We start from the raw sequence: 55472 nt of genomic DNA, 5'->3' as shown, positions 1-55472 counted from the left end.
GCGTTCTTCGACCGGCACCTGCTCGGCCGACCGGCCCCGCTGCTCGACCGGCCCTCGCGCGCCTTCCCCGAGGTGCGCTTCACCAAGTAGCCCGCGGTCGCCGCCCGTCCGCGCGCCGCGCTGCCACAGCGGCAGCACCGCGACGCGCGCGGCCGGGCGGTGCTCATCCATCGCGGCCCGGCGCCGTTCTCGCCGCCGGAACCACCCCGGTGCGGCGGTCCGCCGCCAGCGAGTCCTCCAGCCGGGCCAGCAGCACCCGGAAGCGGTCCGCGTCCTCGGCCGTCATCCGGCCGCCCTCGGCCGGGGCCCGCACGCCCCGGTCCACCGTCGTTCCCTCGTTCATGCCCCGACGGTAGGGCCTGACGATCAACGTCGGATAAACGGAGCGGCAGTTGTCGCTACGCGCGCCCGAGCACCCGGTCCACGGTGATCTCGATGACCACCCGGTCCGGGTTCACCCGCGGCTCGCGGTAGCGCTCGGCATACCGGCGCTCCGCCTCGGCCACCTCCTGCGGCGCGTCGCGCACCACGGCGACGCCCTCCAGCGTCGACCAGCGCGCCCGGTCCACCTGGCAGACCGCCACCCGCTGCCCGGCCTCCCCGGCCGCCAGCACGTTACGCACCTTGCGGCTGGTGCGGCTGCTGATCACCCGCGCGACGCCGGTCCCGGGATCGAACGTCACGCCCACCGGCACCACGTGCGGAGACCCGTCCGGGCGGTGGGTGGTCAGGGTGGAGATGTGCCGCTCCCGCCAGAAGGCGAGGAAGGCGTCGTCGAGCGCACGCGGGTCATGGGCCATGGCCGCGATCGTACGTGCCCGGGCCCGGCGGCGGACCGCCGGGCCCGGGCCTCGGGCACCCCCGCGCGCTCAGTGGCCGCGGGTGATCCAGTCCTGGAGGGACGGGGCCTCGGCGCCGATGGTGGTCGGGTCGCCGTGGCCGGTACGGACCACCGTGTCCGCGGGCAGCGTGAGCAGCCGCTCGCGGATGGAGTCGATAATCGTCGGGAAGTGCGAGAACGAGCGGCCGGTGGCGCCCGGGCCGCCGTGGAAGAGGGTGTCGCCGGTGAACACCGTGCCGAGGTCCGGCGCGTACAGGCAGACCGCGCCGGGAGCATGGCCGGGGGTGTGCAGCACGGTCAGCCCGGTGCCGGCGACCTCGATCCGCTGTCCGTCGGCGAGTTCGCCGTCGGGGAGGCGTTCCGGGTGGGTGAGCTTCCACAGCGGCAGGTCGTCCGGGTGGAGCAGGATCGGCGCGCCGGTGCGCGCCGCGAGCTCCGGGGCGGCGTCGATGTGGTCGTTGTGCGCGTGGGTGGAGACGATGGCGAGCAGCCGGCGCCCGGCCAGCGCCCGCTCGATCGCGGCGGCGTCGTGGGCCGCGTCGATCACCACGGCCTCGGTGTCGTCGCCGACGATCCAGACGTTGTTCTCCACCTCCCAGCTGCCGCCGTCGAGCTCGAAGGTGCCGGCGGTGACGAGCCGGTCGATGCGGGCGGTCGTGTCGCTCACAGGACCACCACCGAACGGAGCACGTCACCCTGGTGCATGCGCTCGAACGCCTGCTCCACCGCGTCGAGCCCGATGGTCTCGCTGACGAAGGCGCCGAGGTCCAGACGGCCCTGGAGGTAGAGGTCGATCAGCATCGGGAAGTCCCGGGAGGGCAGGCAGTCGCCGTACCAGGAGGACTTCAGCGCGCCGCCGCGCCCGAACACGTCGAGCAGCGGGAGCTCCAGCTTCATCTCCGGAGTCGGCACGCCGACCAGGACGACGGTGCCGGCCAGGTCGCGGGCGTAGAAGGCCTGCTGGTAGGTCTCCGGGCGGCCGACCGCCTCGACGACCACGTCCGCGCCGTGGCCGCCGGTCAGCTCGCGGATCGCCTCGACCGGGTCGGTGTTCTTCGAGTTGACGGTGTGGGTGGCTCCGAGCTTCTCGGCGGTGGCGAGCTTGCGGTCGTCGATGTCCACCGCGATGATCTTCGACGCGCCGGCCAGCCGCGAGCCCAGCACGGCAGCGCCGCCGACACCGCCACAGCCGATCACCGCGACCGTGTCGCCGCGGCCGACGTTGCCGGTGTTGATCGCGGCGCCGATGCCCGCCATCACGCCGCAGCCGAGCAGACCGGCGACCGCCGGGTCGGCGGCCGGGTCGACCTTGGTGCACTGGCCGGCGGCGACCAGGGTCTTCTCGGCGAACGCGCCGATGCCCAGCGCCGGGGACAGCTCGGTGCCGTCGAGCAGCGTCATCCGCTGCTTGGCGTTGTGGGTGTTGAAGCAGTACTGGGACCGGCCCCGCTTGCAGGCGCGGCACTGGCCGCAGACGGCGCGCCAGTTGAGGACGACGAAGTCGCCGGGCTCGACCTCGGTGACGCCCTCGCCGACCGTCTCCACGATGCCCGCGGCCTCGTGGCCGAGCAGGAACGGGAACTCGTCGTTGATCCCGCCCTCGCGGTAGTGCAGATCGGTGTGGCACACGCCGCAGGCCTGGATCCGCACCACCGCCTCGCCCGGCCCGGGGTCGGGCACGACGATCGTCGTCACCTCCACGGGCGCACCCTTGGCGCGCGCGATGACTGCCTTGACCTGCTGGCCCATCCGGTTCCACCTCCGTCGGCCGGTGCCGCTCTGCACCGGCGTGACCTGCGTCGACACGGTCGGTCGACACGAGTCGGACGACTCGCCCACGAAGCGTAGCGCCCGGTCCGGCGGCGGGTCGGGGAGCGTCCCGGGTGATCCGGCTCACCGCGGCGGCCCACCACGGGGCGCACCACGGGGCGCGCGATCACCGCCGAGCGCCCCCTTGCCGTCGCCGCGTCCTCACCATGCCCACGGTTCCCGGGCGTTGGCCGGAAAGCTCGCTGACGACGGACCGTCGCCCACGTACGGTCGTAGCCAGTCCGGCACACCCGGCACACCCGTCGGCCGGCCCGCCCGTCCCCCGCGCACCGCCCGGATCCACCCCCCGCCGGCCGCCGTCCGCGGCGGCCACCGCCCTGGAGACTGGAGTACGGATGTCCGCCGACAACAGTGCCACCGGTGCCGGAACCGGTACCGCCACTCCCCCCGGCCCGGCCCCGGCCGTGCTGCCGCCGCTGCACTGCCTGCGCCTGACCGCGCCCGGACCGCCCCGACTGGCCGCCCTGCCCACCGGCACCCCGGTCTGGCTGGTCAGCCGGCACAGCGACGTCCGGCAGGTGCTCACCGACCCGCGCCTGGGCCGCGCCCCGCTCCACACGCCGGACGCCCCGCCGCTCACCCTCACCCCCAACCTGCTCGACGACCCGAACGGGCTGCTCAACATCGACGGCGTCGAGCACCAGCGGCTGCGCCGCACCGTGCAGCGGGCGTTCACCCCGCGCGCCATCGCCCGCTGGCGCCCCTGGGTGGCCTCGGTGGTCGAGGGCCTGATCGACGAGCTGATCGACGAAGGCTCGCCCGCCGACATCGTCGCCGGCTACACCCGTCCGCTGCCGGTGGCCGTGATCAGCCGGCTGATGGGCCTGGACCTCCTCGACAGCAAGCGCCTGGAGCACTGGAGCGACCACGCCCTGGCCACCACCGCGTTCACGGCGCAGGCCATCCGCACCGCCATGGACGAGTTCGCCGCGTTCGGCGCCGAGGTCGTCGCCGAGCGGCGCGCCGCGCCCGGCGACGACCTGGTCAGCAGCCTGCTGGCGGCCGCCGCCGACACCCCCGGGATCACCGAGGAGCAGATCGTCACGCTGGTCATCGGCCTGGTCGTGGCCGGGCACGAGACCACCATGACCTCGCTCGGCAACGCCCTCGTCTACCTCCTCGGCGAGGGCCGCGACGCCTGGGAGCAGCTCGCCTCCGACGAGCAGAGCGCGGCCGCCGCCACCGAACAGCTGCTGCGGGTCGTCCCGCTGGGCGACGCCGACGTGCTGCCCGGCCTGCTGCGGCGGGCCGCGGAGGACGTCGAGATCGGCGGGGTGCGGATCCCCGCCGGCAGCGTGGTCGCGGCCGACGTCAACGCCGCCAACACCGACCCCGGGGTGTTCACCGGGGACCTGCTGACCGAGCTGTTCTCCCCGCTCGCCGCGCCGATGTACACCTTCGGCGCCGGACCGCACCACTGCCTGGGCGCCTGGCTGGCCCGGATGGAGCTGGAACTCGCCCTGCACCGGCTGGCCCGGCGGCTGCCCGCGCTGCGGCTCACCGCGCCGCAGGAGGCCATCGACTGGCGTCGCGGCCTGCTGACCCGCAGCCCGCAGCGGCTGCAGGTCTCCTGGTGACCGGCCACGGCACGGCCGGGACCGGGCCGGAGGTGATCGTCCAGGTCGACCGCGACCGGTGCATCGGCTCGGGCATGTGCGCGTTGACCGCGCCCGGCTCGCTGGCGCTCGGCGCCGACGGCCTCGCGCGGCCGTTGCGCGAGCAGCCGACCGGCGCCGCCGGGGAACCGCTCACCCCGGAGCTGGCCGACGCCGTCGACTACTGCCCGGTCGAGGCGCTCACCCTGTACGGCGCCCGCGACGGACGCCGGATCAGCCCGGCCGGGTGACCGTCCTGCCGGGCTGACCGTCCGTCGGCGCCGCGCCCCGACCGGCGCGGCGCCGACGGCACCGGGGGCAGCCGGGGGCGGCCGGGGGTCAGCGGGCCCGTTCCAGCGCGCGCCGCACCTCGGCCGCCGGGTCGCCCTCGTGGTACGGGCGCTCGCTGTCCTCGATGTGGTCCAGGAACTCCTGGTACCGCAGCGCGTACCCGAGGTGGAACAGCGGAGGGGCCAGCTCCAGCGCCCGCTCCGGCGCGCAGCCCGGCACCCGCTCGCGCCAGGCCCGCGCCCATTCCCCGGCCAGCTGGGCCCACCGCTCCCCGGACACGAACGCCCGGGGCCGCAGCGCGTCGGCCACCGGGTGGCCGAGGCAGGCGTCCGCGAAGTCGAGGACCACCGGTGCGCCGCCGTCGGAGCGCCAGTTGCCCGGGTGGAAGTCGCCGTGCAGCACCGTCTCCGGCAGCCCGCAGGCGGCCAGCTCCTCGACCAGCGCGGGCAGCCGCCCGGCCAGCACCCGGGCGTCGGCAAGCTCCCCGGCCGTCAGCTCCGACCCGGCGGCGAGCCGGTCGAGCAGCCCGGGGACGGCGGCGGCCAGCGCGCGCGGGGTACGGTCGGGCAGCCCCGCCGCGGCGGCCCGGCCGTCGGCCGCGAGCGTGGCCTGCGCGGCGACCAGGCGCGGTACGACGTCCGCCACCACCGCCTCCGACGGGCCCCAGCAGTCCTCCCCGGGCACCTCGTCCAGCAGCACCCGCCCCTCGGCCGGGTCGGCGGCGAGCACCACCGGCACCAGCGCCGGGTCGGCGGCGCCGAACAGCGCGATCGCCTCCGCCTCACGGGCGTTGAACGCCGGGTTGACCACCTTCAGCCAGACCGGGCCGGTGGCCGTCGGCAGCCGGAACAGGCCGGACAGGTTCCAGCTGCGGACCTGCCCGGCGCGCCCGGTGACCGGCCGTCCGGCCGCCGCAAGCGCCCGCTCCGCCCAGTCGAGCGCCGCCCGCAGCCCCTGCGGCGTCGCCCAGCCGGCCCGCCGCTCGGCCGGCCCCAGCAGCGCCGCGGTCCCGGCGTCCGCCGGCCGCGCGGCCCGTCCGGCCGGGCGCTCCAGCGCCTCCACGTGGTACACCGGGTGCCCGCCGCGGCCACCCTCCCCGCCGGTCACCGCGACCAGCCGGACCACCACCACCGGCACCCCGACCTCGCCCGAGACCCGCTCCACCACCGACCCGACCGACGACCACCACGGCTCCCCCACCTCGAAGGGACCCACCGGCCCGAGGTAGTCGCCCCCGTGGGTGAGATGGACACCGACCGTCCGCACATCCGCTTGATTCACCGTGGCAGGTTCCCGCACCCGCCCCACCCACGCGACCGGTTTTCCGGCCGGGGGTCCGGTCGGGGCGGCGGTCCCACAGGCAGACACCGGTGCCGGGGCATGCTCCGATCCGCGGCGGACGGTCGCGGATCGGATCATGACGAGGGCACCACCGAGCCGTCGCGCGAACGCCCCCGACGGCCCCGCCGCCCGGCACCCCACAACCTCCCCCGGCACACGCCGACACCCGGGCGGCCACCGCGCCTGCCGGGCGACACCGCTGGACGGCGCCACCCTCCACCGCCACGACCCATGGGGCATCATTCATCCCATGGAGCGGGTCGTGGATCTTGACCAGGCAGCCGCCGAGGTGGCTGCGCGCGCACCCCGGTGGGAGGCCGCGGGACTGCTGGTGGGCCGGGTGACGTGGCGTGAGGGCGGCACGTGGCCGCAGGGGCTGGAGACGGACCGGGCGCGGGTGGCCGATCCCGACTCGATCGGCGTGCTGCTCTCCGGCCCCGCGGACACCCTGCTGTCGGTGGTGCTCTTCCGGGGCGGCTGGGCCGATGTCGACCATGTCGCCGGCCCGGACGACGACGGTGTGCTCCCGGGTGCGGGCATCGACTCGGCGGCGGCCTTCGGTTCGCGGCTCGACGCCTGGACCGCCCGGGTGTTCGGTAGGCCGGGGGCCTGATCCCGGCCCACCCGGCGGCCCCCTGCCCTACGGGATGGCCACCGCCGCGCCGGAGACGCGGACGCGTGGGGCCGCCGAGTGCAGGTCGACGTGCAGCACGCCGGGGCGGCCGAGGTCCTCGCCCTGGTGGAGGGTGACGGCGGGCGGGGCGCCGGCGGGGTCGAGGGCGCGCAGGTAGGCGCCGAAGGCGGCGGCCGCCGCGCCGGTGGCCGGGTCCTCGACGACGCCGCCGACCGGGAACGGGTTGCGGACGTGGAAGACGTCGGGGCCGGCGCGCCAGACCAGCTGGAGGGTGACCAGGTCACGGGCGGTCATGAAGGCGGCGAGGCCGTCGAAGTCGTACGCGAGCCGGGCCAGCCGCTCACGGGTGGCGGCGGCCAGCACCAGGTGCCGGGCGCCCGCGTAGGCGCAGCGGGGCGGCAGCGCGGGGTCGAGGTCCTCGGGTGCCCAGCCGAGCAGGGCGAGCGCCTCGGTGACGTCGGCCGCGTCCACCTCGGTGACCTGCGGCTCGACGCTGGTGAGGGTGGCGCGCAGGCCGCCGTCGGGGTCCTCGGCGACCTCGACCGGCACCTCGCCCGCCGCCGTGCGGTAGAGGTAGTCTCCCGGGCCGACTCGTTCGGCCAGTGCCACGGCGGAGGCGACGGTGGCGTGGCCGCAGAACGGCACCTCGGTGAGCGGGCTGAAGTAGCGCACCGCGTAGCCGCCCGCCGGGTCGGGGGTCAGGAAGGCGGTCTCCGAGTAGCCGACCTCGGCCGCGATCGCGAGCATCCGCTCGCCGGACAGGCCGGCCGCGTCGAGCACCACGCCCGCCGGGTTGCCGCCCGCCGGGTCGGCGGCGAAGGCGGCGTAGCGCAGGATCTCGGGTGCGCCGGGGGCGGCGTCGTCACTGGTCATGACCGCTCGAACGTGCCCCGTCGGCTCCGTGTTCCCCGTCACCGCAGCACCGCTTCCAGCAGGTCGGTGCCGAGCCGGGCGCTGCCGGCCAGGTCGAGCTGGTAGTGCATGTACCGCCCGCGCCGATGGGTGGTCAGCAGGCCGGCCTTGCGGAGCACCGCAAGGTGCCGGGACACCTCGGGCGCGCTGATCTGCCAGGCGGCGGCGAGCTCGCCGGTGGTGTGCGGGCCGCGGGCGATGGTGCGGGCGAGCCGGAGCCGGACGGGGTGGGCGAGCGCCTCCAGCCGCTGCTGGACCACCGCGAGCGAGACCGGTTCGGTCCCGCCGCCCTCCTCGGCGACGGGGTACTGCACCACCGGCCGCCAGCCGGGCGCCGAGACCACCAGCAGGTGCGGCCGGCCGAAGGCGGTCGGGACGAAGGTGACGCCGCCGCCGGCGGTCCCGCTGGTGGTGTTGTCCTGCAGCTTGTCGACGACGATCCGGCGCCGTCCCTCGCCGGTGTCCTCCAGCTGCACCGAGGAGGAGACGGCGGCCAGTGCCTCGGCCGCGCCGTGCCGTACCAGCAGGTCGGTCTTGCGGCGGGCGTCGGAGGCCAGTTCGGGCAGCACCCGGCGCCAGGCGTCGGCGAATAAGGCGTCCGCGCAGTCCTCCAGCAGCCGCCGGACCAGCGCCCGGACGGCGGGCGGGTCGGTGAGCAGCCGGTCGGCGAAGTCGGCCTGCCGGGGGCCGCGGGCCAGGGCCAGGTCGCGGGCCCGTTCCTGTGCGACCGGGTCGGTGAGCGGCGAGGCGAACCGGTGTGCCAGCCGGGAGGCGCCGCAGGTCATCACGAGGGCGGCGCGGACGTACTGCTCGTCGTCGATCCGGTCGACGGCGTCCAGTTCCGCGGCGAGGGTGGCGCCGGGCAGTCCGGGGACGAGGAAGTCGGCGCGCGAGGAGCGCCAGAGGAACTCCGCCTCGCCGAGCCGGTCGGCGAGCGCCGGCGGGACGGCGGCCGTGGTGCTCGCCGCCCAGCCGTGCAGGGTGGGGTGGTGCGCCGGTTCGGCGAGCACGTGCAGCATGGCGCTGAGCTCGGCCAGCGGGGAGGGGGTGAACAGCAGGCGCTCGTCGGGCAGGCCGGTGATGTCGATGGTCAGGCTCACGACTCCGATCCTGTCACCTGCGACGACGGCACCCGGCACCGATTGGCGGGACTCGTCAATCGACGTGCCCGCCGGGTGGGCGGGGGCCGACGGTACCGGTCATGAACCCGACCCGAACCCCACCGCACCGTTCCCCCGCCCCGGCCCCCACCCCGTCCCCCGTCCCACCCTCCGTCCCACCGGAGCCCCGCAGCGGACCGGCCGCCCTGCTCGGCCTGCTCACCGCCGCGGGCGGCCCGCGCTACGCGGCCGCGCTGCTGGTGGACGCGCTCGGCACCGGCCTGCTGCGGCCGTTCCTGCTGCTCTACGGCATCGGCGTGCTCGCCCTGGACGCGGGGACGGCCGGCCTCGCGATGTCCGCCGGGATGGTCGCGGGCCTGCTCGTCCTCCCGCTCACCGGCCGGTGGATCGACCGGGGCGCCCGCAGCCTGCCGGCGGCGGCGACCCTCCTGGTGCGGGCGGCCGGAGCGGTGACGCTGCTGCTGTCCGACGGCACGCCGGGGTTCGTGGCGGCGGCCGTGCTGCTCGGGGTGGGCAGCCAGTCCTGGCCCGCCACCCACGCCGCCGTCGTCACGACGCTCACCGAGGGCCGCACCCGGGACGCCGCCTTGGCGGCCGGGCGGACGCTGCGCAACGCCGGAATGGGCGCGGGCGCGCTGCTGGCGACCCTCGCGGTGGCGGGCGGCCCGGCGACGCTGCGGATGCTCGCCGGAGTGACCGCCGTGGGGTGCCTGCTGTCGGCGGTGCTGGTGCACTCGCTGCGGGTGTCCGCGCCCCGGATGCCGTCGGCCCCTGTCGTGTCCGAGGGTCCTGCCGCGTCCGGGAGCCCTGCGGGAACCGAGCCCGCCGCGGCCCCGGCGCTGCGCCGGATCACCCTGCTCAGCGTGGCCAACCTGCCCTTCGCCTTCTCCTTCGACGTCCTGGAGGTGGCCCTGCCGGCGCTGCTGGTACTGCACCTGCACACCTCCGCGGCCTGGTCCTCGGGCATCTTCGTGGGCAACACCGTGCTGGTGATCACCCTCCAGCTGGCCGTGGTGCTCCGCCTCGCCCACCGCTCCCGGCACACCCTGCTGGCCGTCGGCGGCACCGCGCTCGCCCTCTCCTACCTGGGCTTCTGGGCGGCCGGCGGGATCGGCGGCACCGCCGGGGCGTCCGCCGTGGCGGTGGTGTCGGTGCTCTTCACCCTCGGCGAGATCCTCTACTCCGGTTCGGGCACCGCCCTGGTCGCCGCGAGCGCGCCGCCGCACCTGCTCGGCCGTGCCCTGGCCCGCTGGGAGCTGTCGATGGGTGTCGGCCGAGCGCTCGCCCCGGCCGTCCTCACCGCCCTGCTCGGCGTCGGACCCGGCGTCCTGTGGCCGTCCCTCGCCGCCGTCACCCTCCTCGCCGCGGCCGCCGTCGCCCGCCTCCGCCCGGCCGGCTGAGGACCGGCACGGCGGCCCGGCACGGCGGACCGGGTTGCGGCCCGGGGTGCGGGCGGGCCCCCGGTCGCCGATCCTGGGCGGCGAGGCACGCGCGCGCACGCGCCCGGCTCCGGTCGTGAGGAAGGACACCGCATGAGCGCCCTCGACTTCGAGGTCATCGACAGCCCGGACAGCTCGCTCGACAAGACCTCCGTGCTGGTCACCGGGCCGCAGGACGCGCTGCTGGTGGACGCCGGGTTCACCCGGTCCGACGGGCGGCGGCTGGCGGAGCGGGTGAAGGCGAGCGGGAAGCGGCTGACCACGGTGTTCGTCAGCCACGGCGACCCGGACTTCTACTTCGGCGCCCAGGAGCTGCAGGACGTCTTCCCGCAGGCCCGGTTCCTGGCCACCGCGTCGACGGTCGAGCACATCCAGGAGACCTTCGACGCCAAGAAGCGGGCCTGGGCGCACCTGGGGCCGGAGCTGCCGACCCGGCTGGTGCGCCCGGAGGTGCTGCACGGCGACGAGTTGGTCTTCGAGGGGCACCGCTTCGAGCTGCGCGGCGCGGACTTCCACCTGCCGGACCGGCACTACCTGTGGCAGCACCACCACCGCACGGTGCTCGGCGGCGTGCTGCTGTTCCAGGGACTGCACGTGTGGACGGCGGACACGCCGACGCCGGAGCAGCGGGCCGCCTGGATCGACCTGCTGGACGGCATGGCGGCGCTGGAGCCGGCGTTCGTGGTGGCCGGGCACCGCACGGACGGCGCGCCGACCGACACCTCTTCGATCGACCACACCCGCGACTACCTGCGGGCCTTCGAGACGGAGATCGGCCGGGCACCGGACGCGGCGGCGGCCAGGGCGGCGCTGGAGCGGCGCTTCCCGGAACTGGGCATGCCACTGGCGGTCGACCTCGGCACGAAGGTCGCCAAGGGCGAGCTGAGCTGGGGCTGAGCGCGATGATCGAGATCCCGAGGTCCGAGGCCGCCTTCGCGGAGTCCGACGCCCCGGCCGACGTGGTCCGCCGCCAGTACCTGGCCTCGGCGCGCGGCGATCTGGGGGCACTGCGGAGCACGCTCGCCGACGACGTGGAGTGGACCGAGATGGCCGGTTTCCCGCTGGGCGGCACCTACCGCACGCCGAAGGGCGTCACCGGCGGGGTGATGGAGCGGCTGGCCGCCGAGTGGGAGGACTGGACGGCGCACGACGACCGGTACGTGGTGGCGGGCGAGGAGGTGGTGGTGCTGGGCCGGTACACGGCGGTGCACAAGGCCACCCGCCGGCCGCTGGCGGTGCGGGTGGCGCACCACTTCACGGTGCGCGGCGGGCGGATCGTGCGGTTCGAGCAGTTCACCGACACCGCGCTGGTCCGGGACGCGATGACGGCCTGAAGCCCTGACGCCCTGACCAGCGCGTCACCCGTTCGGGGGAGCCCGCGCGGCGCGCCGCACGCGCTCTCGACAGCTCCCCCGGCCGGCGGCAGGCTGTCCGTGATTTCCGCCGGAGAACGAGGAGTTCACCATGAGCACGGACAGCAGCGGCACCGGAGGCGGCGGGCGGGAGCGCCCCTTCGTGATCGTCGGCGCCTCCCTCGGCGGCGCCAAGGCCGCGCAGGCGCTGCGCGAGGCCGGGTACACCGGTGGCATCGTGCTGATCGGCGACGAGCACGAGCGCCCGTACGAGCGTCCGCCGCTCTCCAAGGGCTATCTGCTCGGCAAGACCGACCGGGAGAAGATCTACGTCCATCCGCCGCAGTGGTACGCCGAGCACGACGTGACACTGCGGCTGGGCACGCCGGTGGTCGCGATCGACCCGGCGGGGCACACGGTGACGCTGGCCGACGACGGGCGGGTGGAGTACGCGAAGCTGCTGCTGACCACCGGCTCGGTACCGCGCCGGCTGCCGGTGCCCGGGGCGGAGCAGGAGGGCGTGCACTACCTGCGACGGGTGGAGGACAGCGAGCGGATCCGCGGGGTGTTCCGCGAGGGCGCCCGGGTGGTGGTGATCGGCGCGGGCTGGATCGGGCTGGAGACGGCGGCCGCGGCACGGACGGCGGGCGCCGAGGTGACGGTGCTGGAGGCGGCCGAACTGCCGCTGCTTCGGGTGCTGGGCCACGAGGTGGCGCAGGTCTTCGCCGACCTGCACCGCGACCACGGCGTGGACCTGCGATTCGGCGTGCAGGTCACCGAACTGACCGGCGAGGGCGGCCGGGTGACCGGTGTCCGGCTGGCGGACGGAACGACGGTGGCGGCGGACGCGGTGGTGGTGGGCATCGGCATCGCCCCGACCACCGCGCTCGCCGAGGCGGCCGGCCTGACGGTCGACAACGGCATCAAGACCGACGAGCACCTGCGCACCTCCGACCCCGACATCCACGCGGCCGGTGACGTCGCCAACGCCTACCACCCCCTCTTCGGCCGCCACCTGCGCGTCGAGCACTGGGCCAACGCCCTCAACCAGCCGCAGACCGCCGCCCGGGCGATGCTCGGCGAGGACGCGGTGTACGACCGTGTCCCCTACTTCTTCACGGACCAGTACGACCTCGGCATGGAGTACACCGGCTACGTCGAACCCGGCGGCTACGACCGCGTGGTGTTCCGCGGCGACCCGGCCACCCGCGAGTTCATCGCCTTCTGGCTCTCCGAGGGCCGGGTCCTGGCCGGCATGAACGTCAACGTCTGGGACGTCACCGACCCGATCCGCGAACTGGTCCGCTCCGGCCGCCCGGTGGACGTGAAGGCCCTCGCCGACCCGACCGTCCCCCTCACCGATCTCTGAGCGGCTCCGGGTACGCCGAACGGCCCGCTCCCGGAAGGCTGTTTCCGGGAGCGGGCCGTTCTGATTCGCGGTGGTCGGGTGTCAGGCGACCGGCGGGAACGCCTCGGCGTCCGGCTTCAGCAGCTGGCCGGCGGCCGGGGCCTTCTGGTTCACCAGGTAGTCGGTGACCAGCTTGCCGAGCTCCTTGCTGCGGCCGACGGCGCAGTGCTCGACGACGTCGACCGACACCAGCACCGCGTTGCCCAGCTGGCGCTGCATGCGCTGGGAGAAGGTGTAGTTGGTGGCCGGGTCATAGAGGTTGCCGACGACCATCACCGGGGTGGCGGTCTTCTTGTTCCACGGGCCGGTGAAGCGCTCGGCGTCGCGGGCCGGGGCCGGCCAGCTGGAGCAGGTCGGGCCGTCGAAGGCCTGGTAGCGGCCGAAGGTCGGCGACTCCTTCTCCCAGGCCTTGGCCAGGTTGACGAAGGTCCACGGGTTGGACGGGTACGGCTTGTCCTGGCAGTTGACGCCGTAGTAGGAGTCGTCGGCGGAGTACGCGGTCTCCGGCAGGGCCTCGCGCAGCGCGTTCGGCACCTCCGTCGCGAGCACCTTGGCGTCCTCGACGGCGGCCGGGTCGACCGGCGTGACCGGGGCCAGGCCCTGGGCGGCGGCGGCCGGGGCGTTGACGACCGAGTAGAGCGCCTGGAGGGACTTGGCCAGCGGCGCCTGACGGCTCTGCGCGTACAGGGCGTTGGCGACCTGGCCGGTGAAGCTGGAGAGGGTGACCTGGGTGCCGTCCGGCAGGGTGGCCGGGCCGGTGCGCAGGCGGTCGCGGAGCGAGTCGAACTTGGTGCGGGTGTCACCGTCGCCGAAGGCGCAGCGCGGGGCGCCCGCGGTCTGGCAGCGCTTGAGGTACTCGGCGAGGGCGACCTCGAAGCCGGTGGCGCGCTGGCGGTCGTACTCGACGCCGTTGTGCATCCGCAGGTTGGGGTCGACGTTGCCGTCGACGATCAGCGCGCGGACCTTGTCCGGGTACATGCCGGCATAGGTGGCGCCGATCAGGGTGCCGTAGGAGAAGCCGACGAAGTTCAGCTTGGTGTCGCCGACGGCGCGGCGCATCCGGTCGAGGTCGCGGACCACGTTGATGGTCGACATGTGCTCGATGAGCGGGCCGGCGTTGCGCGAGCAGGCGTCGCTGTAGTCCTCGGTGGCGTCGATGGTCTGGGCTATCTCGGCCTTGGTCACCGGGACGCCGACCATCCGGTCGTTGACGCCGGCGGCCTCCTCGTCGGTGGTGAAGCACTTCAGCGGGTTGCTGCGCTCCACGCCGCGCGGGTCGAAGCCGATCTGGTCGAAGCGGTCCTGGACGTCCTTGCCGAAGCGGGTGGTGGTCGCCCACATGTAGCCGCTGCCGCCCGGCCCGCCGGGGTTGATGAAGAGCGAGCCGATCCGCTTGGCCGGGTCGCTCGCGCGGCGGCGCATCATGGCGATGCCGGTGGTCTCGCCGTTGGGGTGGTCGTAGTCGAGCGGCACCTGGTAGACGGCGCAGTCGTAGATCTTCGGGTCCGGCTGGGTCGGGTCGGGGTTGCACGGCTTCCAGTCGACCGGTGCCACCTTGGCCTCGGGCGCCGGGCCGGCGGACGGGGCGGCGACGGCCGCCGCGGCCGATCCGGCGACGAGGGCGAGGGCACTGGTGACAGCCAGTGCCACGCTGGTGATACGGGACACGAAACCTCCTCCGGTTCTGCAAACCCGCACAGCCTGTCAGTACTCGATCAGCAGGGGAAGACGTGTGCGACGGGAGATTCTTGCGGGATCGGCCCGAGGGGTCGTCAATCCGTCGTTCCAGCGGCTGATTGACGGGAAACAGTGCGGTCGATGGCTGAAGATCATCATTCACCGTATGCTCTGGCAGGCCGTCATGGGTCTCAGCAGGCCTCGGTGAGCGCCCCGGTGGTGACCGGCGTCCGCCACGGGCGGTCGCGCTCGGCCCGGCGCACGGCCGGGCCCATCGCGCAGCCGGCGGCCAGGAAGAGCCCGCCGAGCAGCAGCCAGCCCGGGCCGCCGCCGTCCAGCAGCAGCGTGGTCAGCAGCAGCGGTCCGGCCGTGCGGGCCACCGCCACGCCGGTGCCGAAGAAGCCCTGGTACTGGCCGAGCCGGTCGGCCGGGGCGAGGTCGAAGGCGATCTGCCAGGACCCGGCGGACTGCTTCATCTCGCCGACCACCTGGAGCACCGCCCCGGCCACCAGCAGCGCCGCCGTCGCCCAGAGCGGGACCGCCGCGGCGGACAGCGCGAAGACCGCGCACGAGGCGAGCAGCACCGCCCCGGCCTGCCGGACGGTCCGGGCGGCCGAGCGCAGTCCGGTGACGGCGCGGGCGGTGCGGACCTGGAAGAGCGTCACACCGAGGGTGTTGAGCACGAACAGGCCCGAGCCGAGCCAGCCGAGCTGCGGGGCCCGGTCGGCGATCCACAGCGGGATCACCAGGCTGAGCAGCGGCATCCGCAGCAGCAGCACGGTGTTGACCAGCGCCACGACCACGTACCGGCGGTCCGCCAGGACCGCGAACCCGCCGTCCCGGGCCGGGCGGCCGGGGACGGTCCGCGACGTGGCCGGGGCCGACGCGGACGCCGCCGCGGGCGCCGACCCGGGCACGACCGGCAGCCGCAGCAGGAGCAGACCCGTCGTCAGGAAGCCCAGGGCGGTGAGCGCGAACGCGGCGCGGAAGGCGGCCCCGGTCCCGACGGTCAGCGCGACGCCGCCGAGCGCGGCGCCCACCGCCAGCCCGGCGTTGAGCGTGGCCTGCAGCCGGGCCAGCGCCGCCGTCCGCTCCCCCTCCGGGACCAGCCCGCCGACCAGCGCCTGCCGGGCCGCGCCCAGCCCGGACTGGGCGGTCGCGTAGAGGCAGGCGGCGGCCAGGAACGGCAGGAAGGAGCGGACCGTCAGGAAGGCGGCCACCACCACGGCCGTGCCGAGGGCGAGCGCCGCCGCCGTGCCGCGCGGTCCGCGCCGGTCGGCGAGGTGGCCGAGCGGCACCCCGGCGAGCGAGCCGATCGCCCAGGCCACCGCGAGGCCGAGGCCGAGCCGGGTGGGCGAGAGGCCGACGATCCGGGTGAAGTACAGCGCCGAGCTGGTGTAGTACGCGCCGTCGCCGATCGCGCTCACCAACTGTGCGACGGCGAGCTTGCGTTGGGCCGGGGAGGCGGGACGGAGGCGGAACGGCACGGTACTCCCTGGACGGTGGCGGGCGGTGTGGGACCCCCAGTCTCGAACACCGGCGGACCATTCGACAGGGCCAGTGATCATCGATGATCTTGGGCCACTTCGGCACCTCGGGGCGCCCGGGACACCCCCCGGCGCCCGCCGGTGCCCCCGTCCGCCCCCTCGGCCGGACGCGCGCCCCCGGGGCGCGGACCGCCGGACGGCTCCACGCCGCGCCGTACCCGGCGCGGACCGCGCCCTCCGTGTCCGTCCCGTCCGACGTCCGCTCAGCTGTCCGATCCCCTCCCCCGGCTGTCCGATCCCGTCCCGGAAAGCCGTGTTGACCGGCCAGTAGGGCCCTCCTATGCTCGTCCGCGTTCTCGTTCGCGATCGTGGACACGACCAAGACGTGCACGCCCCGCGAGCGCCGTCCGGCACCGGGGCGGGAGCGTCGCGGCTCCCGTCCGGCGGAAGCCGTCACCCGGCGAGAAGGGCTCTCCCATCAGCACCTCCACCGCGCCCCCGGGCGACCCGGGCCCCGCCGCCGAGCGGCGGCCCGCCGCCACGGACCGCCGCCGCTTCCTGACGTACCTGCTCGCCGCGCCGACCCTCACCGTCGCCGCCCGGGCCGGCCTCGACGCCGCCGCGCCCGCCACCGCCCGGGCCGCCGAGGCGGCGGTACCCGCGCGGCAGTCCACCGCCCCGGCCCCGCTGCTCGGACTGCCCGGCATCCCGGACATCGTCGACCTCGGCCAGGCGCTCCAGCTCGCCGGGCTGCCCACCTCGCACCTGCTCGTCCTGGAGATCACCGCCGCCGGCCGCGCCGTCCTCCACCTGCCCCGGCTGGAGGTCGGCCAGGGCCTCACCACCACGGTCGCGATGATGGTGGCCGAGGAGCTCGACGCCCGCCTCGCCGATGTCGAGGTCCCGCTCTCCGACAGCCGCCCCGACCTGCTGTTCAACCAGCTCACCGGCGCCTCCAACTCGGTCCGCACGCTGTACGACCCGGTGCGCGCCGTGGCCGCCGCCGCCCGCGCCCGGCTGGTCACCGCGGCCGCCCGGCGCTGGTCGCTGCCGGCCGGCACCCTGCGCACCGCCGACTCCGCCGTGCTCGCCCCCGACGGCCGCCGGGCCGGCTACGGCGAACTCGCCGTCGCGGCCGCCGACATCGCGGTGCCCGCCCTCCCCGCCACCCCCAAGCCCGCCGAGCAGCGCCGGGTGATCGGCCGCCCCACCGGCCGGATCGACGCCCGCGACATCGTCACCGGCCGCGCCAAGTACGCCGGCGACCTCGCCGTTCCCGGCGCGGTGCCGACCGTGGTCGCCCGCCCGACCACCATCAACGGCACCCTGGCCACCCTGGACGCCTCCGCCGCCCGCGCGATGCCCGGCGTGCTCGCCGTGGTGACGGTCCCGACCGGGGTCGCCGTCCTCGCCGAAACGTTCGACCAGGCGCTCAGGGCCCGCGACGCGCTGCGCACCAGCTGGCATCCCGGCCCGGTGGCCGCGCTCTCCGACGCCGACATCAGGCAGCGGCTGCGCGCCGCCCACGCCCCGTTCCTGGTGCCCCCGCTGCTCACCCAGTACGTGGACGGCGAGTTCGACTTCGCCTTCGTCAACCACGCGCCGATGGAGGTGCTGACGGCGATCGCCGACGTCCGTGCGAACCGCGCCGAGCTCTGGTTCGCCGCGCAGACCCCGATCGTCGCGCAGCAGACCATCGCCGCCGAACTCGGCCTGCCGCAGGACGCGGTGACGGTGCACGTGGTGCGCGGCGGCGGATCGTTCGGCCGCCGGCTGTTCTACGACGCCGCGCTGGAGGCCGCCCGGATCTCCCGCGCGGCCGGCCGCCCGGTCAAGCTGATGTGGACCCGCAACGACGACATGCGGCACGGCCGGATGCGCCCCGCCACCCACCACCGCGTCCGCGCCACCTACGGCCTCGGCCAGGTGCTCAGCTACGAGCACCGCGCCGCCACCGTGACGACCGACTTCGGCCACGGCCTCGGCGAGGCGCTCACCGCCGCCGGCTTCCAGCTGGAGGTCGCCGGGCTCTCCGTCGCCCAGGCGTTCTTCCTGCTCAGCCAGAGCAACCCGTACGACGTCGGAGTCCCCACCCAGGTGCTCGCCGAGGTGCCGCTGAGGATCCCGACCGGCAGCTGGCGCTCCGTCTACTCCGGCACCGTGCGGGTGGCCGACGAGATCATGACCGACGAGCTGGCCCGCCGCTTCGGTCAGGACCCGGTCGCCTTCCGCCGCGCCCGGCTGCGCGACCCGGCCGGGCGGGCCGTCCTCGACACGGTCGCCCGGGCCGGCCGGTGGGGCCGCGCCATGCCGGCCGGCCAGGCCCAGGGCGTCGGCTACCACGCCGAGAACGGCGGCCGCACCGCCTACCTGGTCGAACTCGACGCCTCGGAGCCCACCCAGCCCCGGGTCACCAAGGCGGTGATCGCCGCCGACCTCGGCACGGTGATCAACCCGACCGGCCTGGAGGCCCAGCTGACCGGCGCGCTGATCGACGGCATCTCGGTGATCCTGCAGGCCGGCAACCACATCGACCACGGCGCCGTCCGCGAGGGCAGCTACGGCGACTTCCACTACGCGCGGCAGAAGCACAGCCCGCCGGTGGTCGAGATCCACCTGCTGCCGCCGAGCGGACCGCCGGGCGGCGCGGGCGAACTCGGCGTCCCGGCGGCCTCCGCCGCGGTGGCCAACGCCTACGCCCGGGCGACCGGTACCGGCCCGCGCTCCTTCCCGATCAACTTCTGACCACCAGCAGAGTGTCCCCGCCCCACGCCCCCGCCCGCCGACCCCGAGGAACCCGCCCTCCCATGCCCAGCCACACCTTCGTCCTCAACGGCCGGCCGGTCACCGTCGAGGCACCGGACGACATGCCGCTGCTCTGGGTGCTGCGCGACAAGCTCGGCGTCACCGGTCCCAAGTACGGCTGCGGGGTCGGCGTCTGCCGCGCCTGCACCAGCCACCTGGACGGCGAGGAGATCCAGCCCTGCATCGTGGCGGTCAAGGACTGCGCGGACCGTCGGGTCACTACCATCGAGGGCCTCGCCGACGGCGACACCCTGCACCCCGTCCAGGAGGTCTGGCTGGAGTGCGACGTCGCCCAGTGCGGCTTCTGCCAGCCCGGCCAGATCATGACGGCGGTCGCCCTGCTGCGCCGCAACCCGGCGCCGACCGACGCCGACATCGACCGGATCCAGAACATCTGCCGCTGCGGCAGTTATCCGCGGATCCGCGAGGCCATCAAGCGGGCCGCCGCCCGCACCACCGCCGCGGGCGGCTGAGCGACCGGCCGAGCGGGTGGCCGAACCACCGGGTCAGGACTGGTCCCAGGCGTCGACGGTCAGCAGCGCGTCCGGCGGGCAGCCGGCCACCGCCTCGGCGTGCAGCTCTCGCGGCCGGTGGCCGGCGCCGAACACCGAGCCGTCGGCCAGCAGCGGCAGGACCTCCTCGGCCCGGACGGCGTAGCGCAGCGGGTAGCCGTCGAACCGCAGCTGTTCGGCCCGGCCGGCCGCGGCCAGGGCCGCGATCCAGTCGAGACCGCCGAGACCGGTCTCCCACTTGGCGAGCGCCTCGCCCGCACCGTCCCCCACGGCCGGAGCCGTGACCACGAACCACCATCCGAGCATGCGACGCCTCCCCCCGCGGTGCTTCGCGCACCACGGGGGGAGGCTACGCCACCGGGCCCGTCAGGGGACGAGCACCAGCCGGATCGGGTTGCCCTTCTTCTGCTCCAGGGCCTCGACCGCCTCGGCGGCCTCGGCCAGCGGGAAGGTACCGCTGACCGAGCGGGAGAACTCCAGACGGCCGCCGCGGACCAGGTCGACCAGGTCGACCACGTCCTTGCCCTCCGAGCCGTAGTGGCCGCGGATCTGCTGGCGCAGGTAGCTGACCAGGGTGCCGTTGGTGATCGTCAGCGGCTGGTTGGTCAGGCCGACCAGCACCAGGCGGCCGTGCTCGCCGAGCGCGGCCATCGCCTGCTCGCGGACCGGGGCGACCCCGGCGAAGTCGAACGCGGCGGCCAGCGGGCGGCCCCGGGTCGCGGCGCGCAGCCGGTCGGCGAACTCCGGGTCGCCCGGGTCGAGGGCGGCGTCGGCGCCGAAGGCGAGCGCCCGCTCACGGGCGGCGGGCAGCGGGTCGACCGCCACGATCGGGTGGGCGCCGATGCCGCGCAGCAGCTGGACGCCGTGGGCACCGAGCCCGCCCACGCCCCAGACGCCGACGGCCTCGGCCGGGCGGACGGCGCCGGTGCCGGTGATCGCGGCCCACGGGGTGGAGACCGCGTCCGGGATGAAGCAGGCCTGCTCGAACGGCAGCTCGTCGGGGATCGGCACCAGGGTCTCCACGGTGGCCAGGGCGTACTCGGCCCAGCCGCCGTCGTAGTCGACGCCCCGGGTGAGGACGACGCCGTCCCGGATCTCCCCGGCCTGGAGCAGCACCCGGTCACCGACCGCGGCGCCGGTGACGCCCTCGCCCAGGACGTGCACGGTGCCCGCGACCTCGTGGCCGAGGGTGACCTTGTCGCCCCGCAGGTGCAGCGGCTTGAGCATGCCCTCGATCAGGTGAACGTCGGAGAGGCAGACGCCGGCGGCGCCGACCTTGATGAGGACCTGGCCCGGCCCCGGCGTGGGCACGGGCACCTCCTCGACGGCGAAGGCGCCCTTCGCGACGTCGAGCCGGCCGGCGAGCATCGTGGCGGTCATCCCGGTTCCCTTTCGCAGGGGGTGGCACGGTCGGCGGGCCGCACCATCCAACTTACTTGTTGTTCAACAAGCAAGTTCCACCCTAGCATGGTGGTATGTCCACGCACGCTTCCCCGACGGAGTCCTCCCCCGCACCGGCCGACCGGCCCGAGCCGCCGCGCCGCACCCAGGCCGAGCGCCGCGCGCGCGCCGAGCACGCGCTGCTCGCCGCCGCCGCGCGCCTGGTCGCCGAGCACGGCAGCGCCGGGGTGACCCTCGCCCGGGTCGGCGAGGAGGCCGGCTTCAGCCGGGGCCTGGCCTCGCACTACTTCGGCTCCAAGGGCGCCCTGCTGGCCCGGCTCCAGGAGGAGGCGCTCGCCGAGGCGATGGCCGCCGCCGCGCCGGAGCGCAGCGGCGCGGGCGCCGTGCAGGAGCTGTGCGCCTTCGCGCGGGCCGCCTGCCTCGACGGGGTGCGCCACCCGACCGACCTCGGCCGGGCGTTCGTCGTCCTGGGCGCCGAGGCGCTCGCCGGTTCCTCCGAACTCACCGACGCCGTCGCCCGTCTGGACGCCCGGATGCGCGGCTGGGTGGCCGAGGTGATCCGCCAGGGCGCGGCCGTCGGCGAGGTCCGGCCGGAGGTCGACCCGGAGGCAGCCGCGACGGCGGTGGTCGGCCTGCTCAAGGGCCTGATCGTCCAGGCCGCCACCGCTCCCGGGGTGCTCGCCCTCGACCGCGCCACCGCCGAGGCCCAGCGCTGGATCCGCCTCGCCCTCACCTCCGCCTGACCCGCCCGCCCCCGACGGACGGCGAACGGCCGACAGCGGCCGACGGGCGACCGGCGACGGTCCGTGAGACGCCCCTAGCCGCCGACGACCGGCCCCACCTAGGGTGATCCGACGTCACGACCGTTGACCCGAGGGGTGGATGACGATGATCCGGCGCCGTTCGCTGCTGACCGCTGCGGGGTTGGGAGGCGTGGCGCTCGCGCTGCCGGCCTCGGCCGTCGGGGCCGCACCCGGGCCCGGTGGCGCCCCGGCGCCGATCGACCTTCCGGCGCCGACCGTGGGGCACCCGGTCGGCACGGTGTCGCTGCACCTGGTCGACGGGAACCGGCAGGACCCGTTCGCCCCCACGCCCCGGCCGCGCGAACTGATGGTTCAGCTCTGGTACCCCGCGGCGGGCGCCGCCGGGCGCCCGCGTGCGCCGTACGCCACGGCACGCGAGGCGGAGGTGATGGAGCAGGACTCCTTCCTGGACCCGGGCACCCTCACCCGGATGCGCCCCACGGCGCGGCTCGGCGCGCCGGCGCTCCCGGGCGCGCTTCCGCTGCTGCTGCTCGGCCACGGCCGGAAGGGCGGGCGCAGCAACTGCACCGCGCTGGCGGAGGACTTGGCGGCGCACGGCTATCTGGTCGCCTCCCTCGACCACACCTACGACGCGGCCGCCGTCGAGTTCCCGGACGGCCGGGTGGTGCGCAGCGCGCTGGAGGACGAGCCGGCCGACTGGGACGCCGCCGAGCAGCAGGAGGTCTCCGCCCGGGTGGCCGATCTCCGCTTCGTCACCACGGAGTTGACCGGCGGCGGGCCGGCGCTCCGGCACCCGGGACTGCCGTGCGCCGACCCGCGGCGAATCGGCGTGTTCGGCCACTCGATGGGCGGCGCGGCCGCCGCCGAGGCCGTGCGGCAGGACCGCCGCTTCGCCGCCGGGCTCGACATGGACGGCGGCTTCTTCGGCTCGCCGGTCGCGGACGAGGGGCTGGACCGGCCGTTCCTGCTGCTCACCGCCCTGGCCGACCACTACACCTGGCGGCGCTGGCGCTCCCACCAGCAGGGCTGGGGACGGCAGTTGCGCCAGCGCGACTCCGGTCACCTCAGCTTCACCGACCGGCCGTACTCGGCCGGGCCGGGCCACGCCGCCGACCGCATGTCGCCGGAGCTCTACTCCGCGCTGTTCGGCACCATCGCCCCGGCCCGTTCCACCGCGCTGGCCCGCGCCTATGTGCGCGCGCACTTCGACCGGTTCCTGCGCGGGCGCCCGTCGCCGCTGCTGGACGCCCCCTCCCCGCGCCACCCGGAGATCTCCTTCGTCTGGAGCCGCGGCTGAGCCGCCTCTCTCCCTACGCGGCGGCCTCCGGGTCGCGGCCGAAGAAGCCGGCGAGCCGGTCGTACACCGGCGCGTCCTCGGCGACCGCGACCTCCGGGCCGAAGGCGTGCCGCTCCTCCTCGCTCCCCCGGTACTCCGGCCGCAGCGCGCCGCGCCCCCAGGCGAGCGAGGCCTCGGCGACCTCGTGGTCCAGCCCCGCCGTGGACTGGCCGGTGGCGCGGGCCAGGTCCCAGGCGTGCACGGCGAACTCGGCGATCTGCTGGTCCACCGGGAAGCGGGCCGGCAGCTCGCCGACGCCGGGGACCTCGATGACGCCGTCGAGGTCCCCGGCCTCGCGCCAGGCGGCCACCAGCCGCTCGGCACCGGCCTCGAAGCGGTGCAGCCAGTCCTCCTCGACCCGCTCGAAGGGCTCCGACCAGTCGGGTGTGCCGCCCTCCGCCCGGACGGTGAACTGCCGCAGGTCGTGCAGCAGGTGGCCGACCAGCTGCCCGACGTCCCACGAGCGGCAGGCGGTCGGGTGGCCGGCCTGCTCGACCCCGGCCCCGTCGATCAGGCCGGCGGTCTGCGCGAGGGCCCGGGCGAGCAGCTCGATCGGGTCTTCCACTCCGGTCATGACGCACCTCTCCGTCGTCGGGGCCGCACCGGCCCCTCACTCGGGACCCGGGCGCCGGCGCGCGCCGCGGACGCGCGCCCGCACCCGCGGTCGGACCGGCCGATCGTAAACGCGGGCACCGACAGCCGGCCCGGAGCAACACCCCGAACCGGCCGCCGGCCACCGGGTCAGGCGGCGAAGCCGCCGTCCACCGCGATCTCCGCGCCGGTGATGTAGCGGCCCTCCGCGCCCGCCAGGTGCGCGACGGTCGCGGCGACGTCGGCCGGGCGCCCGAAGCCGCCGAGCGCGGTGAAGCCGGCCTGGAACCCGGCCGACGGCCCGTCGGCCGGGTTCATGTCGGTGTCGATCGGGCCGGGGTGGACCACGTTGACGGTGATCCCGCGCGGGCCCAGCTCACGGGCCAGCGCCTTGGTGAGCCCGATCATGGCGGCCTTGCTGGTCGCGTAGAGGCTGCCGCCCGGGAAGGCGGCCCGCTTGGCCATGCAGCTGCCGACGGTCACGATCCGGCCGCCCTCGGCCAGGTGGGCCACGGCGGCCCGGGCGTACAGGTACGGCGCGCGGACGTTGACCTCCAGCACCCGGTCGACGTCGGCCGGACCGGTCTCCTCGATCGGGGCGACAAAGCCCGCCCCGGCGTTGTTGACCAGGATGTCGAGCCGTCCGAACCGCTCGGCGACCGCCTCGACGGCGGCGCTCACCTCCTGCGGGTCCGCGCTGTCGGCCCGGACCGCCCAGCCGCGCCGGCCCATCGCGGTGATCTTGGCCGCGACCGCCTCGGCCCGTTCGGCGCTGCCCAGGTAGGTCACCGCCACGTCGGCGCCGTCCTCGGCGAGCCGCAGCGCCACGGCCTCCCCGATGCCGCGGCTGCCGCCGGTCACCAGGGCCACCTTGCCGTCGAGCTTCGCGAGCGTGGTCGTCGTCATATCGTCAGAACTCCTCAGGTCGTTCGCGGACATGACTCGATCCTCAGCCCGCGCCGCCCCCGAGTCCGGCGGTATTCGGACGCCGCGTTCAACGTTCAACCACCGCCGGTCGGCGCACCTCCGGACGGCCCACGGCAACGGCCCACGACGAGCCGTGCGGCCACCCCTGGGGCAAGGGGTGGCCGCACGGGACCCCGGGCAGGGGGTGCCGGGGAGTGCTGATCGCTCGGTGGAACGGGGGACGGCGGACGGTGTCAGAAGGACAGGGTCTGGCCGGGGAAGATCAGGTTCGGGTTGGCGCCGATCGCCTTGATGTTGCGGGCGTGCAGCCCGGCCGGGTCGAGGCCGAACTTGGCCGCGATGCCGCTCAGCGTGTCACCGCTCCTGACGGTGTAGCCGCCGCTCGCGGGGTTCTTCTCGGGCGCGGCGGGCGCGGCGGGCGCGGCGGGCGCGGCGGGCGCGGCAGCGGGGGCCGCGGGCTTCGCTGCGCCCTGCGACGGGGCCTGGGACGGGGTGCCCGGCGCCTTGCGGGAGGTCGGCTTCTGGCCCTGGGCCGGTGCCTTGGCGGGGGACTTGGCCGGGGTCTTGGCCGGGGCCTGCTTGGCCGGCTGCTGCGCCGGGGCGGGCGCGTCGGAGGTGTCGGGCGCGTCGGCGACGGCGGCCGGCGCGCCGCCGCGGCTGAGGCCCGCCTTCGCCGAGCAGACCGGCCAGGCGCCCGGGCCCTGCTTGGCGAGGACCTTCTCGGCGACCGAGATCTGCTGCTCCCGGCTCGCCTGGTGGGCCTGCGGGGCGTACGCGGTGCCGCCGTACGACCGCCAGGTGGAGGGGGTGAACTGGAGTCCGCCGTAGAAGCCGTTGCCGGTGCTGATGCCCCAGTTGCCGCCGCTCTCGCACCGGGCGACGGCGTCCCAGGACGAGGCGGGGGCGGCAGCGGCCGAGGTGGCCGTGACGAGGCCGGCCACCGGCAGCGCCACGGCGGCGCCCGCCACGACAGCGAGCCGGACCCGGTTGCGCCTGGCGGTGCCGTTGGTGCCGGTGGTGGTGCTGTCGACGGTGGTGGAAGCGGCGGTCTCGTGACGGGGATTCATGGAATTCCTCTCGACAAGCCCCGGGTAGGCGTGCGGAACCAGGCCCCTGCCGGGGCCGGCTGTCGCTCCCTCACTCGGTGGGCGGCCGGGCACGCGTCCGACGTGCCGTGCCGCCCCGGCCACCCTCCGCTCGCCGACGGCCTGTTCGAGCCTGTCGCGTCGACGGGCACCGCCCTCGCGCCGGTGGTCGACCGGCGGGCCGTGCATCGGGGGTGAACCCGGGTGGTGCTCGTTGCACCGCCAAAGAAGCTAAGGGCGCCCACCGGGCGGCATCAAGCAATTCTTGGATGCCGCAGGTCAGTTGACTGTTACCGGCGGTATCGATCATGTAACCGACCGGGAAACGACCGGCTTTGACCGGATTTCCCGGCCCAAACGGTCGTCTTCCGTGCCGTCACTCACACCCGGCCGGCCGCCCGGCCGCCCGCATCATCGACAAATCGCCACGACCATCTGACGCACCGTCATCACGCCGATCGGAGTTCCCGATTCCACCCGCCGTCGATGTGGCGTTCACCACTCCCATTACGGCGAGTGAGCAAAAAATCGCTCAGCGCATGGCACACGACCCGTCCGCGCACGGACCGAACGGGCCGTCAGCCCGCCGTTGCCCCCGGTCCGATGCCGACGTGCCCCCCGGCACCCCGCCTCAGCCGACGCCGTCCAGCCCCGCGTCCCGGGCCAGCAGCGCCGCCTGCACCCGGTTGTCGCACCCCAGCTTGGCCAGGATCCGGCTGACGTACGTCTTCACCGTCGCCTCGCTCATGTGGATCCGGGCACCGGCGTCCGCGTTGGACAGCCCCTCGCCGAGCAGCGCCAGGACCTCCAGCTCCCGCTCGGTCAGCACCTCCAGCCGCTGCCGGGCCCGCGCCCCGCGGGCCGCGGCCGGCCCGGCCTGTCCGCCCGCCAGCGAGTCCACGATGTGCCGGGTCGCGGCCGGCGACAGGAAGGCTTGCCCGGTGGCCGCCGCCCGGACGGCCTGGATCAGCTCACCGGGCGCGGTGTCCTTCAGCAGGAAGCCCGCACCGCCGTCACTCACGGCGCGCAACACGTTCTCGCGCTCCCCGAAGGTGGTGAGGATCAGCGCCCGCGCGCCGGGGGCGACCCTCGGCAGCTCGGCGAGCGCCGTCAGCCCGTCCATCACCGGCATCTGGATGTCCAGCAGAACGACGTCCACCCGGTGCGCCCGGGCCAGCTCCAGCGCCTGCCGGCCGTCGGCGGCCTCCGCCACCACGTCGATGTCGTCGGCGGAGGACAGGATCATCCTGATCCCGGCCCGGATGAGCGGCTCGTCATCGGCGACGAGGACTCGGATCACTGCTGGCCATCCCCTTAGTACTGGTCCTGACGGCGCGCCGCCGCACCCGCCGGCGGCGCCGGGGACCATCCTCACACCCGCGTCGGTCAGCCGTTCACCCGGTAGTGCTGCTTGTCGACCAGCACCCCGTCCTTGAAGCAGAACCGGTAGGCCGGCTGCTCGTCCCAGCCGCCCGAGGAGTCCTCGGCGAGGAAGTAGCGGCACACCGACCCGATCGGCGGGGTGGGCCCGGTGCCCCGCAGGTTCTGGGTGAAGAAGTCGCTGCCGGGCGGCAGTTGGTGCTCGACCTCCTCCTGCGGGGCCCCCAGCCGCACCGCCTCGTACGCCGCCTGCGACATCGTGGAGTCCGCGGCGGAGCGGATGAACCCGACGATGCCCCAGACCAGCAGGCCGAGGACGGCCAGCAGCACCGCCGCGCCGCCCACCGCACAGCCGAGCGCCGGGCTCCGCCGCTTCCCCGGCGCCGCCCCGACCGGTGGCACGCCGTCGAGCGCCCAGGCGGGCGCCCCCTCCGCCCCCGCCACCCCGGCTACGCCCCACGCGCCGTCCGCGCCGGCGTCCACGACCGCGCTCCCGGTGTCCGCCGGTTTCTCCGCGTCCTCGTAGGGCAGCACGGCCGCCAGCCGGAACCCGGCCTCCGCCGTCGGACCGGCGTGCACCATGCCGCCCACCAGCCTGGCCCGCTCGCGCAGACCGGTCAGCCCCTGGCCCCCGCTGACCGCCGGCACCGCGCCGCCGGGGCGCGCGCCCACCGGCTCGGGCGCCGCCGGGTTCACCACCTCCACCACCAGCGCGTCCGGCTCGTACCGGAGTGCGACCGTGATCGGCGCGCCGGGGGCGTGCTTGTGCGCATTGGTGAGCGCTTCCTGAACGACCCGGTACGCCGCATGACCGGCAACCGCGGTCAGCGGACGGCGCTCGCCCTCCCGCACCAGGGCGACCACGGTGCCGGCCGCCCGGGAGGAGGAGACCAGCCCCTCGATCCCCTCCACCCCGCCCGTCCCGGCGCCCCCGGCCCCGGCCTCCGCCGCCGGCGAGCCGCCGACCGCCGCCCCGGCAGCCGGCCCGGACGGCGCCGCCGTCGACTCGTCGTGGAGCACCCCCACCACCTCGCGCAGCTCACGCATCGCGGTGACGGCCGCCAGCCGCAGCACCCCGACCGCCTCCCGCTGCCGGTCGGTGAGGGTCCGGTCGACCTCCAGCGCCCCCGTGTGCACCGAGATCAGGGCCAGCTGGTGGCCCAGGCTGTCGTGCATGTCCTGGGCGATCCGGTGCCGCTCGCGCAGCCGCGCCTGGTGCGCGACCATCGCGCGCTCGCGCAGCAGCTGCTCGTTGCGCTCGCGCAGTGCGTCCAGCAGCTCCCGGCGCTGCGCCCGGTAGCGGGCCCAGAGCGCGGGCAGCACGGCGAACAGCAGGTAGCCGCCCAGCGAGAAGCCGACGATGACCTTGGCCGGCAGCTCCCCGGCGTCCTTCAGCACGCCCAGCGCCGTCATCACCACCCAGCCGACGGTGAAGGAACCGATCAGCACCCCGACCCGGCGCACCCGGGCACCGGCCGACCAGCCGACACAGACCATCAGCGGCAGCGACCCGCCGCCGAACCCGCTGGCCGCCGCCGCGAGCAACAGCGCGGTCGCGGGCAGGCCCCGGCGGAGCAGGAAGAGGACGGCGACCGCCACCCCCATCGTCAGCTCAAGACCGGAGCGGCTGGCCACCTCGATCAGTGCGGCGAGCCCACCGAGCAGGAGCGCGCCCACCCCCTCACGGAGCACGGTCCCGACCCGCCAGGGCCCGGGCAGCGCCGTCCGTACCGCCTTCGACCAGGCTCTCGCGATGACGTTCACCCGTCGAGGCTAACGAAGCGGCCGTGCCCGGCACCGCCACCGTTCGTCGCGGCCGGGGCCGACGAAAGTCGTTCTCCCCACGCCGACGACCCTCCCGCGGCCGGCCGCCGCCACCGACGCCCGCCTCAGCGGTAGGCGGTGAGCAGCAGCGCGATGTCGTCCACCCGGTGCGTCGAGCCGAGCTCGTACAGCACCCGCTCCGCCAGCCCGTCCGGCCCCTCCGCCGCCAGCCACCCGGCGTCCGGGCCCGCCAGGGCGGCGCACAGCCGCTCCACGCCCTCGTCGATCGCCACCGCCGGGTCCTCCACCAGTCCGTCCGTGTACAGCGCGAGCACCGAGCCGGGCTCCAGGGTCAGCGGGCTGACCGGGTACGCGGCGGCCCCGTCCACCCCGAGCAGCGGTCCGCCCGGCACCTCCAGCGCCTCCGTGCGCCCGTCCGGGTGCCGCAGCACCGGCGGCACGTGGCCGGCCCGGGCGACCAGGGCGGTGCCCGCCGCGGGAGTGAGCCGGACCAGGCAGCAGCTGGCGAGCAGCCCGGGGCCGAGGTCCAGCAGCTGCTGGTTGGTGCGGGCCAGCACCTCGTCCGGCGGGTGGCCGCCGGTGGTGAAGGCGCGGACGGCGCTGCGCAGCTGGCCCATGGTGGCTGCCGCGCCGACGCTGTGGCCCTCGACGTCCCCGATCACCAGGCAGAGGTCCCGGCCGGTGACCACGGCGTCGTACCAGTCGCCGCCGATCTCCATGCCCTGGGTGCCGGGCAGGTAGCGGGCCGCGATCGTGACCCGCTCCACGCGTGGCAGCCGGTGCGGCAGCAGCGCCTGCTGGAGGCCGCGGGCCAAGGTGAACTCGGCGTCGTACAGCCGGGCGCGCTCCAGCGCCTGGGCGATGAAGCCGGCCAGCGCGGTGAGCAGGCCGCGTTCCTCCAGGGTGAAGACGCGGGGCCGGTCGAAACCGAGGATGAAGCTGCCGACCGGGTGGCCGGAGGCGATCAGCGGCAGGAACGCCCACGCCCCCATGTCGTCCAGGGTGAGGCCGGGGTAGGCGGCGGCCAGCTCGTCGACGGACTCGAAGAAGATCGGGGTGCCGGTGCTGAGGGTTTCCGCGCCGGGCACTCTGGCGCCGACCGGGATGCCCTCGAAGCGGTCGAGGAAGCCCTCGGGGTAGCCGCTCTGCGAGACCAGGTGCAGCCGCTTCTCCCGGACGGCGTAGACGGCCAGCTCCTGGCCGCCGAGCGCTGGCAGGATCTCGTCGGCCACCGCCCGGAACACCTCGCGGGCGGTGACCGCCTCGCTCAGCGCGCTGGCCAGCTGGAGCAGGTGGTACATGGCGCCGAGGCCGGTCCAGGTGCCGGGCGGGGCGGGTTCGGCCGACCGGACGGCGCTGCCCGGGGGCGGCTCGGCGGCGACCACCCGGCCGGTGACGCCGTGCGCGTCGGGGTAGAGCGAGAACGCCAGCCAGTTGTCCGGCGGGCGCAGCGCGAGGAACGCGGTGGGCTGCTGGGAGAGCAGCGCGGCCCGGTAGCGGTTCTCGTACACCGGGTCGGAGAGCCAGGACAGCACCTGCCACGGGTGGTGGCCGAGCAGGTCCTCGCGGCGGGCCTGGAGCAGCAGCTCGACGCTGTGGTTGGCGTAGGTGATCCGGCCGTCCGGGTCGAGCGAGAAGACGCCGTCGCGCAGACGCTCGACCGCGGCCGCCGCGGCGGTGCCGGTGCGGGTGTCGAGGACGGCGCCGACCAGCCGGCCCCAGGTGTGCGGGCCGTTGTGCGGCGCGCGGGCCCAGAGTTCGACGGGATAGGGGTGGCCGTCGCGGTCCAGCACCCGTACCCGGGCCGCGAGCACCCGGTCCCCGTCGAGGGCGCCGCGCACCGCGGCCCGGAACTCGGGCAGGTCGCCGGGGGCGATCCGGGCGGACAGGGTGTCGGCGCGGCCGTCGAAGTCGCCGGGGGCGAGGCCGAAGATCTCGCAGAACTGGTCGTCGGCGGTCACCGCGCCGGCCAGCACGTCCCAGTCGAACAGGCCCACCCGGGTGGTGGGCGCCGACGGCGGGGTGAGTTCGACGACCGTGGTGTCGCCGTTCGGCTCCACCACGTGGCCGTCCGCCTCCAGCGCGGCCAGCCCGGCGGCCAGCCGGTCGGCCACCGCGCGCAGATGGCGGCGCGCGCCCTCGGGCACGCCGTCTCCCGAGGCCGGCCACAGCACGCCGAGCACCCCGTACGTCTCGCCGCCCGCCCGGACCGGCACCCAGGCGGAGGCGAAGTCGTACGGCAGGCCGAGGGCGAGCTGCGGGAAGCGGCGCATGGTGTCCTCGGTGTCGGCGAGCAGCACCGTGCGGCCGGTGCGGTAGCCGACCGCGACCGGCAGCGGCCCGGCGGCGGCGATCCGCCGGAACGGGGCGAGGACCGACAGCGGCACGCCCGCGACGGCGCACAGCACCAGCGAGCGGCGGTCGCGCGAGCGCAGGTGGAGGGTCGCGCCGTGGGCGTCGGTGCCGCCGAGCACCGTGCGCACGGCGGAGGTCAGCAGGGCGTCCCGGTCGCGGACCGCCTGCTCGTCCGGGGACGGCTCGGCGCGCGGGCGCAGGCGGTGCGGACCGGGTCCCACCGCCCGGGCACCGCCGCCGCTCGGTCGCGGACCGGGCGGGTCCGCCGGCACACCCTCGCGCATCCTCTCTTGCTACGCCGGGGCCCGGGGGCTGTCAAGGCGAGCCCCGCCCGCCCCGGGGTGCCCGCCGGCCCCGGCTGCGCCACCATCGACCCCATGACGTCCCGCGCCTCCCGCCCCGGTCCGACCACCGTGGTCAACCTGAAGGGCCACCGCGACGACCCCGCGTTCGACGACGTGGTCTACGTCGGCCGGGCGATGCACCGCGGCGGCTGGCAGCTCGCCGAGTCCCCGCTGCACTGCCCGTACCGCCCCGGCCCGGACCTCTCGCGCGAGGAGATGCTGGTCAGGTACCGCGCCCACCTCCTCGCCCGCCCGGAGCTGCTGTCCCTCGTCCCCGGGCTGCGCGGCCACCGCCTCGGCTGCTGGTGCGCCCCGCTCCCCTGCCACGCCGACGTCCTGGCCGACCTCGCCGACCACGGCGCGCCTTCCTGACCGCCCGCTCGGCCCGGGCCGACCGCGGCCGTGCGGGCGGGCGGGGGCGTTCCACCGGAGCAGGGGCGCGAGGTCGCTTGGGTATTCTCCCTGGACAGCGCAGCGCAGACCGCTGCCCCGGGGGAGACGAGTGGCGAAGCATGGGGTCCACACCGGCCGATCGTTCGGCGGGCGAGGCGTCCTGGCAGTGGGACGGGGAGGACGAGGGCCGCGCCACCGGTGCGCCCGGTGATGTGGTGAGCGGGGGTGCGGACGGGGACGGGCCCCGGCTGAGCCGGCGCGGGCTGCTGACCGGAGCCGGGGTGCTCGCCGCGGGCGCCGCCGTCTGGGGGGTGTCCCGGGCGATCGGCGGGTCGGATCCCGCACCGCCGAAGCCTCAGCCGCTGCCCACCCGGGTGGTCGGCCCGGAGCCGGCGTGGGTCTACCGGGGCCCCGAGCCGATGACGCCCGGCCGGCAGAGCGGCCGGCTGTTCGCGCCCGCCTACCTCACCCGCAGCGGTGTGCGCCTGCTCGACCCGGAGACCGGCGCCGTGACCGCCACCGTCGGGGTGAGCCCCCCGAAGGGCTTTCCGGACGACTCCCCGCTGGTCCTCGGCGCCGGCCGGCTGTTCACCGCCTCACCGGGCCACGTCGACGCCCGGACGCTGGTGGGCCCCACCGCCGGCTGGAGCCTGCCGCTGCCACCGGAGCTGGGCGACCAGATCACCGTGTACGGCTGCGACGGCGACAAGGTGTACGGCTCGGTCACCGCCAGGGGCGTCCTGAGCCGCAACCTGTTCGCGATGAGCGCCAACGGCACGGGCCTGCTCTGGTCCCGCCCGGCCGCCGACCGCGACGAGACCTCGATCGCCGTGCTCGACGCCGGCATCGGACGGCTGCTCGCCTGGGGCGCCGATCCGTCCGCCGGCGTCTCGCTGCTGGACGGCACCACCGGCGGCCGGCTCTGGTCCGCCGAGAACACCGGCACCTCCTGGGCGGCCGTCGACCAGCGGCACGTCTACCTGCCGGCCGGGGCGGGCGGGGTCCGCGCGCTGCGGCTGGCGGACGGCACCCCGCGCTGGTCGGTGCAGCCCCGGCCCGGCGAGCAGTGGCGGGCCCTGCCGCCGATGAGCGACGACTTCCGGGTGTACGTGCTGCGGGACGACGGGCTGGTCACCGCACACGCGGCGGACGGCGGCGAGCAGGTCTGGCAGCTCCAGCTGCCGTTCCGGCTCGACCGGCGCTGCCGCCCGCTGCTGACCAGTACGACCCTGGTGGTACCGGGCCCGGCCGACGCGGGCGTCCAGTTCGTCGAGACGGAGACCGGCCGGACGTTCACGACCTTCGCCGACTCCGGCCCCGGCGTCGATGTCTGGTCGGTGGCCAGCGACGGCACCCGGCTCTTCGCGGGCCACGACAGCACGCTCTACTGTCTGGGCGCGCTGCCGGTGCCCTGAACGTCCGGGGTGTTCGACGACGAGCGCCGCCCCACCCGTCCCCCCGACCCAGGATGATGCCGTGCCGATTCGCCCGATCTCGCCCGACCGGCTCGTCGAACTGCTCGCCGACCGGATCGCCGCGCTGCCCGGGGCCGGCGAGCGCCGGCTGCGGGTGGCAGTGGACGGCGCCGCGGCCGCCGGGCCCGGGGCGCTCGCGGACGCCCTGGTCGAGCCGCTGCGGCTGCGCGGCTTCCCGACCCTGCGGGTTCCGGCGGCGGGTTTCCTGCGCCCGTCCTCGGTGCGGCTGGAGTACGGCCGGCACGACGCGGACGCCTTCCACGACCTCTGGCTGGACGACGGCGCGCTGCTGCGCGAGGTGCTGGACCCGCTGGAGCCGGGCGGCAGCGGCCGGGTGCTGCCCTCGCTGTGGGACCCGGTGACGGACCGCGCCACCCGCGCGCGCTACACCGAGCTGGCGCCCGGCGGGGTGCTGCTGCTGGACGGTGCGCTGCTGCTCGGCCGGTGGCTGCCGCTGGAGCTGACGGTGCACCTGGCGCTCTCCCCGGCGGCGCTGGCCCGGCGGACCGCGCCGGAGGAGCGGTGGACACTGCCCGCGTTCGCCCGCTACGAGGCCGAGACCGTACCGGCGGAGGCGGCCGACCTCACCGTCCGCTGCGACGACCCGCGCCACCCGGCCCTGGTGGAACCCGCCTGATCACCGGTCCCACCCGACCACCGGTCCGGCCGCCCGAACGGTCCTCAGCGCCCGCGCCGTCCGGGCGGTCCGGGCCGGGCCTCCGGGGCGGGGCCGCGCTGGCAGGACGGACACCAGTACGCCGACCGCTCCCGCTCCGCCGTCCCGTGCCGCGCCGTCAGCACCGTGGCGCCGCAGCGCGCGCAGGGCCGCCCGGCCCGACCGTAGACCCACTGCTGGTGGCCGTGCCGGGTGTCGCCGGTGGTGACGTGGCCGGAGCGCAGCCGGTTGGCGTCCAGCAGCTGGTGGGCGCGGGCCACCAGCCGGTCGGCACTCGCCAGTTCGCCGACCGGCGTCCATGGGGTGACGCCGGCCAGGAAGCAGAGCTCGTTGGCGTACACATTGCCGACGCCGGCCAGGTTGCGCTGGTCGAGCAGGGCCTCGGCGACCGGCCTGCCGGGGTGGGCGAGCAGCCGGCGGGCGGCCTCGGCCGGGTCCCAGTCGGGCCCGAGCAGGTCCGGTCCGAGGTGGCCGACGGCGCGCTGCTCGTCGGCGGTGCGCAGCAGTTCGACGACGGGCAGCCGGTAGCCGACGGCGGTTCCCCGCTCGGTGCCGAGGACGGCGCGGATCTGGTGCGACGGCCCGCCGGTCCAGCGCTCGCCGGGGCGGAAGAGCACCCAGCGGCCGTCCATCCGCAGGTGGGTGTGCAGGGTGAGGCCGCCTTCGAGGCGGGTGAGCAGGTGCTTGCCGCGCGGGGCGACCTCCAGCACCCGGCGCCCGGCGAGGTCGGCGGTGGCGTGGGCGGGCACCCGCAGCTCGCCGGTGGTCAGCACCTGGCCGGCGAGCGCGGCGTGCAGGCGGGCCGCCGCGCGGTAGACGGAGTCACCTTCCGGCATGCCTCCATCCTCCCTCCGCGCGACGGCCCGCCGCAGCCGATCGGCCGGTTACTCGACAGCGGCGGCGCCGTCGCCCTCCTCGCCGCCCACGCCGTGGCGGACCACGACCACCGGGCAGGGGGCGTGCTCGGTGAGGTGGCGGCTGACCGAGCCGAGCAGGGCGCCGGTGAATCCGCCGAGACCGCGGCTGCCGACCACGGCCAGCGCGGCACCGCGCGAGGCCTCCAGCAGCGCCTGGGCGGCGTTGCCGGGCTTCACCGACTCGGTGATCCGCACCTCGGGCTGCTTGCCGACGACCCTGGTGACGGTGTCGGAGAGGGTCTTGCCGGCCAGCTCCTCGGGGTTGAACTCGGGGGCGGGCACGCTCGCGCCGGCCCAGCCGTAGAACGCCGGGTACTCCCAGGCGGCGATGGCGTGGACGGTGCCACCGGTCAGCCGGGCGTAGTCGACCGCCCAGCGCAGTGCCCGTTCCGAGGCGGGCGAGCCGTCGACACCGACGACGATCCTGGGGTTCGCGCTGTTGGCCATGCCGCTGCTCCTTGCTCGACGTGCTGTTGTGCTCGACGTGCTGCCTTGCCCTCCAAACATAGATCAACTGGGGCATTTGTCAGCTAATTGCCGCGCCGATCGGTTCGCACACCTCCGAAACTGGTACTGGCGGGTGCGCGGCGTGCTCGCCGCGCACCCGCCAGGGTCTCGGCTCCCCGCGCGGGGACCGTCAGGCCCGGTAGGCGGCCCAGGAGTTGGACATCCGGGCGACCTGGCCGGGGGTGAACTGGGTCATGCAGGAGTCGTAGGTGTAGTCCATGAAGTTGTGGATCGGGTCGAGGCCGGGGGACGTGCAGGTGTCCCGGCCGGCCGGGCACTGGTAGGCGGCGCTCGCCTCGGCGGGGGTGTCGGCGACGTAGTCGCCCTGGCCGCTGCAGCCGCCCTGGAAGGTGTGGTAGAGCCCGAGCCAGTGGCCGACCTCGTGGGTGGCGGTGTCGCCCTCGTTGTAGTTGGCGGCCGAGCCGCCGGGGAACGAGGAGTCCAGGATCACCACGCCGTCGTCGGTCGGGTTGGACTTGTAGGAGCTGGGGAAGGTCGCCCAGCCGAGCAGCGACTGGCCGAGCTTGGCGCTGTAGAGGTTGAGGGCACCGGCGCCGCCCTTGCGCAGCGCGGTCTTCATCGCCTTCTCGGTGGTGGAGCCCGGAGCCACGCCGTTGTACCAGGTGGCGTTGTCGGTGTAGTCGGTGGCGGCCAGCTGGAAGCGGAACTGGCTCGCGGTGTTGCCGGCGCCCTGGCCGCCGTACGCGGCGTTGAGGACGTCGATCTGCTGGGCGATGGTCGCGGCCGACAGCTTGCCGGTGCTGCCGGAGTGCACGACGTGCACGTACACCGGGATGGTCGTGGTGGCGGCCAGCGTGCCGGGGGCGACCAGCGCGCCGCTCTGCGGGGTCTGCGCCAGCTGGCCGAGCCGGGCCTTCAGGTCCGTGTCCATCGCGTTGGCCTGGGCGTCGGTGACGGCGTTGGGCTCGTGACCGCCGGGGCTGCCGGCGGGCTTGCGGGCCGCGGCGTCCTGGGAGGTGTCACCGGTGCAGGCGGTGGCGGACGGCCCCTGGGCGGGCGCGCCGGCGGCGGTGAGCGCGGTGGGCGCCACGAACTGGGTGAGGCCGAGGGCGGCGACGACGGCCGCCGCGCCGAGGAATCGACTGGTGGCACGCGAGGGGACACGGGCGGAACGACGCATCTGCGCTCCCGAGGAGGTTGTGGGGGGACGGCGGTCGAGGGGGGGCCACCGTGTGCCACAGGCTACGCAGGGTTGCGTGTACGCGTCAGACAGGTTCAGGCCTGGAGCTTCTGACGACAAATCGGACAGAATCCGGAAGTTTGAGCGGCCCGACCTTGCCGCACATGAGCATTTCCCGTCGCGCGCCTGCGCACAGTACCGGCCCCGACCTGTCCGAAACGTGACACCCCGTCTGCCCCGCGCAGCGGTGCGGCGGCCGGCGGACACGGACGAACGGGATGAACCGGGCGTCCGGACCGCCTCGCCGAGACTACGACGCGACGAAGACGATCTCCCGCAGGGCACGCGCACCGGCCCGGTCGAGTACCACGGCCGACGCACAGCCGGCGGGCGGGCGGCCCGTCCCCGCCAGCCTCCGGCGCAGCCGCCGGGCGGCCTCCCGGTGCCGGGCGAAGGCGTAGGCGGAGACCGACTGCCCCCGGACGCGCTGGCCGTCGCGGGCCTCCTCGGCGGCGGCGTCCAGCAGGACCAGGTGCACCCGGCGCCCCTGCCGCCCGGCCTCCCGGACCAGCCACTGCCGCACGTACGGCACCGCGCCGCAGTCGTGCACGGCGAGCGGGCCGCCGGCCAGCACCGCGCGCCGCAGCCGCCGGTAGTGCGCGATCCGCACCAGCGGGCGGTACACCGCGTACGGCAGCCAGGACGGCAGCCGGGCCGCGTACTCCTCGCGGACCGACTGCGAGTCCACCAGCGGGGCGCGCACGCAGCGGCGCATCAGGGTGCTCTTGCCGCTGCCCGGCAGCCCGGAGACCACCAGCAGGTCGCCGGCCGGGTAGTGCAGCGCGACCGGCCGGCCGTGCCCGGGCCGGGTCTGCCTCAGGTCCTGCAGGCCGCGCGGGCGCAGCGCACCGGCACCCCGGTCCGGCTCCGCCGCGACGTCCGGGCAGCCGGACCGCGGCGCCGGGACCACCCGGTCGCGGGGCGCCGTGCCGCGCGGCGTCGCACCGCGGACCGCGCCGTCGAGGACCGTCCTGGAGACCTGTGCGTCCGCCATCGAAACCCCCCTGCCTCGAAGGGCCTTCCCCTTCAAGAGAGAGTAAAGACTAATGGTCAGACCGGGTCCGGGCCGAGCCCTCCACCGCCCCAGGTAGGTCACAGAAGTGCTCCGGGACCGTTACAGGGCGGTGGGGGCGCGGCGGATCAGCCGAGCTGCGGGGCGACCCGGGAGGCGATCAGCTCCAGGTGGTCGAGGTCGTCCAGGTCCAGGACCTGCAGGTACATCCGCTGGGAGCCGGCGGCGGCGTACCGGCCGATCTTCTCCACCACCTCGTCGGGGGTCCCGGCCAGGCCGTTGGCCTTCAGCTCGCCGACCTCGCGGCCGATGGCGGCGGCCCGGCGGGCCACCTCGGCGTCGTCCCGGCCGACGCAGACCACCAGGGCGTTGGAGTAGACCAGCTCGTCGGCCTTGCGGCCGGCCTTCTCGACGGCCTCGCGGACCCGGCCGAACTGGGCGGCGGTGTCCTCGACGGCGACGAACGGCAGGTTGAACTCGTCGGCGAAGCGGGCGGCCAGCGCCGGGGTGCGGGTCGGTCCCGTGCCGCCGACCAGGACCGGGATCTTCGCCTGGGCCGGCTTGGGCAGGGCCGGCGACTCGCTCAGCCGGTAGTACTCCCCCTCGAAGTCGAAGGTCTCGCCCGGGCCGGTGCCCCAGAGCCCGGTGATGATCTCCAGCTGCTCCTCCAGCCGCCCGAACTTCTCCTTGGGGAAGGGGATGCCGTAGGCGGTGTGCTCCTGCGCGTACCAGCCCGCGCCGAGGCCGAACTCGACCCGGCCGCCGCTCATCGCGTCGACCTGGGCGACCTGGATGGCGAGCACGCCGGGCAGCCGGAAGGTGGCGGCGGTCATCAGGGTGCCGAGGCGGATGGTGCTGGTCTCGCGGGCGAGGCCGGCCAGGGTGATCCAGGCGTCGGTCGGGCCGGGCAGCCCGCTGACGTCGCCCATCCTGAGGTAGTGGTCGGAGCGGAAGAAGGCGCTGAAGGCGCCGAGCTCCTCGGTGGTGCGGGCCACCCGGAGGAGGGTGTCGTAGCTCGCGCCCTGCTGGGGCTCGGTGAAGATGCGGAGGTCCATGGCGGCCATTCTGGTACCGATCACGGGCACCCACGGCGGTTCCGTCGATCCGGTGCCGGACGGCCGGTGACGGAGGGCCGGTGGGAAGGGCCGGCCCCACCTGCCGCGTGGCCAAGGTCTCAGCCCGCGACCGCTCCCGGCGGCCGGAGCCGCTCCCGCGCTCGCCTACCGTGGACGGATGTTCGCCACGCCCGACGAGTCGCCCCCGGGTTCCCCCGACGACTCCCCCGACCCGCGCAACCGGCCGGCCGGCTGTCCGCTGCCCCGGATCGTCTCCGCGTTCACGCCCCGGCTCGCCGAGTTCGCCTTCGAGCCCGGCTTCACCGCGGCGGTCGACCAGCACGCCGCCGAGCTGCGCGAACTGCTGTACGCGCAGGGGCCGGAGCTGCTGCCCCGGCCCCTGGACCGTGAGGAGTTGTCCGACTACGCGCTGGGCTTCCTCGACGCCCTCGCCGAGATCGGCTGGCGCGAACCGGTCGGGTACGACTACGCCGTGCACCGGCTGACCGCGATCTGCTGGCTGGTCCGCCAGGACGGCCTGCTCACGGCCTGAGCGGCGTCCGCCCGGCGGCACCGTGCCGGCCGGCCGGGCCGATCGACCCGGACCGATCAGCGCGGCTGCTCACCCGGCCGGCCGGGGTCGATGCCCGGGGCGGGCGGCGTGCTCGGGGTGGTCGGCCGGGCCGGCTGGTTGGCCAGCGCGTCCGAGCGGCCCGCCTGGTAGGCGCTGCCGCGCAGCTTGGCGGTCTCCTGCTCCGCGCTGGAGAGCCAGCGCTCCCAACGCTGCCGCATCGGGATGATCAGACCGCCGCCGACACCGACGATCAGCACGCCCGCGATCGAGGCCAGCACCGCGATCAGCACCGGACCGGTGATCGCGGTGGCGATCCCGGCCTGCCCGAGCGCCGCGACCACGCCCAGCAGGACGATGAACGCCCAGGCGATGGTGGCCACCGTCCGCCCGTAGGCCGCGCCGGACAGCGCGTTGCGCACGATGTCGCGCACCGCGTTGGCGATGGCCATCGCGACGACCACGATGACGACCGCGACGATGCCCCTCGGCAGCCAGGCGACGATGCCGTGGATCATCACGCTGATCGGGTTCGGACCGAAGACGCCGAAGGCCAGCTGGAGGGCCATCAGCAGGATCGCGTAGTAGACGATCTTGCTGACGATCCCGGTCAGGTCGTACTTCGAACCCTCCAGGTACCCGGCGATCCCGGAGCGCTCCGACACCCGCTCGGAGCCGACCCGGCGCAGCACCCGGTCGAGCAGCCGGGCGATCGCCTTGGCCACGAACCAGCCGATGACGAGGATCGCCAGGAAGGCGATGAACTGGGGAATGAACTTGGCGACCTTCGACCAGGCCTCGGTGAAGCCGGAGCCGAAGTCGACGGACAGTGCCAGCTGCTGAGCCACGGGAGTCCTCCACTCGGCGACACCGCGCCGGGAGCGGCGCGGCGACCCCCCACTCTTCGTGGATAGCAGCACTCCGGGTGGCCCGCACGCCCCGGCGACCCGCACTGGCCTTCACGGGTGAACCCGGTCCGGCCGGCCGGGGGCCCCGTCGGGCGCGCCCCGGACGTACAGTGGCGGTCCAGACGGCACACGGACGGCGGGGCGGGGAGCGGGGACGACGTGAGCGACAACCGTACGGGCGGCGGCGGCCACCGGGCACTGGCCTGGCAGGGACGGCCGCAGCGGCCGGGCGCCGCGGTGCTGGTCCTGCACGGCGGCCAGGAGCACAACCTCGCCCGGCCGGGGCCGCTCAACCTGGCCGGTCTGCGGATGGCCGGCTTCGTGCGCGCGCTGCGCCGCGAGACGGCGGGCGCGGAGGTGGCGGTCGGCACCGTCCGCTACCGCCACCGGGGCTGGAACGGCGAGCGGGCCGACGCCGCCCGGGACGCCGTCGCCGCGCTGGACGACCTCGCCGAGGAGCTGGGCCCGGTCCCGACCGTGCTGGTCGGCCACTCGATGGGCGGCCGGGCCGCACTGCGCGCGGCCGGCCACCCCACGGTCACCGGTGTGGTCGCGCTCGCCCCCTGGTGCCCGGCCGAGGACCCGTGCGAGCAGCTGGCCGGCCGCGACGTACTGATGCTGCACGGCGACCTCGACCGGGTCACCTCCCCCGCCGACACCCGCGCCTTCGCCGCCCGCGGCCGGGCCGCCGGAGCACGGGTCTGCGGCTACACCGTCGCGGGCACCGGCCACACCCTGATGCGGCGGATCGGCGACTGGCACCGTGCCACCGCCCGGCTCTCGGCCGGGCTGCTCGGTCTGCGCGAGCTGCCGCCGGAGGCCGCCGCCGCCCTCGCCCTGCCCGCCGGCTCCGACGCCTCCCTCGCCCTCCCGCTCCCCGCCCACCCCCGTACTGCCCCGCACCGCTCCCCGGCCCGCCCCCTGCCGACCGACGCCTGACGTCCGCCGGTGCCCACCCCGTTCGTCGGCCGCGCTCCCCTTGCCGCCGACCGACGCCACGTGCTGCGGGCCGTCCGATGTCAGTGGTGTCTGATCCACTGTCCGCACAGCGGGACCACCACCGAGCAGACAGGAGCCGCCGGCCATGGGCGTGCTGACCGACTACTTCCGCGCGGCCGACGACGGCGCCGTGCTCGCCGCTCTGGAGGACGCCGAGGGCGGGCCGCTGGTCGGCGGGGCGCGGCCGGTGTTCGACGGGGTCGAGGCGAAGGGGGTGGACCCGGACGTCGTCCTGGGGCAGCTGATAGCCGTCGTGCGGCGGGTGGAGTGGGAGGCGGACCTGGTCGGCGGGACGCCGGTGTGGCCGACCACGCCGCCGCCCGGCCGGGAGGGGCCCGCCGACGAGGACGACCCGTGGGCCACCGGGCCGTGGGTGACGCGGCTCGGTGGCGCGGTGCGGGACACCCTGGCGGACCTCCCGCGGGCCGGGCTCGCGGAGGTCAGCGCCCGGTGGGCGGCGACGGCCGAGGAGCTGCCGGACGCGGACGGCGAAGACCTGCGACCGCTGGTCGAGGAGCTGTCCGGGCTGGCCCGTCGCGCGCGGGAGGCGGGTGAGGACCTCTACTGCTGGATCTGTCTCTGAGGCCGGTCCCGGAGTACCGGCCTCAGCCGGTGGCGGGGTGGGCCATGGTGACGTGCCGGGTCTCGTCCTCCGCGAGGCCCGCGTAGCCGCTGACGGCGGTGGGAGCGATCCCGGGGTCGCCGGGGCGCTGCGCGCCGGTGGCCGCGTCCAGGGTCACGGGGCCGGTGCTCGTCCTGCCGTAGACGAGGCCGTGCCAGGCGGTGGTGACGGTGGGCGCCGGCCGCGTTCCGGTCGCGTCGGGCAGCCTCCACAGGAGGCTTCCGGTCGCGGGGTCGGCGGCGACGACGAGGTCGCGGTCGTGGCAGACGGTCACGGAGCGGCCGTCGTAGGCGCAGATGCCCGGGAACTCACCGAGGTCGAGCAGCCGACGACCGGTGCTCGCGTCCACCAGCCGGGCGAAGCGCTTCGACGAGCCCTTCTCCTGGCCCTGCACGAGGACGGTGTTCGGTCCGGCCGGGCGCACCGTCGTCTCCAGGCCGTCGCCGTCCTCCGTCCAGGCGTCCCGCCCGTCGCCGAGGTGCACGGCGGACACCCGGCGTTCGGCGGTCGCCCGGTCCTTCTCCACGGCGCCGACGATCTGCCCCTCGCCGAGCATGGCGCCCACGAACCCGGTCCGGCTCCAGAGCACCTTCCGGGAGAGCAGGTCCACCGCGAGGAGCAGCGCGTCGGCGCTGTCCGTGACCGAGACGACCGCCGTGGTGCCCCGCACGCCGAGCAGGGTGACGTACTTGCCGTCGCGGAAGCGTCCGTCGGGGAGTTCCAGCGGCAGCGACCAGGCGGCCTGATGGGTGGTGGTGTCCATGGCGACCAGCTCGGCGGCGGCGCGGGGCGCTCCCCCGCCCTCGCCGGGGATCGTCTCCGAGAAGGAGATGACGGCCAGGCGTGCTCCGCCGACCTCGGCGATCACGGGCCGCTCGAAGAACTGGGCGGGGTACTGGGCGCTCACCGTGCCGAGCACCTTGCCGTCGGCCAGGTCCACCGCCTTCAGGCTGCCCTGGGCCGGAAGGTAGGCGGTCGGCCCGTCGAGCACGGCCCTCAAGGCGCTGGCGTCCGGGGGAAGCGCGACACCTCGGGCGCGGTCGAAGGCCGTCGGCGGGTCGTAGCTCGCCCGGGCGCCCGCGGTGGGCGCGTCGCTCCCGCCGCCGGTGCTGCCGCTGCACCCGGTGAGCAGGACAAGAGCGACGGCGGCGCAGGCCACCGGCCCGGAGAGACGCGGCTTCATCCTCGGGGTTCCCCTGACGTGATCTCATGGCCGCAAGGCCGGGGCCGACAAAATGATCACCATACCGGCCTTGCGGGGCCCTCGGTCCGGGATCCGCGCCCCGGCCGGCCGAGGGGGCGGACGGCCGCACGGTGCCCGCGGCGCCGGGGGCGGGCGGATGCGGGATGCTGGCCCCATGACGACCGCGGTGGTGGTGGGCGGCGGGCCCAACGGGCTCGCCGCCGCCGTACGGCTGGCGCAGGCGGGGGTGCGGGTGACCGTGCTGGAGGCCGCCGAGGAGGTGGGCGGCGGCGCGCGCAGCGGCGAGGCGATCGTGCCCGGGCTGCTGCACGACCACTGCTCGGCCGTCCACCCGATGACCATCGGCTCGCCGTTCCTGCGCGGCCTGGGGCTGCAGCGCTTCGGACTGGAGTTCCGGCTGCCGGAGGTCGACTGCGCGCACCCGCTGGACGACGGATCGGCCGGCGTCCTGTACCGCTCGGTCGCCGACACCGCCGCCGGGCTGGGCGGGGCCGACGGCGCGCGGTGGCGACGGCTGTTCGACGGCCCGGTCGCGGGGTACGACCGGCTCGCCGCCGACATCATGGGTCCGCTGCTGCGCCTGCCCCATCACCCGCTGCGGCTCGCCCGCTTCGGACTGCCCGCCCTGCTGCCGGCCTCCGCGCTGGCGCGCCTGTTCTCCGGCGAGCGGGCGCGGGCGCTGTTCGGCGGGGCGGCGGCACACGCGTTCCAGCCGCTGCACCGACCGCTGAGCGCGGCGATCGGGCTCGGGCTGCTCACCTCGGGGCACCGGTACGGCTGGGCGGTGGCCGCCGGCGGCTCGGGGGCGATCACCCGGGCGCTGGTCGCGCTGCTCACCGAGCTGGGCGGCACCGTGGAGACCGGGGTGCGGATCCGCTCGGCCGCCCAACTCCCCTCCGCCGACCTCGTCCTGTACGACCTCGCGCCCGGCGCCGTCGCCGACGTCCTCGGCGACCGCCTGCCGCCCCGGACCGCCCGCGCCTACCGCCGGTTCCGTCACGGGCCCGGCGCATTCAAGGTGGACTTCGCCGTGGCGGGCGGCGTCCCCTGGACGGCCGAACCGGCCCGCCGCGCCGGCACCGTCCACCTCGGCGGCAGCTTCGCCGAACTCACCGCCACCGAGCGCGCCGTCGCCGTCGGGCGGATGCCGCGGCGCCCGTTCGTGCTGGTCGGGCAGCAGTACCTCGCGGACCCGCGGCGCTCCGTCGGCGACGTCCACCCGCTCTGGACGTACGCCCATGTGCCGCACGGCTACACCGGCGACGCCACCGAGGCGATCACCGCCCAGATCGAACGCTTCGCCCCCGGCTTCCGCGAGCGGATCGTCGGCCTGGCCGTCCGCCGCCCCGCCGACTTCGCCGCCGACAACCCCAACTTCGTCGGCGGCGACATCATGACCGGCGCCAAGGACGTCCCCCAACTGCTCCTCGGCCCCCGCGCCACCCTCCACCCCTACGCCACCGGCCTGCCCGGCCACTACCTCTGCTCCGCCGCCACCCCACCCGGCCCCGGCGCCCACGGCATGTGCGGCGCCCACGCCGCCGAGGCCGCCCTGCGCCGACTGCGCGGGCCCGGACGCGGACGCCCGGACTGACGGGGGCGGCGACGGGAAGCTGGGCCGAATGCGTGTATCGCTCTCTTGACTGGCGTCACCGAAGCGCGATACTTGCCTCACTCCCCGCTCGCCCGATGAGGTGGCCCGCCCATGGAGCTCTCGCCCTCTGCGCACGTGGACACGTTCTGTCGCGACAACCTCCCACCACTCGACGAGTGGCCGGAATTCCTGTTCGAACTACCGGAGTTGGCGTATCCGGATCGACTGAACTGCGCGCACGAGCTGCTCGACGCGACGATCGAGCGGTACGGGCCCGACCGGCGCTGCCTGGTCACGCCGGGCGGGCAGTGGACGTACGGCGAACTGCGGGAGCGCGCGGACGCGGTGGCCCGACTGCTGGTCGGACCGCTCGGGCTGGTGCCCGGCAACCGGGTGCTGCTACGGGGGCCCAACGCACCCTGGCTGGTGGCCTGCTGGCTCGGGGTGCTGAAGGCGGGCGGGGTGGCGGTGACCACCATGCCGCTGCTGCGCGCGGGCGAGCTGAGCACCGTGCACACGATCGCCCGGCCGGCCGTCGCGCTCTGCGACAGCCGCTTCCTGACCGAACTGGAGCGGGCCGAGACGCCCGGGCTGACCGTCGTGCCCTACGACGGAGCCGGGCCGGCCGGCCTGAGCGGGCACGGCGCCTTCGCCGCCGTGCCGACCGCCGCCGACGACGTCGCGCTGATCGCCTTCACCTCCGGCACCACCGGACGCCCCAAGGCGACCATGCACTTCCACCGGGACGTGCTGGCCAACGCCGACACCTTCTCCCGCCACCTGCTGCGCCCCACCCCCGAGGACCTGTTCACCGGCACTCCGCCGCTCGCCTTCACCTTCGGCCTCGGCGGCCTGGTGGTCTTCCCGCTGCGGGCCGGCGCCGCCACCCTGCTGCTGGAGCAGGCCACGCCCGGGCAGCTCGCCGAGCAGGTCCGGCGGCACGGGGTCAGCGTGCTGTTCACCGCGCCCACGGCCTACCGGGCGATCCTCGCCGCCGGGCTGGCCGACCGGCTGACGGGGGTGCGGCGCTGCGTATCGGCGGGCGAGCACCTGCCGGCGGGCGTCTGGGAGGCGTTCCGGGCGGCCACCGGGCAGCGGCTGATCGACGGCATCGGGGCCACCGAGCTGCTGCACGTCTTCATCTCCGCCACCGACGCCGACATCCGCCCCGGCGCGACCGGACTGCCAGTGCCGGGCTACCGCGCGGCGATACTGGACGACCGGGGCCGGCCGGTGCCCGACGGGCAGCCCGGGCGGCTCGCCGTCAAGGGCCCGACCGGCTGCCGCTACCTGCACGACCGGCGCCAGCGCGACTACGTCCGGGGCGGCTGGAACCTCACCGGCGACACCTATGTGCGCGATGCCGACGGCTACTTCTGGTACCAGGCGCGCAACGACGACATGATCGTCTCGGCCGGCTACAACATCGCCGGACCCGAGGTCGAGCAGGCGCTCGCCGAGCACCCGGACGTCGCCGACTGCGCGGTGGTCGGGGTGCCGGACGAGCGGCGCGGCAGCGTGGTCAAGGCGTACGTGGTGCTGCGCGCGGGGGCGGCGACGGCGGCGCCGGGGACGGTCCGCGCGCTCCAGGAGCACGTCAAGCGCACCATCGCGCCCTACAAGTACCCGCGCGTGGTGGAGTTCGTCGACGCGCTGCCGCGCACCGCGACCGGGAAGCTGGCCCGCGCCGAGCTGCGCCGCCAGGCGGCGGCGCCCACATCGGCCGCGGCTGCGGCTCCGGCCAGCGTGAGCACCGAACGGCGGGTCGAATGGTCGGACACCGACGCGGCCGGCCACTACCACTTCTCGGCCGTCCAGCGCTGGGCCGAGGCGGCCGAGGCGACACTGCTGCGCCGGCTCGGCCTGGACGGGCTGTTCGGCCGGATCCCCCGGGTGCACTTCGAGGCGGACTACCGCGAGCGGCTCTGGTTCGGCGACGTGGTCCGCACCGAGCTGCGGGTCGAGCGGGTCGGCGGCTCGTCGCTGCACTACGCCTTCGAGGTGCACGGGCCGCACGGCCTGGCCGCCAGCGGACGGATGTCGGTGGTGCACGCCGCGCCGCACGCCAAGGGCGCCGAACCGTGGCCGGAGCAGGTCCGCCGCACGCTGGCCGCCGCCGGGCGCCAGGAGCCGGAGGTGCTCCGGTGACGGCCGGCGCCGGCCGGATCGCGGTGATCGGCGCCGGACCGGGCGGACTCCACTTCGCCGCACTGGCCCGGCAATCGGCGCCCGAGCGGGAGATCACCGTCTTCGAACGGGACGGCCGCGACGACGGGTTCGGCTTCGGGGTGGTCTTCTCCGACGAGACGCTCGACGGCATCGCGCAGGCCGACCCCCGGGTGTTCGCCGCGCTGAGCGCCGAGTTCGCCCGCTGGAGCGACATCGACGTCCGCTACGCCGGCCAGGTCCGCACCTGCGGCGGCCACGGCTTCGCCGCGCTGGACCGCAACCGGCTGCGCGCGATCCTGCAACGCCGCTGCGCCGAACTGGCGGTGGACGTGCGCTACCGCACGCCGGCCCCGCCCGTCGAGCGGCTCGCCGAGGAGTACGACCTGGTGGTCGCCGCCGACGGCGTCAACTCGGGCACCCGGGCCGCGTACGCCGAGGCCTTCCGGCCCGAGCGGGACGAGCGCAGCGCCCGCTACATGTGGCTCGCCACCGACCGGGTCTTCGACGCCTTCACCTTCATCGTCGAGCGCTTCGACTTCGGCGTGCTGCAGGTGCACGCCTACCCGTACGGCGCCGAGCGGTCGACGTTCGTCGTGGAGCTGGCCGAGGAGCCCTGGCGACGGGCGGGCTTCGAGGCCCTGTCCGCACGGGAGTTCGCACGCGGCGAGAGCGACGCGGCGAGCGTGCGGCGCATCGCGCAACTGCTCGCCGGGCACCTGGAGGGACACCGGCTGATCCCCAACGCCTCCCGCTGGATCCGGTTCACCACGGTGCGCAACGCCACCTGGCGGCACCGCAACGTGGTGCTGCTCGGCGACGCGGCGCACTCGGCGCACTTCTCGATCGGCTCGGGCACCAAACTGGCCCTGGAGGACGCCCTGGCGCTCGCCGCCGGACTGAACGAACAGCCCACGCTGGAGGGCGCGCTGGCGGCGTACGAGGCGGAGCGCCGGCCGGTGGTGGAGTCCACCCAGCGGGCCGCGCAGGCGAGTCTGGAGTGGTTCGAGACGATCGGACGGCGGACCGGGCAGGGCCCGGACCAGTTCGCGTTCAACCTGCTCACCCGCAGCCGCCGGGTCACCTACGGGAACCTGCGGGCGCGCGATCCCGGGTTCGTCGCGGCGGTCGACCGGGCGTTCGCGGGGGCGGACGACACACCGGACCTCCCGCCGATGTTCCGGCCGCTGAAGCTGGGCGCGCTGGAGCTGCGCAACCGGGTGGTGGTGCCGCCGCTGGCCACCTTCACGGCCGTCGACGCGCTGCCGAGCGCGTTCGACCGGGCGCAGCTGACCGCGCACTCGCTCGGCGGCGCGGGGCTGGTGCTCGCCGGGATGACGGCCGTCGCCCCGGAGGGCCGGGTCGCCGACTGCCCGGGCCTGTGGAACGACCGGCAGGAGGCGGCCTGGCGCGAACTCGTCGACGCCGTCCGGGCGGTGAGCGACACCCCGCTCGGGATCCAGCTGACCCACGCCGGCCGCCGGGCCGCGACCTCCGGGCCGGCCGAGACCGGCCTGCCGCTGCTGGCCGCCTCGCCACTGCCGTGGCAGCCCGACGGTCCGCTGCCGCACGAGGCGAACGACATCCAACTCGCCGCCGTCACCGCCGACTTCGCCGCCTCGGCGGAGCGCGCGGCGCGAGCCGGTTTCGACGCCCTGGAGGTCCAGTTCGGCCACGGCCATCTGGTCTCCGGTTTCCTGTCGCCGCTCACCAACCGGCGCACCGACCAGTACGGCGGCCCGCTCGCCCACCGGCTGCGGCTTCCGCTGGAGGTGCTGGCGGCGGTGCGCGCGGTGTGGCCGGCCGGGCGGCCGCTGCTGGTGCGGATCTCGGCGAGCGACTGGGCACCGGGCGGCACCAGCGAGGCGGAGGCCGTCGCGATCTGCCGCGCGCTCGCGGACTGCGGCGCGGACGCGGTGGACGTCTCCACCGGCGAGGTGGTGGCCGGGGAACGGCCGCCGTTCGGGCGCGGCTACCAGACGCCGTTCGCCGAACTGGTGCGCCTGGCCACCGGCCTGCCGACCGTCGCGGTCGGCGCGATCTCCCACCACGACGACGTCAACTCGGTGCTGCTGGCCGGGCGGGCGGACCTGGTGGCGGTCGGCCGGGCCCAGCTGTACGACCCGCTGTGGACGCTGCACGCCGCCGCCGAGCAGGGCTACGCGGGCCCCGGCGCCCGCTGGCCCGAGCCGTGGGCGCCGGGCAGCCGCCGCCCGCCGACGCCGGGAGCCGACCGGGTGGCGCCGCGACAACGACTGATGCGCGAGCCGTCCCCGCCGGTGCACCGCCGCTGGCACCCCGGAAGCGACGACCGTCCCGGGCCGACCGGGCGTCCCGAGCACCACAAGCGTCCCGAGCGCCCCGGGGAGGAGCGATGACCGAGCCCGTGTCCGCCGCGCTGCGGCTGCCCCGCTTCACCGCGGCCGCCGTCCAGGCCGCGCCCGTCTTCCTGGACACCGCCGCCACCGTCGACAAGGCGGTCGCGCTGATCCACGAGGCGGCCGGCCACGGCGCCTCCCTCGTCGTCCTCCCCGAGGTGTTCGTCCCCGGCTACCCGTACTGGAACTGGACGATGACCCCGGTGCGGGGCTCGCCCTGGTACGAGCGGCTCTACCGCGCCGCGGTGGACGTGCCCGGGCCGCACGTGGACACGCTGCGCGCCGCCGCCCGCCGGGCCGGCGTGGTGCTGGTGATCGGTGTCAACGAGCGCGGCCCGCACAGCCTCGGGGTGCTCTACAACACCCTGCTGGTCATCGACGCCGACGGCGAACTCCTCAACGTTCACCGCAAGTTGGTGCCGACCTGGGCGGAGAAGCTGACCTGGACGCCCGGCGACGGCAGCACCCTGCGCGTCCACCGCACGGCCGTCGGCCCGCTCGGCGCGCTCGCCTGCGGCGAGAACACCAACCCGCTCGCCCGCTTCACCCTCCTCGCGCAGGGCGAACTCGTCCACGCCGCGAGCTACATCGCGCTTCCGGTCGCTCCCGAGGACTACGACATGGCGGAGGCGATCGCGCTGCGCGCCGCCGCGCACTGCTTCGAGGGCAAGGTGTTCACGGTGGTCTCGTGCTCCACCCTCTCGCCGGAGATCACCGCCGCGGTGGCCGGCGAGGACCACGAGCTGTGCAGGCAACTCTCGCGCCCGCACAGCGCGTTGTCCGGTGTCTTCGGCCCGGACGGACGCCCGGTGACCGAACCGCTGGTCGACGAGGAGGGCATCGTCTACGCCGAGATCGACCTCGGACGCTGCGTACAGCCCAAGCAGATGCACGACATCGTCGGCCACTACAACCGCTTCGACGTCTTCCGGCTGCACGTCGACAACCGCCCGCTGCGGCCGCTCACCCTCGACCCGCACCCTGCGAAGGAGGAGCAATGACCGAGGACCCCGCCCACGACGACAACCGGATCGGCCGGTCCCGGGTCACCGGAAGCCCGGAACTCACCGAATACTACGAGGAGCTGGCCAAGGTCGACGCGGGTGCGCTGTGGACCGTGGCCAATGAGATCGAACCCTGGTACCCCCAGCCGAGGTCGGTGCCGGTGCTCTGGCGCTACGCCGACCTGCGCCCGCTGGTCCGCAAGGCTCTCCCGCTGGTCACGGCGGACGACGCCGGGCGCCGGGTGGTCATGCTGGTCAACCCCGGCCGCCGCGAACTCAGCGCGGCCGTCGGCCTGTTGTACACCGGCCTGCAGATCATGGGCCCCGGCGAGTCGATGACCGCGCACCGCCACCAGGCCTCCGCGCTGCGCTTCGTCCACGAGGGCACCGGCGCCTGGACGATCGTCGACGGCCAGAAGCTCAGGGTCGGCCCGCGCGACTTCGCCATCACCCCCAACAGCACCTGGCACGAGCACGGCAACGAGTCCGACGAGGCCCCGGTGATCTGGCAGGACGGCCTGGACATCCCGCTGGTCAACATGCTCGACGCCAACTTCTACGAGGTGCACCCCGAGCTGTACCAGCGGCCCGGCGAGGTGGTGAACTCCTCGCTGCTGACCTACGGCGGCAACCTGCTGCCGTACGGCGTCGAGAAGTGGAGCCGCCCGTACTCCCCGCTGCTCGGCTGGCCCTGGGAGCCCAGCTACCACGCGCTCTCGCAACTCGCCCATGCCGTCGAGGGATCACCCTACGACGGGGTGATCATGGAGTACACCAACCCGGTCACCGGCGGCTCCGTGATGCCCACCATGGGCGCCCACCTCCAGCTGCTGCGCCCCGGCCAGGCCACCCGCGCCCACCGGCACACCGGCTCCGTCGTCTACACGGCGGCCAAGGGACGCGGCGTCTCGGTGATCGCCGGGCGGAGCTTCGCCTGGCAGCAGGGCGACATCTTCGTCGTGCCCTCCTGGGCCTGGCACGAGCACGCGAACCTCGACCCCGGCGAGGACGCCTGCCTGTTCTCCTTCAACGACTTCCCGGTGATGCACTCGCTCGGCCTGTACCGCGAGGAGGCCTACCCGGAGCACGACGGGCGCCAGCCCACCGCCACCCCGTGACCAGGAGCCCGTTGCCATGCGCCTGTTGACCTTCCACACCCCCGGCACCGACGACCCGCGCCTGGGCGCCCTGCTCGCCGGGGACCGCGTCGCCGACCTGTCCGCACTCGCCGCGGCCGCCGGCGCGGACCTGCCCGGCGACCTGCTGGGGCTGATCCGCGCCGGGCAGCGGGCCCTCACCACCGCCCGCGCGCTGGCCGACGGCGCGGCCCGGGACCCGTCGGCCCTGCCCACCCTCGCGGAGGTGACGCTCAGCGCACCGCTGCGCCCCGGGAAGATCGTCGGCGTCGGCCTCAACTACGTCGAGCACGTCGCCGAATCGCACCGCACCCTGGACACCGACCGCGAGCTGCCGGACCGCCCGGTGCTGTTCAGCAAGCCCTCGACCGCCGTCACCGGCCCCGGACAGCCGATCCGGCACAACGCCGACCTCACCGAGCAGCTCGACTGGGAGTGCGAACTCGCCGTCGTGATCGGCGCCCCGGCCTTCCGGGTGGCCGAGGCCGACGCCCGGCGGCACGTCTTCGGCTACAGCATCGTCAACGACGTCAGCGCCCGCGACCAGCGCCGCTCCGGCCAGTGGTTCTTCTCCAAGGGCCAGGACAGCTACGCGCCGTTCGGCCCGGTCGTGGTGACCGCCGACGAGATCCCCGACCCGCAGCGGCTGGACCTCTCGCTGCGCGTCAACGGCGAGCTGCGGCAGGACTCCAACACCCGCCACATGCTGTTCGGCATCGCCCGGCTGATCGCCGACATCTCCTCCGGCGTCACCCTGGAGCCCGGCGACGTCATCGCCACCGGCTCGCCGTCCGGCGTCGGCGCCGGGATGGTGCCCCCGCGGTTCCTCCGGCCCGGCGACCTCGTCGAGGCGACCATCGAGGGCATCGGCACCCTCGCCAACCCGGTGATCGACGCCCGCTGACCGCCCGCCCCGCCCCGCGGAGGAGCCCGTCCCGCAGAGGAGCCCGCCCCGATGACCAGCCCGAACGCCACCACGACCTACCGGATCGGCCAGATCGTCCCGAGCTCCAACGTCACCATGGAAACCGAAGTGCCGGCCCTGCTGCGGGCCCGCGAACGGGTCGCGCCGGAACGGTTCACGTTCCACTCCAGCCGGATGCGGATGACCAGGGTCACCCCCGAGCAACTGCGCCGCATGGACGCCGAGTCCGACCGGTGCGCCGCCGAACTCGCCGACGCCCGGGTCGACGTGCTCGGCTACGCCTGCCTGGTCGCCGTGATGGCCGCCGGCCCCGGCTACCACCGGGAGGCCGAACAGCGGCTGCACCGGCGCACCGCCGAGAACGGCGCCGCCGCGCCCGTGGTCACCAGCGCCGGCGCGCTGGTGACCGGCCTGCACACGATCGGCGCCGCGAAGGTCGCCGTCGTCACCCCCTACCTGCGGCCGCTGGCCCGCACCGTCGTCGACTACCTCGGGCACGAGGGCATCGAGGTGGTGGACTTCGCGGCCCTGGAGATCGCCGACAACCTCGACGTCGCCGCCCACGACCCGGCGAAGCTCCCGGCGATCGCCGCCGGGCTCGCGCACAGCCGGGCCGACGCGGTGGTGCTGTCCGCCTGCGTGCAGATGCCCTCGCTGTCGGCGATCGAGGAGGCCGAGCGGCGGCTCGGCAAACCGGTCGTCTCCGCCTCGGTCTGCACCACCCACCAACTGCTGCGGGCCCTCGGCCTGCCCGCCTTCGCCCCCGGCGCCGGGCACCTGCTGTCCGGCGCCTTCGCGGAGTCCTGACCGCCTCCCGTCGGCCCGGACACCACCACTATGATCACCACCAGCCGACGGGAGGAGATCCGGATGACCGAGAACGCCTCCCGGCCGAGCTCACTGATCCACACCGTCTACGGCGAGTTCGTCCGCCGCCTCGGCGGCTGGATATCCATCGCCGACCTGATCGGCCTGCTGGCCGAGCTGGACGTCGACGCACCCGCCGTCCGCTCGGCCATCTCGCGCATGAAGAAGGCCGGCACCCTCCTCCAGGAACGCCGCACCGGCGACCGGAGCGGCACCGGCTACCGCCTCTCCCCCGCGATGGAGCCGGTGTTCGAGGAGGGCGACCGCCGGATCTTCCGCAGCCTGGAGCCCGCCGAACTCGCCGACGGCTGGGTGGTGGCCGTCTTCTCCGTCCCCGAGTCCGAGCGCGCCCACCGCCACACCCTGCGCTCCCGGCTCGGCTGGCTCGGCTTCGGCAACGCGGCCCCCGGCGTCTGGCTGGCCCCCGCCCGGGTGCTGCCCGACGCCCGGCGGCTGCTCGAACGCCTCGGCCTGGACGCCTACGTGCACCTCTTCCTGTCCGCCGAGTACGCCGGCTTCACCGACCTGCGCACCGCTGTCGCCGACTGGTGGGACTTCCCCGCCATCGAGGCCCAGTACGCGGCCTTCACCGACGCCTGGCGGCCCGCCGTCACCACCCTGCGCGGACGGACCGACCTCGACCCGGCCGAGGCGTTCCGCGCCTACGTCCCGATGCTCGACCAGTGGCGCCGTCTGCCCTACCTGGACCCGGGCCTGCCCGAGCCGCTGCTGCCCGCCGAGTGGAACGCCGTCGCGGCGCGGGCCGTCTTCACCGAACTGCACACCCGGCTCGCCGGACCCGGCCTGGGGTACGTCGAGCAGGTCACCGGCCTGTCGGCCGCCACCCACCACCAGGAACCGTTCCAGCACCGGGGACCGTTCCAGCACCAGGAGCCGTGACGACGATGACCCGTCCGCCCGCCGACCTGCTGGTGCGCGCCGCCCGCGTGCACACCCTCGTCCCCGGCGGGCCGCCGCAACGCGCGCTCGCCGTCACCGGCGGCCGGATCACCGCGCTCGCCGCCGACCCGCACGGCCTGGACGCGCTGGCCGGACCGGCCACCGAGGTCGTCGACGCCCCGCACGCGACCGTGCTGCCCGCCTTCGACGACACCCACACCCATCTGGTCCTGGCCGGCCACAGCGTGCACGGCGTGCCCGTGCACCGGGCCGCCGACCTCCCCGGGTTCCTCGCCCTGATCCGCGAGCGCGCCACCCGCACCCCCGCCGGGGAGTGGATCCGCACCACCGTCAACTGGCAGGAGGTGAACCTCGCCGAGCAGCGGCTGCCCACCACCGGGGAACTGGACGGCGCCACCGTCGACCACCCGGTGCTGGTCCGCCGCGGCGCCTACAACATGGTGCTCAACTCGGCGGCGCTGCGGCTCGCCGGGATCACCGCCGCCACCCCCGACCCGCCCGGCGGCGTGATCGAACGCGACGCGGACGGCCGGCTCACCGGTCGGCTGATCGACAAGGCGACCGAACTCGCCGACCGCGTGCTGCCCCGGCCCGGGCTCGCCGAGCGGATCGAGGGCCTGCGCGCCGCCTCCGCCGGGTACGCCGCCACCGGGATCGGCACCGTCCGCGACTGCCTGGTCCCGGTCGAGGACCTCGACGTGCTGCGCGCCGCCCGCGACGAGGGCGCGCTCGCCGTCCGGGTCCGGGCCCTGGTCTCCGGCTTCGCCGTCCGCACGCCGGAGCAGGTGGACGCGCTGCTGGACCGGGTCGTCGCCTGGCGCGCCGCCGGCCAGGAGGACGACCGGCTCGCCGTCTGGGGCGTCAAGTTCGGCATCGACGGCGGCTTCGAGGCGGGCGCGCTGGAGGAGCCGTACCAGGGGCGGCCCTGCTACCACGGGCGGCTGCTCTGGGAGCCGAAGGAGCTGGCCGACGCCGTCGAGCGGGTCGTCGGACGCGGCCTGCGGGTCGGCGTGCACGCCTGGGGCGATCGCGGGCTGCGCACCCTGCTGGACGTCTACGAGGACGTGCTCGCCCGCCGCCCCGGCCTGCCGCCCGGCACGCTGGTCGTCGAGCACGGCGGCCTCGCCCGGGCGGACCAGCGGGCCCGGGCGATCGCGCTCGGCATCCCGGTGACCGTCCAGCACCCGCTGCTGCACGACGGCGCGCCCGCCCAGCGGCGCGCCTGGGGCGAGGAACGCACCGGCGCGCTGTTCCCGCTGCGCGAGTGGCTCGACGAGGGGGCGCAGCTCTCCGCCGGCTCGGACTTCCCGGTCGGCCCGTACGGCGCGATGCTCTCGGTGTGGGGCATGACCACCCGCGCCACGGTCGCCGGGGTGCTCGGCGCCGAGCACGCGATCGAGCGCGCCGAGGCGATCGCCCTGCACACCGTGGCCGCGGCCCGGCTGACCGGCGAGAGCGCCGAGCGCGGCTCGCTGCGCCCGGGCGCGCTCGCCGATCTGACGCTGTGGCCCGCCGACCCGCTGAGCTGCCCGGTCGACGAGCTGCGCGCGCTGCTGCCGGAGCGCACCGTGGTCGGCGGACGCACGGTGCACCGCCGCTGAGACATCCGCTGAAACGCCTGCTGAGGCGCCCGCTGAGAGGGCGTTCGATAGGGGATTCCCCCCAACTGTCCGGCTTTTGATCACGCGGCGCGGACTCGGTTCCAGGATCTCGTGGCGGCCGGGTCCG

At 75.5% G+C, this 55472-nt stretch carries 51 protein-coding genes and 1 pseudogene (1 of these 52 running past the window's edge); 28 read left to right on the top strand and 24 right to left on the bottom strand.

The genetic code is table 11. The features are described from left to right. Positions 1–90, top strand: partial view of an alpha/beta hydrolase family protein gene (locus tag ACFVVU_RS33560; RefSeq protein ID WP_387793827.1) — the end only. Its footprint begins 1110 nt before the window's first position; 90 of the gene's 1200 nt are visible here — the last part of the coding sequence; its start codon lies off the left edge, out of view; the stop codon is at positions 88–90. Positions 91–163: 73 nt separating this feature from the next. On the opposite strand, the gene ACFVVU_RS33555 is transcribed toward ACFVVU_RS33560, so the two are convergent. From ACFVVU_RS33555 to ACFVVU_RS33540, 4 genes are all read right to left on the bottom strand, one after another. Beyond that, positions 164–343, bottom strand: a complete 180-nt coding sequence (locus ACFVVU_RS33555) for a hypothetical protein (protein ID WP_355376106.1) — start codon at positions 341–343, stop codon at positions 164–166. 55 nt (positions 344–398) lie between these two features. Beyond that, positions 399–800: a TIGR03618 family F420-dependent PPOX class oxidoreductase gene (locus tag ACFVVU_RS33550; protein ID WP_355376109.1), complete on the bottom strand. Its 402-nt coding sequence runs from the start codon at positions 798–800 to the stop codon at positions 399–401. Between the two features lie 69 nt (positions 801–869). Further along, complete coding sequence (locus ACFVVU_RS33545) at positions 870–1508, bottom strand: MBL fold metallo-hydrolase (protein ID WP_380689399.1); 639 nt, start codon at positions 1506–1508, stop codon at positions 870–872. Continuing rightward, positions 1505–2590, bottom strand: coding sequence for an S-(hydroxymethyl)mycothiol dehydrogenase (locus ACFVVU_RS33540; protein ID WP_380689396.1), 1086 nt, complete (start codon positions 2588–2590; stop codon positions 1505–1507). Before ACFVVU_RS33540 ends, ACFVVU_RS33545 begins: the two co-directional genes overlap by 4 nt. A gap of 416 nt (positions 2591–3006) precedes the next feature. Here ACFVVU_RS33540 and ACFVVU_RS33535 point away from each other — a divergent pair, with 416 nt between their 5' ends. Next, the gene (locus tag ACFVVU_RS33535; RefSeq protein WP_380689394.1) at positions 3007–4248 is read left to right on the top strand and encodes a cytochrome P450; all 1242 of its coding nucleotides are present in this window, start codon (positions 3007–3009) and stop codon (positions 4246–4248) included. After that, positions 4245–4517, top strand: a complete 273-nt coding sequence (locus ACFVVU_RS33530; protein ID WP_387793826.1) for a ferredoxin — start codon at positions 4245–4247, stop codon at positions 4515–4517. Before ACFVVU_RS33535 ends, ACFVVU_RS33530 begins: the two co-directional genes overlap by 4 nt. Positions 4518–4605: 88 nt before the next feature. Here the strand turns inward: ACFVVU_RS33530 and ACFVVU_RS33525 are convergent, their stop codons facing one another. Further along, positions 4606–5838 (bottom strand): aminoglycoside phosphotransferase family protein, encoded by a 1233-nt coding sequence (locus ACFVVU_RS33525; RefSeq protein WP_387793825.1) that lies wholly within the window; start codon positions 5836–5838, stop codon positions 4606–4608. Positions 5839–6148: 310 nt separating this feature from the next. Here ACFVVU_RS33525 and ACFVVU_RS33520 point away from each other — a divergent pair, with 310 nt between their 5' ends. After that, positions 6149–6511, top strand: coding sequence for a hypothetical protein (locus ACFVVU_RS33520; RefSeq protein ID WP_387793824.1), 363 nt, complete (start codon positions 6149–6151; stop codon positions 6509–6511). Positions 6512–6538: 27 nt separating this feature from the next. On the opposite strand, the gene ACFVVU_RS33515 is transcribed toward ACFVVU_RS33520, so the two are convergent. Together ACFVVU_RS33515 and ACFVVU_RS33510 are read right to left on the bottom strand one after the other, a co-directional pair. After that, entirely contained in the window at positions 6539–7405 is an 867-nt protein-coding gene (locus ACFVVU_RS33515; RefSeq protein ID WP_387793823.1) for a PhzF family phenazine biosynthesis protein, read from the bottom strand. Between the two features lie 38 nt (positions 7406–7443). Then, entirely contained in the window at positions 7444–8544 is a 1101-nt protein-coding gene (locus tag ACFVVU_RS33510; RefSeq protein ID WP_387793822.1) for a DUF5937 family protein, read from the bottom strand. A 101-nt stretch (positions 8545–8645) separates the two neighbouring features. On the opposite strand from ACFVVU_RS33510, the gene ACFVVU_RS33505 reads away from it, so the two are divergent. The 4 genes from ACFVVU_RS33505 to ACFVVU_RS33490 all read left to right on the top strand — a co-directional run bounded on the left by ACFVVU_RS33505 (position 8646) and on the right by ACFVVU_RS33490 (position 12725). After that, complete coding sequence (locus tag ACFVVU_RS33505) at positions 8646–9965, top strand: MFS transporter (RefSeq protein ID WP_380686944.1); 1320 nt, start codon at positions 8646–8648, stop codon at positions 9963–9965. 132 nt (positions 9966–10097) lie between these two features. Continuing rightward, a complete protein-coding gene (locus tag ACFVVU_RS33500) occupies positions 10098–10901 on the top strand; it encodes an MBL fold metallo-hydrolase (RefSeq protein ID WP_380686942.1) in 804 nt (267 codons plus the stop codon). Between the two features lie 5 nt (positions 10902–10906). Then, positions 10907–11338, top strand: a complete 432-nt coding sequence (locus ACFVVU_RS33495) for a nuclear transport factor 2 family protein (RefSeq protein WP_380686940.1) — start codon at positions 10907–10909, stop codon at positions 11336–11338. Positions 11339–11468: 130 nt separating this feature from the next. Continuing rightward, complete coding sequence (locus ACFVVU_RS33490) at positions 11469–12725, top strand: NAD(P)/FAD-dependent oxidoreductase (protein ID WP_387793821.1); 1257 nt, start codon at positions 11469–11471, stop codon at positions 12723–12725. An 81-nt stretch (positions 12726–12806) separates the two neighbouring features. On the opposite strand, the gene ACFVVU_RS33485 is transcribed toward ACFVVU_RS33490, so the two are convergent. Next, positions 12807–14432 carry an alpha/beta fold hydrolase gene (locus ACFVVU_RS33485; RefSeq protein WP_380685140.1) on the bottom strand — a complete coding sequence of 542 codons (1626 nt, stop codon included), beginning with the start codon at positions 14430–14432 and terminating at the stop codon, positions 12807–12809. Between the two features lie 200 nt (positions 14433–14632). After that, positions 14633–15928, bottom strand: coding sequence for an MFS transporter (locus tag ACFVVU_RS33480; RefSeq protein ID WP_387793820.1), 1296 nt, complete (start codon positions 15926–15928; stop codon positions 14633–14635). Between the two features lie 141 nt (positions 15929–16069). Between ACFVVU_RS33480 and ACFVVU_RS33475 the strand changes: the two genes are divergently transcribed. Both ACFVVU_RS33475 and ACFVVU_RS33470 read left to right on the top strand, forming a co-directional pair. Then, the gene (locus tag ACFVVU_RS33475) at positions 16070–18673 is read left to right on the top strand and encodes a molybdopterin cofactor-binding domain-containing protein (RefSeq protein WP_387793819.1); all 2604 of its coding nucleotides are present in this window, start codon (positions 16070–16072) and stop codon (positions 18671–18673) included. 62 nt (positions 18674–18735) lie between these two features. Then, positions 18736–19206 carry a (2Fe-2S)-binding protein gene (locus ACFVVU_RS33470; protein ID WP_380685138.1) on the top strand — a complete coding sequence of 157 codons (471 nt, stop codon included), beginning with the start codon at positions 18736–18738 and terminating at the stop codon, positions 19204–19206. A gap of 33 nt (positions 19207–19239) precedes the next feature. On the opposite strand, the gene ACFVVU_RS33465 is transcribed toward ACFVVU_RS33470, so the two are convergent. Continuing rightward, the gene (locus ACFVVU_RS33465) at positions 19240–19551 is read right to left on the bottom strand and encodes a hypothetical protein (protein ID WP_387793818.1); all 312 of its coding nucleotides are present in this window, start codon (positions 19549–19551) and stop codon (positions 19240–19242) included. A 60-nt stretch (positions 19552–19611) separates the two neighbouring features. Then, complete coding sequence (locus tag ACFVVU_RS33460; RefSeq protein WP_387793817.1) at positions 19612–20625, bottom strand: alcohol dehydrogenase catalytic domain-containing protein; 1014 nt, start codon at positions 20623–20625, stop codon at positions 19612–19614. 95 nt (positions 20626–20720) lie between these two features. Between ACFVVU_RS33460 and ACFVVU_RS33455 the strand changes: the two genes are divergently transcribed. Both ACFVVU_RS33455 and ACFVVU_RS33450 read left to right on the top strand, forming a co-directional pair. Continuing rightward, positions 20721–21389 (top strand): TetR family transcriptional regulator, encoded by a 669-nt coding sequence (locus ACFVVU_RS33455; protein ID WP_387793816.1) that lies wholly within the window; start codon positions 20721–20723, stop codon positions 21387–21389. Positions 21390–21528: 139 nt separating this feature from the next. After that, positions 21529–22707 carry an alpha/beta hydrolase gene (locus ACFVVU_RS33450; protein WP_387793815.1) on the top strand — a complete coding sequence of 393 codons (1179 nt, stop codon included), beginning with the start codon at positions 21529–21531 and terminating at the stop codon, positions 22705–22707. A gap of 13 nt (positions 22708–22720) precedes the next feature. Here ACFVVU_RS33450 and ACFVVU_RS33445 read toward each other — a convergent pair whose 3' ends face one another. The 6 genes from ACFVVU_RS33445 to ACFVVU_RS33420 form a co-directional block, all read right to left on the bottom strand. Beyond that, on the bottom strand, positions 22721–23320 hold the full coding sequence (locus ACFVVU_RS33445; RefSeq protein ID WP_380685131.1) for a TIGR03086 family metal-binding protein: 600 nt from the start codon (positions 23318–23320) through the stop codon (positions 22721–22723). Between the two features lie 167 nt (positions 23321–23487). Continuing rightward, complete coding sequence (locus ACFVVU_RS33440; RefSeq protein ID WP_387793814.1) at positions 23488–24243, bottom strand: SDR family NAD(P)-dependent oxidoreductase; 756 nt, start codon at positions 24241–24243, stop codon at positions 23488–23490. Between the two features lie 254 nt (positions 24244–24497). After that, entirely contained in the window at positions 24498–25331 is an 834-nt protein-coding gene (locus ACFVVU_RS33435; RefSeq protein WP_387793813.1) for a transglycosylase family protein, read from the bottom strand. 649 nt (positions 25332–25980) lie between these two features. Then, complete coding sequence (locus ACFVVU_RS33430; RefSeq protein ID WP_380680752.1) at positions 25981–26649, bottom strand: response regulator; 669 nt, start codon at positions 26647–26649, stop codon at positions 25981–25983. An 86-nt stretch (positions 26650–26735) separates the two neighbouring features. Then, the gene (locus tag ACFVVU_RS33425; protein ID WP_380680749.1) at positions 26736–28493 is read right to left on the bottom strand and encodes a sensor histidine kinase; all 1758 of its coding nucleotides are present in this window, start codon (positions 28491–28493) and stop codon (positions 26736–26738) included. A gap of 125 nt (positions 28494–28618) precedes the next feature. After that, positions 28619–31153 (bottom strand): SpoIIE family protein phosphatase, encoded by a 2535-nt coding sequence (locus ACFVVU_RS33420; RefSeq protein WP_387793812.1) that lies wholly within the window; start codon positions 31151–31153, stop codon positions 28619–28621. A gap of 93 nt (positions 31154–31246) precedes the next feature. Here ACFVVU_RS33420 and ACFVVU_RS33415 point away from each other — a divergent pair, with 93 nt between their 5' ends. The 3 genes from ACFVVU_RS33415 to ACFVVU_RS33405 all read left to right on the top strand — a co-directional run bounded on the left by ACFVVU_RS33415 (position 31247) and on the right by ACFVVU_RS33405 (position 33718). Beyond that, complete coding sequence (locus ACFVVU_RS33415; protein WP_380680743.1) at positions 31247–31585, top strand: DUF4326 domain-containing protein; 339 nt, start codon at positions 31247–31249, stop codon at positions 31583–31585. 140 nt (positions 31586–31725) lie between these two features. Continuing rightward, positions 31726–33021 carry a PQQ-binding-like beta-propeller repeat protein gene (locus ACFVVU_RS33410; protein WP_387793811.1) on the top strand — a complete coding sequence of 432 codons (1296 nt, stop codon included), beginning with the start codon at positions 31726–31728 and terminating at the stop codon, positions 33019–33021. A gap of 61 nt (positions 33022–33082) precedes the next feature. Beyond that, positions 33083–33718, top strand: coding sequence for a uridine kinase (locus tag ACFVVU_RS33405; RefSeq protein WP_387793810.1), 636 nt, complete (start codon positions 33083–33085; stop codon positions 33716–33718). Positions 33719–33762: 44 nt separating this feature from the next. Here ACFVVU_RS33405 and ACFVVU_RS33400 read toward each other — a convergent pair whose 3' ends face one another. The 5 genes from ACFVVU_RS33400 to ACFVVU_RS33380 form a co-directional block, all read right to left on the bottom strand. Then, positions 33763–34593: a DNA-formamidopyrimidine glycosylase family protein gene (locus tag ACFVVU_RS33400; RefSeq protein WP_387793809.1), complete on the bottom strand. Its 831-nt coding sequence runs from the start codon at positions 34591–34593 to the stop codon at positions 33763–33765. Between the two features lie 48 nt (positions 34594–34641). Beyond that, complete coding sequence (locus ACFVVU_RS33395) at positions 34642–35121, bottom strand: universal stress protein (protein ID WP_380680731.1); 480 nt, start codon at positions 35119–35121, stop codon at positions 34642–34644. A 190-nt stretch (positions 35122–35311) separates the two neighbouring features. Further along, on the bottom strand, positions 35312–36322 hold the full coding sequence (locus tag ACFVVU_RS33390; protein ID WP_387793808.1) for a zinc metalloprotease: 1011 nt from the start codon (positions 36320–36322) through the stop codon (positions 35312–35314). 310 nt (positions 36323–36632) lie between these two features. Further along, the gene (locus tag ACFVVU_RS33385) at positions 36633–37376 is read right to left on the bottom strand and encodes an AAA family ATPase (RefSeq protein WP_387793807.1); all 744 of its coding nucleotides are present in this window, start codon (positions 37374–37376) and stop codon (positions 36633–36635) included. A gap of 146 nt (positions 37377–37522) precedes the next feature. Further along, a complete protein-coding gene (locus ACFVVU_RS33380) occupies positions 37523–38449 on the bottom strand; it encodes an LLM class F420-dependent oxidoreductase (protein WP_387793806.1) in 927 nt (308 codons plus the stop codon). 178 nt (positions 38450–38627) lie between these two features. Here ACFVVU_RS33380 and ACFVVU_RS33375 point away from each other — a divergent pair, with 178 nt between their 5' ends. Then, positions 38628–39002 carry a DUF6401 family natural product biosynthesis protein gene (locus ACFVVU_RS33375; protein WP_380680719.1) on the top strand — a complete coding sequence of 125 codons (375 nt, stop codon included), beginning with the start codon at positions 38628–38630 and terminating at the stop codon, positions 39000–39002. A 56-nt stretch (positions 39003–39058) separates the two neighbouring features. Here the strand turns inward: ACFVVU_RS33375 and ACFVVU_RS33370 are convergent, their stop codons facing one another. Continuing rightward, positions 39059–39868, bottom strand: coding sequence for a hypothetical protein (locus ACFVVU_RS33370; RefSeq protein ID WP_380680716.1), 810 nt, complete (start codon positions 39866–39868; stop codon positions 39059–39061). A 219-nt stretch (positions 39869–40087) separates the two neighbouring features. Here ACFVVU_RS33370 and ACFVVU_RS33365 point away from each other — a divergent pair, with 219 nt between their 5' ends. Together ACFVVU_RS33365 and ACFVVU_RS33360 are read left to right on the top strand one after the other, a co-directional pair. Further along, on the top strand, positions 40088–40867 hold the full coding sequence (locus tag ACFVVU_RS33365) for an alpha/beta hydrolase (RefSeq protein WP_380680713.1): 780 nt from the start codon (positions 40088–40090) through the stop codon (positions 40865–40867). 145 nt (positions 40868–41012) lie between these two features. After that, positions 41013–41510, top strand: coding sequence for a hypothetical protein (locus tag ACFVVU_RS33360; protein WP_387793805.1), 498 nt, complete (start codon positions 41013–41015; stop codon positions 41508–41510). A gap of 22 nt (positions 41511–41532) precedes the next feature. On the opposite strand, the gene ACFVVU_RS33355 is transcribed toward ACFVVU_RS33360, so the two are convergent. Beyond that, entirely contained in the window at positions 41533–42732 is a 1200-nt protein-coding gene (locus tag ACFVVU_RS33355) for a PQQ-binding-like beta-propeller repeat protein (RefSeq protein ID WP_380680707.1), read from the bottom strand. Between the two features lie 175 nt (positions 42733–42907). Between ACFVVU_RS33355 and ACFVVU_RS33350 the strand changes: the two genes are divergently transcribed. The 10 genes and pseudogenes from ACFVVU_RS33350 to ACFVVU_RS33305 all read left to right on the top strand — a co-directional run bounded on the left by ACFVVU_RS33350 (position 42908) and on the right by ACFVVU_RS33305 (position 55345). Next, positions 42908–44347 (top strand): phytoene desaturase family protein, encoded by a 1440-nt coding sequence (locus ACFVVU_RS33350; RefSeq protein ID WP_387793804.1) that lies wholly within the window; start codon positions 42908–42910, stop codon positions 44345–44347. A 111-nt stretch (positions 44348–44458) separates the two neighbouring features. After that, positions 44459–46057 (top strand): annotated as a pseudogene (locus ACFVVU_RS33345) (AMP-binding protein); the annotation flags it as partial. Positions 46058–46093: 36 nt separating this feature from the next. Further along, positions 46094–46495, top strand: a complete 402-nt coding sequence (locus ACFVVU_RS33340; protein ID WP_380680764.1) for an acyl-CoA thioesterase — start codon at positions 46094–46096, stop codon at positions 46493–46495. After that, positions 46492–48891, top strand: a complete 2400-nt coding sequence (locus tag ACFVVU_RS33335; RefSeq protein WP_387793803.1) for an FAD-dependent monooxygenase — start codon at positions 46492–46494, stop codon at positions 48889–48891. Before ACFVVU_RS33340 ends, ACFVVU_RS33335 begins: the two co-directional genes overlap by 4 nt. Further along, positions 48888–49892 carry a carbon-nitrogen hydrolase family protein gene (locus ACFVVU_RS33330; RefSeq protein ID WP_387793802.1) on the top strand — a complete coding sequence of 335 codons (1005 nt, stop codon included), beginning with the start codon at positions 48888–48890 and terminating at the stop codon, positions 49890–49892. The genes ACFVVU_RS33335 and ACFVVU_RS33330 overlap by 4 nt, the downstream gene beginning before the upstream one ends. Then, positions 49889–51013 (top strand): cupin domain-containing protein, encoded by a 1125-nt coding sequence (locus ACFVVU_RS33325; RefSeq protein WP_380680695.1) that lies wholly within the window; start codon positions 49889–49891, stop codon positions 51011–51013. The genes ACFVVU_RS33330 and ACFVVU_RS33325 overlap by 4 nt, the downstream gene beginning before the upstream one ends. Positions 51014–51029: 16 nt before the next feature. Further along, positions 51030–51935, top strand: coding sequence for a fumarylacetoacetate hydrolase family protein (locus tag ACFVVU_RS33320; protein ID WP_387793801.1), 906 nt, complete (start codon positions 51030–51032; stop codon positions 51933–51935). Between the two features lie 51 nt (positions 51936–51986). Further along, positions 51987–52763 carry an Asp/Glu racemase gene (locus tag ACFVVU_RS33315; protein ID WP_380680689.1) on the top strand — a complete coding sequence of 259 codons (777 nt, stop codon included), beginning with the start codon at positions 51987–51989 and terminating at the stop codon, positions 52761–52763. Positions 52764–52826: 63 nt separating this feature from the next. Next, positions 52827–53723 carry a PaaX family transcriptional regulator C-terminal domain-containing protein gene (locus tag ACFVVU_RS33310; RefSeq protein ID WP_387793800.1) on the top strand — a complete coding sequence of 299 codons (897 nt, stop codon included), beginning with the start codon at positions 52827–52829 and terminating at the stop codon, positions 53721–53723. 5 nt (positions 53724–53728) lie between these two features. After that, on the top strand, positions 53729–55345 hold the full coding sequence (locus tag ACFVVU_RS33305; RefSeq protein ID WP_387793799.1) for an amidohydrolase: 1617 nt from the start codon (positions 53729–53731) through the stop codon (positions 55343–55345). The last annotated feature ends 127 nt before the right edge of the window (positions 55346–55472 follow it).

It is taken from the genome of Kitasatospora sp. NPDC057965 (assembly GCF_042887135.1).
Taxonomy (GTDB): domain Bacteria; phylum Actinomycetota; class Actinomycetes; order Streptomycetales; family Streptomycetaceae; genus Kitasatospora.
Note: the sequence above shows the minus strand (reverse complement) of the source record. Positions and strands in the feature narration are given on the sequence as shown.

Bases quoted from the DNA above. Each gene is read 5' to 3' on its own strand.
- ACFVVU_RS33375 (WP_380680719.1), top strand. From the start codon at position 38,628: ATGTTCGCCACGCCCGACGAGTCGCCCCCGGGTTCCCCCGACGACTCC.
- ACFVVU_RS33410 (WP_387793811.1), top strand. From the start codon at position 31,726: ATGGGGTCCACACCGGCCGATCGTTCGGCGGGCGAGGCGTCCTGGCAG.
- ACFVVU_RS33495 (WP_380686940.1), top strand. From the start codon at position 10,907: ATGATCGAGATCCCGAGGTCCGAGGCCGCCTTCGCGGAGTCCGACGCC.
- ACFVVU_RS33420 (WP_387793812.1), bottom strand. From the start codon at position 31,153: ATGCGCGAGGGTGTGCCGGCGGACCCGCCCGGTCCGCGACCGAGCGGC.
- ACFVVU_RS33555 (WP_355376106.1), bottom strand. From the start codon at position 343: ATGAACGAGGGAACGACGGTGGACCGGGGCGTGCGGGCCCCGGCCGAG.
- ACFVVU_RS33380 (WP_387793806.1), bottom strand. From the start codon at position 38,449: ATGGACCTCCGCATCTTCACCGAGCCCCAGCAGGGCGCGAGCTACGAC.
- ACFVVU_RS33540 (WP_380689396.1), bottom strand. From the start codon at position 2,590: ATGGGCCAGCAGGTCAAGGCAGTCATCGCGCGCGCCAAGGGTGCGCCC.
- ACFVVU_RS33505 (WP_380686944.1), top strand. From the start codon at position 8,646: ATGAACCCGACCCGAACCCCACCGCACCGTTCCCCCGCCCCGGCCCCC.
- ACFVVU_RS33450 (WP_387793815.1), top strand. From the start codon at position 21,529: ATGACGATGATCCGGCGCCGTTCGCTGCTGACCGCTGCGGGGTTGGGA.
- ACFVVU_RS33445 (WP_380685131.1), bottom strand. From the start codon at position 23,320: ATGACCGGAGTGGAAGACCCGATCGAGCTGCTCGCCCGGGCCCTCGCG.
- ACFVVU_RS33330 (WP_387793802.1), top strand. From the start codon at position 48,888: ATGACCGAGCCCGTGTCCGCCGCGCTGCGGCTGCCCCGCTTCACCGCG.
- ACFVVU_RS33515 (WP_387793823.1), bottom strand. From the start codon at position 7,405: ATGACCAGTGACGACGCCGCCCCCGGCGCACCCGAGATCCTGCGCTAC.
- ACFVVU_RS33305 (WP_387793799.1), top strand. From the start codon at position 53,729: ATGACCCGTCCGCCCGCCGACCTGCTGGTGCGCGCCGCCCGCGTGCAC.
- ACFVVU_RS33310 (WP_387793800.1), top strand. From the start codon at position 52,827: ATGACCGAGAACGCCTCCCGGCCGAGCTCACTGATCCACACCGTCTAC.
- ACFVVU_RS33325 (WP_380680695.1), top strand. From the start codon at position 49,889: ATGACCGAGGACCCCGCCCACGACGACAACCGGATCGGCCGGTCCCGG.
- ACFVVU_RS33460 (WP_387793817.1), bottom strand. From the start codon at position 20,625: ATGACCGCCACGATGCTCGCCGGCCGGCTCGACGTCGCGAAGGGCGCC.
- ACFVVU_RS33465 (WP_387793818.1), bottom strand. From the start codon at position 19,551: ATGCTCGGATGGTGGTTCGTGGTCACGGCTCCGGCCGTGGGGGACGGT.
- ACFVVU_RS33395 (WP_380680731.1), bottom strand. From the start codon at position 35,121: ATGGCCAACAGCGCGAACCCCAGGATCGTCGTCGGTGTCGACGGCTCG.
- ACFVVU_RS33440 (WP_387793814.1), bottom strand. From the start codon at position 24,243: ATGACGACGACCACGCTCGCGAAGCTCGACGGCAAGGTGGCCCTGGTG.
- ACFVVU_RS33550 (WP_355376109.1), bottom strand. From the start codon at position 800: ATGGCCCATGACCCGCGTGCGCTCGACGACGCCTTCCTCGCCTTCTGG.
- ACFVVU_RS33350 (WP_387793804.1), top strand. From the start codon at position 42,908: ATGACGACCGCGGTGGTGGTGGGCGGCGGGCCCAACGGGCTCGCCGCC.
- ACFVVU_RS33415 (WP_380680743.1), top strand. From the start codon at position 31,247: ATGACGTCCCGCGCCTCCCGCCCCGGTCCGACCACCGTGGTCAACCTG.
- ACFVVU_RS33400 (WP_387793809.1), bottom strand. From the start codon at position 34,593: ATGCCGGAAGGTGACTCCGTCTACCGCGCGGCGGCCCGCCTGCACGCC.
- ACFVVU_RS33500 (WP_380686942.1), top strand. From the start codon at position 10,098: ATGAGCGCCCTCGACTTCGAGGTCATCGACAGCCCGGACAGCTCGCTC.
- ACFVVU_RS33455 (WP_387793816.1), top strand. From the start codon at position 20,721: ATGTCCACGCACGCTTCCCCGACGGAGTCCTCCCCCGCACCGGCCGAC.
- ACFVVU_RS33520 (WP_387793824.1), top strand. From the start codon at position 6,149: ATGGAGCGGGTCGTGGATCTTGACCAGGCAGCCGCCGAGGTGGCTGCG.
- ACFVVU_RS33470 (WP_380685138.1), top strand. From the start codon at position 18,736: ATGCCCAGCCACACCTTCGTCCTCAACGGCCGGCCGGTCACCGTCGAG.
- ACFVVU_RS33360 (WP_387793805.1), top strand. From the start codon at position 41,013: ATGGGCGTGCTGACCGACTACTTCCGCGCGGCCGACGACGGCGCCGTG.
- ACFVVU_RS33390 (WP_387793808.1), bottom strand. From the start codon at position 36,322: ATGCGTCGTTCCGCCCGTGTCCCCTCGCGTGCCACCAGTCGATTCCTC.
- ACFVVU_RS33315 (WP_380680689.1), top strand. From the start codon at position 51,987: ATGACCAGCCCGAACGCCACCACGACCTACCGGATCGGCCAGATCGTC.
- ACFVVU_RS33385 (WP_387793807.1), bottom strand. From the start codon at position 37,376: ATGGCGGACGCACAGGTCTCCAGGACGGTCCTCGACGGCGCGGTCCGC.
- ACFVVU_RS33435 (WP_387793813.1), bottom strand. From the start codon at position 25,331: ATGAATCCCCGTCACGAGACCGCCGCTTCCACCACCGTCGACAGCACC.
- ACFVVU_RS33535 (WP_380689394.1), top strand. From the start codon at position 3,007: ATGTCCGCCGACAACAGTGCCACCGGTGCCGGAACCGGTACCGCCACT.
- ACFVVU_RS33490 (WP_387793821.1), top strand. From the start codon at position 11,469: ATGAGCACGGACAGCAGCGGCACCGGAGGCGGCGGGCGGGAGCGCCCC.
- ACFVVU_RS33355 (WP_380680707.1), bottom strand. From the start codon at position 42,732: ATGAAGCCGCGTCTCTCCGGGCCGGTGGCCTGCGCCGCCGTCGCTCTT.
- ACFVVU_RS33320 (WP_387793801.1), top strand. From the start codon at position 51,030: ATGCGCCTGTTGACCTTCCACACCCCCGGCACCGACGACCCGCGCCTG.